The sequence below is a fragment of the Herbidospora mongoliensis genome (genome assembly GCF_001570545.1).
In the GTDB taxonomy this organism is placed as follows: domain Bacteria; phylum Actinomycetota; class Actinomycetes; order Streptosporangiales; family Streptosporangiaceae; genus Herbidospora; species Herbidospora mongoliensis.
The window spans coordinates 171525-229195 of the sequence record NZ_BBXD01000020.1 but is presented as its reverse complement, the minus strand read 5'-3'; the positions used below and the strand labels follow the sequence as shown (position 1 = coordinate 229195).

Annotated in this window: 50 protein-coding genes (2 of these 50 cut by a window edge); 12 read left to right on the top strand and 38 right to left on the bottom strand. The window is 69.8% G+C overall.

Translation table 11 applies throughout. The features are described 5' to 3' along the window. From AW272_RS30320 to pgsA, 8 genes are all read right to left on the bottom strand, one after another. Nucleotides 1–290 carry the 5' end (the start) of a YebC/PmpR family DNA-binding transcriptional regulator gene (locus AW272_RS30320; RefSeq protein WP_066372422.1) on the bottom strand. The gene continues 490 nt to the left of window position 1, outside the view, so only the first 290 of its 780 coding nucleotides appear in the window; it begins with the start codon at nt 288–290; the stop codon falls past the left edge of the window. Between the two features lie 3 nt (nt 291–293). Beyond that, on the bottom strand, nt 294–878 hold the full coding sequence (pdxT, locus tag AW272_RS30315) for a pyridoxal 5'-phosphate synthase glutaminase subunit PdxT (protein ID WP_066372626.1): 585 nt from the start codon (nt 876–878) through the stop codon (nt 294–296). Continuing rightward, the gene (gene pdxS / locus AW272_RS30310) at nt 872–1720 is read right to left on the bottom strand and encodes a pyridoxal 5'-phosphate synthase lyase subunit PdxS (RefSeq protein WP_245657802.1); all 849 of its coding nucleotides are present in this window, start codon (nt 1718–1720) and stop codon (nt 872–874) included. The genes pdxT and pdxS overlap by 7 nt, the downstream gene beginning before the upstream one ends. Nucleotides 1721–1886: 166 nt before the next feature. Then, nucleotides 1887–2897, bottom strand: coding sequence for a DUF3048 domain-containing protein (locus AW272_RS30305; protein ID WP_245657794.1), 1011 nt, complete (start codon nt 2895–2897; stop codon nt 1887–1889). 82 nt (nt 2898–2979) lie between these two features. After that, nucleotides 2980–3507 (bottom strand): hypothetical protein, encoded by a 528-nt coding sequence (locus AW272_RS30300; RefSeq protein ID WP_066372416.1) that lies wholly within the window; start codon nt 3505–3507, stop codon nt 2980–2982. Beyond that, entirely contained in the window at nt 3504–4628 is a 1125-nt protein-coding gene (locus AW272_RS30295) for a glycosyltransferase family 4 protein (protein ID WP_066372415.1), read from the bottom strand. The genes AW272_RS30300 and AW272_RS30295 overlap by 4 nt, the downstream gene beginning before the upstream one ends. Further along, the gene (locus AW272_RS30290; RefSeq protein WP_157518886.1) at nt 4625–5539 is read right to left on the bottom strand and encodes a phosphatidylinositol mannoside acyltransferase; all 915 of its coding nucleotides are present in this window, start codon (nt 5537–5539) and stop codon (nt 4625–4627) included. The genes AW272_RS30295 and AW272_RS30290 overlap by 4 nt, the downstream gene beginning before the upstream one ends. After that, nucleotides 5526–6107: a phosphatidylinositol phosphate synthase gene (gene pgsA, locus AW272_RS30285; protein ID WP_369408787.1), complete on the bottom strand. Its 582-nt coding sequence runs from the start codon at nt 6105–6107 to the stop codon at nt 5526–5528. Before pgsA ends, AW272_RS30290 begins: the two co-directional genes overlap by 14 nt. 214 nt (nt 6108–6321) lie before the next feature. Between pgsA and AW272_RS30280 the strand changes: the two genes are divergently transcribed. The 3 genes from AW272_RS30280 to AW272_RS30270 all read left to right on the top strand — a co-directional run bounded on the left by AW272_RS30280 (nt 6322) and on the right by AW272_RS30270 (nt 12630). Next, complete coding sequence (locus AW272_RS30280; RefSeq protein ID WP_066372406.1) at nt 6322–8439, top strand: elongation factor G-like protein EF-G2; 2118 nt, start codon at nt 6322–6324, stop codon at nt 8437–8439. Between the two features lie 160 nt (nt 8440–8599). Beyond that, a complete protein-coding gene (locus AW272_RS30275; protein ID WP_245657793.1) occupies nt 8600–10111 on the top strand; it encodes a glycoside hydrolase family 10-like protein in 1512 nt (503 codons plus the stop codon). A 131-nt stretch (nt 10112–10242) separates the two neighbouring features. Next, nucleotides 10243–12630: a discoidin domain-containing protein gene (locus tag AW272_RS30270; protein ID WP_066372403.1), complete on the top strand. Its 2388-nt coding sequence runs from the start codon at nt 10243–10245 to the stop codon at nt 12628–12630. A gap of 68 nt (nt 12631–12698) precedes the next feature. On the opposite strand, the gene efeB is transcribed toward AW272_RS30270, so the two are convergent. From efeB to AW272_RS30250, 4 genes are read right to left on the bottom strand one after another with little or no spacing between them, the layout of a single operon-like run. Continuing rightward, complete coding sequence (gene efeB / locus AW272_RS30265) at nt 12699–13919, bottom strand: iron uptake transporter deferrochelatase/peroxidase subunit (RefSeq protein ID WP_066372401.1); 1221 nt, start codon at nt 13917–13919, stop codon at nt 12699–12701. Next, the gene (gene efeO / locus AW272_RS30260; RefSeq protein WP_066372390.1) at nt 13920–15056 is read right to left on the bottom strand and encodes an iron uptake system protein EfeO; all 1137 of its coding nucleotides are present in this window, start codon (nt 15054–15056) and stop codon (nt 13920–13922) included. 11 nt (nt 15057–15067) lie between these two features. Further along, nucleotides 15068–15892, bottom strand: a complete 825-nt coding sequence (gene efeU, locus AW272_RS30255) for an iron uptake transporter permease EfeU (RefSeq protein WP_066372387.1) — start codon at nt 15890–15892, stop codon at nt 15068–15070. Nucleotides 15893–15949: 57 nt separating this feature from the next. Beyond that, nucleotides 15950–16924 carry a M48 family metalloprotease gene (locus AW272_RS30250; protein WP_066372386.1) on the bottom strand — a complete coding sequence of 325 codons (975 nt, stop codon included), beginning with the start codon at nt 16922–16924 and terminating at the stop codon, nt 15950–15952. Between the two features lie 76 nt (nt 16925–17000). On the opposite strand from AW272_RS30250, the gene AW272_RS30245 reads away from it, so the two are divergent. After that, nucleotides 17001–17387, top strand: a complete 387-nt coding sequence (locus tag AW272_RS30245) for a BlaI/MecI/CopY family transcriptional regulator (RefSeq protein WP_066372384.1) — start codon at nt 17001–17003, stop codon at nt 17385–17387. A 21-nt stretch (nt 17388–17408) separates the two neighbouring features. Here the strand turns inward: AW272_RS30245 and AW272_RS30240 are convergent, their stop codons facing one another. Continuing rightward, nucleotides 17409–18314, bottom strand: coding sequence for a TIGR03619 family F420-dependent LLM class oxidoreductase (locus AW272_RS30240; RefSeq protein ID WP_066372381.1), 906 nt, complete (start codon nt 18312–18314; stop codon nt 17409–17411). 277 nt (nt 18315–18591) lie between these two features. Between AW272_RS30240 and AW272_RS30235 the strand changes: the two genes are divergently transcribed. Then, the gene (locus tag AW272_RS30235; RefSeq protein WP_157518884.1) at nt 18592–20661 is read left to right on the top strand and encodes a hypothetical protein; all 2070 of its coding nucleotides are present in this window, start codon (nt 18592–18594) and stop codon (nt 20659–20661) included. Here AW272_RS30235 and AW272_RS30230 read toward each other — a convergent pair. The 5 genes from AW272_RS30230 to AW272_RS30210 form a co-directional block, all read right to left on the bottom strand. Then, entirely contained in the window at nt 20608–21564 is a 957-nt protein-coding gene (locus tag AW272_RS30230; RefSeq protein ID WP_066372377.1) for a hypothetical protein, read from the bottom strand. The genes AW272_RS30235 and AW272_RS30230 overlap by 54 nt on opposite strands. Further along, nucleotides 21561–24056 carry an AAA family ATPase gene (locus tag AW272_RS30225; protein WP_066372375.1) on the bottom strand — a complete coding sequence of 832 codons (2496 nt, stop codon included), beginning with the start codon at nt 24054–24056 and terminating at the stop codon, nt 21561–21563. The genes AW272_RS30230 and AW272_RS30225 overlap by 4 nt, the downstream gene beginning before the upstream one ends. Next, complete coding sequence (locus AW272_RS30220) at nt 24056–25204, bottom strand: metallophosphoesterase family protein (RefSeq protein ID WP_066372372.1); 1149 nt, start codon at nt 25202–25204, stop codon at nt 24056–24058. Before AW272_RS30220 ends, AW272_RS30225 begins: the two co-directional genes overlap by 1 nt. A 10-nt stretch (nt 25205–25214) precedes the next feature. Continuing rightward, nucleotides 25215–26906: an ATP-binding protein gene (locus AW272_RS30215; protein WP_245657792.1), complete on the bottom strand. Its 1692-nt coding sequence runs from the start codon at nt 26904–26906 to the stop codon at nt 25215–25217. A 69-nt stretch (nt 26907–26975) separates the two neighbouring features. After that, nucleotides 26976–27503 carry an HIT family protein gene (locus tag AW272_RS30210; protein WP_245657791.1) on the bottom strand — a complete coding sequence of 176 codons (528 nt, stop codon included), beginning with the start codon at nt 27501–27503 and terminating at the stop codon, nt 26976–26978. A 111-nt stretch (nt 27504–27614) separates the two neighbouring features. On the opposite strand from AW272_RS30210, the gene AW272_RS30205 reads away from it, so the two are divergent. After that, a complete protein-coding gene (locus AW272_RS30205; RefSeq protein WP_066372366.1) occupies nt 27615–28076 on the top strand; it encodes an Asp23/Gls24 family envelope stress response protein in 462 nt (153 codons plus the stop codon). Between the two features lie 182 nt (nt 28077–28258). On the opposite strand, the gene AW272_RS30200 is transcribed toward AW272_RS30205, so the two are convergent. The 11 genes from AW272_RS30200 to AW272_RS30150 all read right to left on the bottom strand — a co-directional run bounded on the left by AW272_RS30200 (nt 28259) and on the right by AW272_RS30150 (nt 43750). Then, entirely contained in the window at nt 28259–30112 is a 1854-nt protein-coding gene (locus AW272_RS30200; protein ID WP_066372363.1) for a DUF262 domain-containing protein, read from the bottom strand. A gap of 402 nt (nt 30113–30514) precedes the next feature. Beyond that, on the bottom strand, nt 30515–30973 hold the full coding sequence (locus AW272_RS30195) for a MarR family winged helix-turn-helix transcriptional regulator (RefSeq protein WP_066372359.1): 459 nt from the start codon (nt 30971–30973) through the stop codon (nt 30515–30517). A 39-nt stretch (nt 30974–31012) separates the two neighbouring features. Next, nucleotides 31013–32977 carry a threonine--tRNA ligase gene (gene thrS, locus AW272_RS30190; RefSeq protein WP_083958817.1) on the bottom strand — a complete coding sequence of 655 codons (1965 nt, stop codon included), beginning with the start codon at nt 32975–32977 and terminating at the stop codon, nt 31013–31015. A 69-nt stretch (nt 32978–33046) separates the two neighbouring features. Next, nucleotides 33047–33640 (bottom strand): glycoside hydrolase family 25 protein, encoded by a 594-nt coding sequence (locus AW272_RS30185; RefSeq protein WP_066372356.1) that lies wholly within the window; start codon nt 33638–33640, stop codon nt 33047–33049. A 21-nt stretch (nt 33641–33661) separates the two neighbouring features. Next, entirely contained in the window at nt 33662–34759 is a 1098-nt protein-coding gene (locus AW272_RS30180) for a glycosyltransferase family 4 protein (protein ID WP_245657790.1), read from the bottom strand. A gap of 32 nt (nt 34760–34791) precedes the next feature. After that, on the bottom strand, nt 34792–35679 hold the full coding sequence (locus AW272_RS30175) for a sulfotransferase family protein (RefSeq protein WP_066372353.1): 888 nt from the start codon (nt 35677–35679) through the stop codon (nt 34792–34794). A 57-nt stretch (nt 35680–35736) separates the two neighbouring features. Then, nucleotides 35737–36429 carry a DUF7158 domain-containing protein gene (locus AW272_RS30170; protein WP_066372351.1) on the bottom strand — a complete coding sequence of 231 codons (693 nt, stop codon included), beginning with the start codon at nt 36427–36429 and terminating at the stop codon, nt 35737–35739. Beyond that, nucleotides 36430–40554, bottom strand: a complete 4125-nt coding sequence (locus AW272_RS30165) for a glycoside hydrolase family 38 N-terminal domain-containing protein (RefSeq protein WP_066372349.1) — start codon at nt 40552–40554, stop codon at nt 36430–36432. It abuts the gene before it with no gap. Next, nucleotides 40551–41363, bottom strand: a complete 813-nt coding sequence (locus AW272_RS30160) for a carbohydrate ABC transporter permease (protein WP_066372347.1) — start codon at nt 41361–41363, stop codon at nt 40551–40553. The genes AW272_RS30165 and AW272_RS30160 overlap by 4 nt, the downstream gene beginning before the upstream one ends. Further along, entirely contained in the window at nt 41360–42304 is a 945-nt protein-coding gene (locus AW272_RS30155; RefSeq protein WP_083958816.1) for a carbohydrate ABC transporter permease, read from the bottom strand. Before AW272_RS30155 ends, AW272_RS30160 begins: the two co-directional genes overlap by 4 nt. 150 nt (nt 42305–42454) lie before the next feature. Further along, a complete protein-coding gene (locus tag AW272_RS30150; protein WP_066372615.1) occupies nt 42455–43750 on the bottom strand; it encodes an ABC transporter substrate-binding protein in 1296 nt (431 codons plus the stop codon). Between the two features lie 177 nt (nt 43751–43927). Between AW272_RS30150 and AW272_RS30145 the strand changes: the two genes are divergently transcribed. After that, nucleotides 43928–44932: a LacI family DNA-binding transcriptional regulator gene (locus tag AW272_RS30145; RefSeq protein ID WP_218011132.1), complete on the top strand. Its 1005-nt coding sequence runs from the start codon at nt 43928–43930 to the stop codon at nt 44930–44932. Nucleotides 44933–44940: 8 nt separating this feature from the next. On the opposite strand, the gene AW272_RS30140 is transcribed toward AW272_RS30145, so the two are convergent. Next, entirely contained in the window at nt 44941–45267 is a 327-nt protein-coding gene (locus AW272_RS30140; protein ID WP_066372342.1) for a rhodanese-like domain-containing protein, read from the bottom strand. 36 nt (nt 45268–45303) lie between these two features. Here AW272_RS30140 and AW272_RS30135 point away from each other — a divergent pair, with 36 nt between their 5' ends. Both AW272_RS30135 and AW272_RS30130 read left to right on the top strand, forming a co-directional pair. Next, nucleotides 45304–45930 (top strand): TetR/AcrR family transcriptional regulator, encoded by a 627-nt coding sequence (locus AW272_RS30135; RefSeq protein WP_174551870.1) that lies wholly within the window; start codon nt 45304–45306, stop codon nt 45928–45930. 73 nt (nt 45931–46003) lie between these two features. Then, nucleotides 46004–46660, top strand: coding sequence for an SDR family NAD(P)-dependent oxidoreductase (locus AW272_RS30130; protein WP_174551868.1), 657 nt, complete (start codon nt 46004–46006; stop codon nt 46658–46660). 160 nt (nt 46661–46820) lie between these two features. Here the strand turns inward: AW272_RS30130 and AW272_RS30125 are convergent, their stop codons facing one another. Then, nucleotides 46821–48071, bottom strand: coding sequence for a BtrH N-terminal domain-containing protein (locus AW272_RS30125; RefSeq protein WP_157518882.1), 1251 nt, complete (start codon nt 48069–48071; stop codon nt 46821–46823). A 468-nt stretch (nt 48072–48539) separates the two neighbouring features. Beyond that, nucleotides 48540–49181 (bottom strand): hypothetical protein, encoded by a 642-nt coding sequence (locus AW272_RS30120; RefSeq protein WP_066372336.1) that lies wholly within the window; start codon nt 49179–49181, stop codon nt 48540–48542. A gap of 17 nt (nt 49182–49198) precedes the next feature. Here AW272_RS30120 and AW272_RS43600 point away from each other — a divergent pair, with 17 nt between their 5' ends. Further along, the gene (locus tag AW272_RS43600) at nt 49199–49351 is read left to right on the top strand and encodes a hypothetical protein (RefSeq protein ID WP_169807662.1); all 153 of its coding nucleotides are present in this window, start codon (nt 49199–49201) and stop codon (nt 49349–49351) included. Between the two features lie 5 nt (nt 49352–49356). Here AW272_RS43600 and AW272_RS30115 read toward each other — a convergent pair whose 3' ends face one another. From AW272_RS30115 to AW272_RS30090, 6 genes are all read right to left on the bottom strand, one after another. Further along, on the bottom strand, nt 49357–50226 hold the full coding sequence (locus AW272_RS30115; RefSeq protein WP_218011131.1) for a spermidine synthase: 870 nt from the start codon (nt 50224–50226) through the stop codon (nt 49357–49359). Beyond that, the gene (speD, locus tag AW272_RS30110) at nt 50223–50603 is read right to left on the bottom strand and encodes an adenosylmethionine decarboxylase (RefSeq protein ID WP_066372334.1); all 381 of its coding nucleotides are present in this window, start codon (nt 50601–50603) and stop codon (nt 50223–50225) included. Before speD ends, AW272_RS30115 begins: the two co-directional genes overlap by 4 nt. Before the next feature lie 5 nt (nt 50604–50608). Further along, nucleotides 50609–51796 carry a type III PLP-dependent enzyme gene (locus AW272_RS30105; RefSeq protein WP_218011130.1) on the bottom strand — a complete coding sequence of 396 codons (1188 nt, stop codon included), beginning with the start codon at nt 51794–51796 and terminating at the stop codon, nt 50609–50611. Between the two features lie 212 nt (nt 51797–52008). Next, nucleotides 52009–53718 carry an MOSC and FAD-binding oxidoreductase domain-containing protein gene (locus tag AW272_RS30100; protein WP_066372327.1) on the bottom strand — a complete coding sequence of 570 codons (1710 nt, stop codon included), beginning with the start codon at nt 53716–53718 and terminating at the stop codon, nt 52009–52011. Nucleotides 53719–53736: 18 nt separating this feature from the next. Continuing rightward, on the bottom strand, nt 53737–54660 hold the full coding sequence (locus AW272_RS30095; protein ID WP_066372325.1) for a pirin family protein: 924 nt from the start codon (nt 54658–54660) through the stop codon (nt 53737–53739). Between the two features lie 80 nt (nt 54661–54740). After that, on the bottom strand, nt 54741–55970 hold the full coding sequence (locus AW272_RS30090; protein ID WP_066372323.1) for a hypothetical protein: 1230 nt from the start codon (nt 55968–55970) through the stop codon (nt 54741–54743). A gap of 188 nt (nt 55971–56158) precedes the next feature. Between AW272_RS30090 and AW272_RS30085 the strand changes: the two genes are divergently transcribed. Both AW272_RS30085 and AW272_RS30080 read left to right on the top strand, forming a co-directional pair. Beyond that, nucleotides 56159–56719, top strand: a complete 561-nt coding sequence (locus AW272_RS30085; protein WP_066372319.1) for an RNA polymerase sigma factor — start codon at nt 56159–56161, stop codon at nt 56717–56719. Nucleotides 56720–56762: 43 nt separating this feature from the next. After that, nucleotides 56763–57671, top strand: partial view of a helix-turn-helix transcriptional regulator gene (locus AW272_RS30080; RefSeq protein WP_066372318.1) — the 5' end (the start) only. It continues 1548 nt past the right edge of the window; the window shows 909 of its 2457 coding nt (coding positions 1–909); the start codon lies at nt 56763–56765; the stop codon falls past the right edge of the window.

The following is a 57671-nucleotide window of genomic DNA, read 5'->3' as shown; positions in this document are numbered from 1 at the left end:
GCGACGCCACTGGGGCCGTAGCCCTCGTACATGATCGTCTGCCAGTCGGCGCCTCCCGCCTCCAGGCCACCGCCGCGCTTGCGGGCGCGCTCGATGTTGTCGACCGGGACCGAGCTCTTACGCGCCTTGGTGATGGCGTCGTAGAGGGTCGGGTTGCCCTCAGGATCGGGGCCACCGGTCCTGGCCGCCACTTCGATGTTCTTGATGAGCTTCGCGAACAGCTTCCCGCGCTTGGCGTCGACGACGGCCTTCTTGTGCTTCGTCGTCGCCCATTTGGAGTGGCCGGACATCGGCTAGAGCTCCCTTACCATCTCAACGAAATACGAGTGGACCCGCGCGTCGCCGGTCAGTTCCGGATGGAACGAGGTGGCGAGTAGCGGGCCTTGGCGGACCGCGACGATCCTATCCCCGGCGCGGGCCAGCACTTCGACATCGTTTCCGACGGACTCGACCCAGGGGGCCCGGATGAAGATCGCCCGGAAGCCCTGGATGCCCGGGAGGTCGAGGTCGTGCTCGAAGGAGTCGACCTGCCGCCCGAAGGCGTTGCGGCGCACGATCATGTCGAGGCCGCCGAGGGTCTGCTGACCCTCGACACCGCCCTCGATGCGGTCGGCCAGCATGATCATCCCGGCGCACGAACCATAAGCGGGCATACCGGTCTTGATCCGCTGCTGGATGGGGTCGAACATCTCGAACGCCACCGCGAGTTTCCACATGGTGGTCGACTCGCCACCGGGGATGACCAGGGCGTCGACGTCGTCGAGCTCCTCGGGGCGGCGCACTCCGACCGCGACGGCGCCGGACAGCACGAGAGACCGGGCGTGCTCGCGGACGTCGCCCTGGAGCGCGAGCACGCCGATCGTGGGTGTGCTCACCAGCCGCGCTCGGCCAGGCGGTGGGGCACCGGGATGTCGTCGACGTTGATGCCGACCATGGCCTCGCCGAGACCGCGCGAGACCTTGGCGATCACGTCGGGGTCGTCGAAGAACGTGGTGGCCTTGACGATCGCGGCGGCCCGCTGCGCGGGGTTGCCCGACTTGAAGATGCCGGAGCCGACGAACACGCCCTCGGCGCCGAGCTGCATCATCATCGCGGCGTCGGCCGGGGTGGCGATGCCGCCCGCGGTGAACAGCACGACCGGCAGCTTGCCCTCGCGGGCGACCTCGGCGACCAGCTCGTAGGGGGCCTGGAGCTCCTTGGCGGCGACGTAGAGCTCGTCTTCGGGCAGGGTGGACAGGCGCCTGAGCTCGCCGCGGATGGTGCGCATGTGGGTGACGGCGTTGGAGACGTCGCCGGTGCCGGCCTCGCCCTTGGAGCGGATCATGGCCGCGCCCTCGGTGATGCGGCGCAGGGCCTCGCCCAGGTTGGTGGCGCCACAGACGAAGGGCACGGTGAAGCGCCACTTGTCGATGTGGTTGGCGTAGTCGGCCGGGGTGAGCACCTCGGACTCGTCGACGTAGTCGACGCCGAGCGCCTGCAGGACCGCGGCCTCGGTGAAGTGGCCGATGCGGGCCTTGGCCATGACGGGGATGGAGACGGCCTCGATGATGCCGTCGATCATGTCGGGGTCGCTCATCCGGGAGACGCCGCCCTGGGCGCGGATGTCGGCGGGCACCCGTTCCAGGGCCATCACCGCGACGGCTCCGGCGTCTTCGGCGATCTTCGCCTGCTCGGCGGTGACGACGTCCATGATCACGCCACCCTTGAGCATTTCTGCCATGCCGCGCTTGACGCGTGCGGTGCCGACGGACGGGGTCGTTTCAAGGCTGGACACGGCGATACCTCACTCGAGGGGACTGGTGAATTGGTTCTATGTTAGGCGCTTTTAGGGAACCAAAACGACAGTCCATTTCGTACCGAAAGACTGACCTGACTGGACAGCCTGTCTACGGCGCGATCGGGGTCCTGGACGCGAGCACGACCCATACCTGGCCGCGGGCGAAGGGCATCGGGGTGCCGTCGGCCAGCGTGAACTTGGTGCCGTCCTCCTCGGTGGGACGCTCCCACCGGACCTTGTAGGCCTGGCCGTCGCGCAGCACGATGCCGGTGCCCTTGCCGGTCGAGTGGACCAGCGGGGTGTAGCTGCCGGTGAAGTCGTGGAACTGCGACCGCTCGGTCTTGGTGTACTGCACGACCACGGTCGCGGGGGCAATCTGGCCGCCCTCGGCCGCCATGTCCTTCTTGCCGTCCTGGATGACGGCCCACCTCTTGCCGTTCGCGTTCCACTGGAAGGTGAAGGTCGCGGCCGGATATTTCACCGTGTACTGCTTCTTCGGTACGCCACCCTCCGGCGCCTCGTCGGAGAAGGTGAACCCGATGTCGCCCGCCTTGGTCGCCTTGGCCTGCTTGAGCAGCTGGGCGGGCCGGCCCACCAGGTTGTAGGGGGCGAAGCGGCCCGGGTAGCGGAAGTAGGCGCCGGGAGCCGAACTGTCGGACACGTCGACCAGCGACGCCTCCTGGACGAACGGGATCATCTTGGTCTGCACGCCCGAGTAGGCCAGCGCGGGCTTGCCGAACATCGGCAGGATGTGCAGGTCGGAGATGCGGGCGGAGCGGACCGGGCCGACCTCTTTGGGCAGCTTCGAGGAGAAGATCGCCATCAGCCGGGTCAGGCCGCCCTCGACCTGCTCCACGTAGACGATGTCGGCGGACTTCACGCCGATCTGCGGCTTGCCCGAGTGGGTGTTCTCGATCTTGACGGCGAGCACCGGCTTGCGGGACGCGACCGGCATGCCCGTGAAGGGATGCTCCGGCGGCTTGCTCGGCGAGGCCGACGCCGCGACATCGGCGGCCTGCGGCGTCGTGCCGGGGTTGCCGCTCTCGCTCCCCGACGAGCACGCCCCCGTCAGCAGTGCCGTCGCAGCGAGCATGAGAACGCCCATCGGATATGCCCGCACGGACAACCCCTCCCGAATCCCGAAAAATCGGCGCCAGCTTACCTGCGCTTGCTGGCAATTCGGTCAGAGTCCGTCAAGTCGGTCAGGCACCCGCCATCGCTTTGGGGGAATCGTCGTCGATGTCGAAGAAATCGGGATAGGGCGTGTGCCCCGCCAGCCGCAGCACCCGGGCCAGGAACCGGCGCTGCGCGATCCGGGTCACGTCGACGGCGTTGTTGTAGAACCGCCGCGAGTAGACGACCTTGGCCACCGCCGCGTCGAGCTCGGCCAGCAGCTCGGGGGCCTGCACCCGCTCGGCGAACGTCTCCTGGTCGACGACCGCCCGCAGGGTGCGGGACAGGTCGCTCTCGGCGTGCTCGCGCTCGTCGGGTCCGGCGGTACGGGCTTCGTGCGCCGCCGCCGCCAGCACCAGCGACGTGGCCGGGTCGAGCAGCCGCGAGCCCGCCAGCTCCAGGCAGACCGCCGCCCGCCGCAGAAGGGCGGCGTCGAGGGCGGCGTGGGCGGTCTCCAGCCGGATGTGCAGCCGGTCGAGCCGCCCGGCCCGCCAGGAGACGTAGACGGCCGTCAGCACGATCACCACGCCGACGACCAGGATGACGGTCGTGTTCACTCGTCCTCCACGTCGACGGGGCCGCCGGTGACGGTCTCGTAGACCCGCAGCACGTCGCGGGCGACGGTCGACCAGTCGTATTTGCGAACCGCCAGGCGGGCCTCGTCGGAGTATTTGGCCCGGCGTTCCGGGTCGTCGAGCAGCCGGCCCGCCTCGCGGGCCAGCGCGGCGGCGTCGCCGGTGGCGAACAGCGCCCCGGCCTGGCCGTCGCCCAGCACCTTGCGGAAGGCGGGGATGTCGCTGGCCAGGATGGTCGCGCCCGACGACATGGCCTCGGTCAGCACGATGCCGAAGCTCTCGCCGCCCAGGTTGGGCGCGACGAAGACGTCGACCGAGTGGTAGGCGCGGATCTTGTCGGCCTCGCTGACCATGCCGAGCAGGCCGACCCGGTCGTGCAGCTTCTTGGGCAGCTTCGCGTAGACGTCGTCGGCGTCGCCGGGACCGGCGATCAGCAGCCGCACGTCGGGCCGCTCGGGGGCCAGCTTCACGAACGCCTCCAGCAGCACCGCCAGTCCCTTGCGCTGTTCGTCCATCCGGCCGAGGAAGCCCAGAACCGTGCCGTCGGGGCCCCAGCCCGGGAGCGGCTCGGCCTCCGCGTAGCGGGCCACCGTGACGCCGTTGGGGATCAGCACGGCGTCGCCGCCCATGTGCTCGACCAGGGTCTTCCTGGCCGCGTCGGAGACCGCGATCCGGCCGGTGATCTTCTCCAGGGCGGTGTGCAGGACGGGCGCGGTCACCGAGACGGCGCGCGAGCGTTCGTACGAGGCGTGGAACGTGGCCACGATCGGACCCCGCGCGACCCAGCAGGCCAGCAGTCCGACCGACGGCACGGCGGGCTCGTGGACGTGGAGGACGTCGAAGCGGCCCTCGCGGATCCACTTGCGGACCCGGTTGGCCGACAGGAACCCAAAGGTCAGCCGGGCCACCGACCCGTTGTAGGGCACCGGCACGGCCCGCCCGGCCGACACCACGTAGGCCGGCAGCGGCGCGTCGTCGCTGGCCGGAGCCATCACCGAGACCCGGTGCCCGTCCTCGATCAGCGCCTCGGCGAGGTCACGCACGTGCGCCTGAACGCCGCCCGGCACATCCCACATGTACGGGCAGACGATCCCGATCCTCACGGCCGGGGCTCCCGTGGCTCCAGGTCGTCGAGCCAGAGCCGCTGCAGCATGTGCCAGTCGTCGGGGTGCTCCGTGATGCCCTTCTCGAAGGCCGCCGCCATGCCCTGGGTGAGCGCGGCGACCTTCTCCTTCCGGGTCCCCTCGGCCGGAACGGGCACTTCCGGATGAACGTCTAAGCCCCAGTCGGGGCCGTCGAACCACAGGGTCACCGGCACGAGCGCCGCCCCGGTCTGCACGGCCAGCAGGGCCGGCCCGGCCGCCATGCGGGTGCGGGCGCCGAAGAAGTCGACCTCGATCCCGCTGTCGGTCAGGTCGCGGTCGGCCGGCAGGCACACCAGCTTCCCGGCCCGGGCGCGCTGGGCGAGGGTGCCGAAGGCGTGGGCGGTGCCGCCGCCCTGCGCGGTCAGCGGCAGGACCTCCATGCCGATGGCGGTGCGGAAGGCGACGAACTTCTCGAAGAGCGACTCGGGCTTGAGACGTTCCATCACGGTCGTGAACGGATGGCCGCACTGGACCATCCAGACCCCGCCGGCGTCCCAGTTGCCCATGTGGGGCAGCGCGATCACGACGCCGCGCCCGGCGTCGAGGTTGCCGAAGATGTGGTGGTCGTCGATCGCCCGGGTGCGGGCGTGGATGTCGACCGGGTCCATGCTCGGGAGCCGGAAGATCTCCATCCAGTAGCGCATGTAGGACCGCAGTCCCTGTCTCGACAGCTCACGCAGCGAGGCGCCCTCGCGGCCGGTCACCCGGTTCAGGTTCGACTCCAGGCGCTTCACCGACTTGCCCTGCCGCCGCCACATGACGTCGGCGATCATCCGGAAGGCGAACGAAGCCACCTTCTCCGGGACGAACCGGACGATCGCCCAGCCGATCGAATAGGCGGCCGCGACGATCCGGTCAGTGAGCGTCATGCTCCACCGCCTGTTTGTAGACGACATGCATGCGCTGCCCCACGGTGATCACGCTGGCCAAGGCCAGCCCCCAAAGACCCACAGCCAGAACGTACGGCACGCCCAAACCGTCGAGGAAGACCACGACGAGAACGACGAGCAACCGCTCGCCGCGTTCGGCGATGCCCACGTTGGCGGTCATGCCGAGGCCCTCGGCACGCGCCTTGGCGTAGGAGACGACCGCGCCGCCGACCAGGCAGAGCAGGCCGCCCAGGGCCAGCGCCTTCTGGTCGTCGAGCACCAGATAGATGATCAGGCCGGAGAAGACGCCCGCGTCGGCGACCCGGTCGAGGGTCGAGTCGAGGAAGGCGCCCCAGGTCGAGCCCTTGGTCATCCGGGCCAGGATGCCGTCGAGCAGGTCGGCCAGCACGAAGAAGGTGATCACCAGCGAACCGGCGACGAGCTGTCCTCGTGGGTAGAAGAAGAGGGAAGAGGCCACCGTGCCGAGCGTGCCGAGCGCGGTGATCATGTTCGGAGTGACGCCATGGCGCGCGAGGAACCGGCCCAGCGGGCTCATGAGTCTGGTCATAGCGGGACGCAGAACGTTCAGCATGGCGGTCTGATCGTAGGGCATGCACCACCGCGCACATTCCACGTCAGGCTCTTGTGATCTGGGCCACAACGGTTAAGGGTGGGTTACACGCGCCTTTCCTATCGGGGTGCGGGGCGCGTCACACAGGCGGCCGGGCGGCCGCCGGTCGTTCACGCGGCCTGCGGCCTCCCCTCCAATCCAGGAGGCGAAAGTGGCGGAGAAGGCTAACGGAGGGACATCGGGAGCCGCGGGCAGGGCACCATCGGCCGACCAGCCGGACATGGTGCGCAATGTCGTGCTCGTCGGCCATTCCGGATCGGGGAAGACGACCCTGGTGGAGGCGCTGCTCGCGGCGACCGGAACCATCCCGCGCACGGGCCGGGTCGAAGACGGCACCACGGTCAGCGACTTCGACGAGGTCGAGGTCCGCCAGCAGCGGTCGGTGAACCTGGCGCTGGCGCCGATCATCCACAACGGGATAAAGATCAACCTGCTCGACACCCCCGGGTACGCCGACTTCGTCGGGGACCTGCGGGCCGGGCTGCGGGCCGCCGACGCCGCGCTGTTCGTGGTCGCGGCCACCGACGGGGTCGACGGGCTGACCCGCCAGATCTGGGACGAGTGCGCGAGCGTGGGCATGCCGCGCGCGGTCGTGATCACCAAGATCGACCATCAGCGGGCCGACTTCGACGAGGTCCTCACCGCCTGCCAGGACGCCTTCGGCGAGGGTGTGGCGCCCCTTTACCTTCCGGTGGGCGGCGACGCGCTCGTGGGCCTGCTGTCGCGGCGCGTGTTCGACTACGCGGGCGGAAATCGTACGGAGAAGGAACCCGATCCCGACCAGGCCGAACTGATCGAGATGTACCGGGGGTCGCTCATCGAGGGGATCATCCAGGAGAGCGAGGACGAATCGCTCATGGACCGCTACCTCGAAGGCGAGCAGATCGACACCAAGGTCCTCATCGACGACCTGGAGAAGGCGGTCGCGCGGGCCAGTTTCCACCCGGTGCTGGTGACCGCGCCGGGCGTGGGCATGGCCGAGCTGCTGGAAGTGATCACGCAGGGCTTCCCATGCCCGCCGGAGCACCGGCTGCCGGAGGTCACGACCATAGACGGCAAGGCGATGAAGGTCTGTCGGTGCGACCCCGAGGGTCCCCTGGTGGCCGAGGTGGTCAAGACCACGAGCGACCCCTATGTGGGCCGCATCAGTCTCGTCCGGGTGTTCTCCGGCACCCTGCGGCCCGACATGACCGTCCACGTCTCCGGGCACGTGCCGCAGCACGAGCACGACGTCGACGAGCGCGTCGGGGCCCTGTCGTCGCCGCTCGGCAAGACCCAGCGGCCGGTGCCCAAGTGCGTGGCCGGCGACGTCTGCGTGGTGGCCAAGCTCGGCCACGCCGAGACCGGCGACACCCTGTCGGAGAAGGAGAACCCGCTGCTCATGGAGCCGTGGCCGATGCCCGAGCCGCTGCTTCCCGTCGCGATCAGGGCCAAGTCGAAGGCGGACGAGGACAAGCTCTCCCAGGCGCTGGGCCGCCTGGTGGCCGAGGATCCGACGCTGCGCCTGGAGAACAACGCCGAGACCCGCCAGCTCGTGCTGTGGTGCATGGGCGAGGCGCACGCCGACGTGATGCTCGACCGGCTGTCGCGGCGCCACGGCGTCGAGGTGGAGAAGATCGACCTGCGGGTGCCGCTGCGCGAGACCTTCGGCGGCAAGTCCCAGGGCATGGGCCGCAACGTCAAGCAGACCGGCGGCCACGGCCAGTTCGCCATCTGCCACCTGGAGATCGAGCCGCTGCCCTCGGGCTCCGGCTTCGAGTTCGTCGACAAGATCGTCGGCGGGGTGGTGCCGCGCCAGTTCATCCCGTCGGTGGAGAAGGGCGTGCGCAGCCAGATGGAGCGCGGCGTGGTGGCCGGTTACCCGATGGTCGACATCAGGGTGACCCTGTACGACGGCAAGGCCCACTCCGTCGACTCCAGCGACATGGCGTTCCAGATCGCGGGCGGCCTGGCGCTCCGGGAGGCGGCCGCGAAGATCTCGGCGCTGCTGCTCGAACCGGTCGACGAGGTGTCGGTGCTGGTCGACGACGACTTCGTCGGCAACGTCATGAGCGACCTGTCGTCGCGGCGCGGAAGGGTGCTGGGCACCGAACCCGTGGGGGTCGGCCGGACGCTGGTCCGGGCCGAGGTGCCGGAGCTGGAAATCACCCGATACGCAATAGATCTACGTTCGATGTCACACGGAACCGGAACATTCACCCGCGCATTCCTGCGCTATGAACCATTGCCGTCTCATCTCGCGGACAAAGTCGCCACCCCCGCTGATTAGGGGTTTCCCGGCGCCGGTCGTTTCGTTTGAACGGCGCCGGGGCATTTCCTCGCGCGTTGTGCGCTGTCACTTCGGCCCCGCAGACCGATTTCGTCTTCCGGGCGAAGCATGGCCAGGGCGATGCCAGACTGTGACAGCCATCGCGTTCGGGGAGGGGCAAGTGAAACGACAGTTGATCGCCGCCGTCACCGTGGCCGCGACCGCTTCGGCGGGTGCCTACCTGCTCATACCCAAGGCGACACCTGGGTTGGAGCGTGCCAGCTACGTGACCACGAGCACCGCCGCCGCGAAGAAGGCGGTCTGTCCGGCCGCCAAGCGCCAGATGCGCGGGGCCTGGATCGCGACCACGCAGAACATCGACTGGCCGTCGAAGGCGGGCCTGTCGCCCGCGCAGCAGCGGGCCGAATACACCAAAATGCTCAACACCTTCGCAGAGCGCGGCATCAACGCGGTGTTCCTGCAGGTCAGGCCAGCTTCCGACGCCATCTACCGGTCGTCGCTGGAGCCCTGGTCGCAATATCTGACCGGCAAGGCCGGTAAAGACCCGGGCTGGGACCCGCTGCCGTTCCTGATCTCCGAAGCGCACAAGCGGGGCATGGAGTTCCATGCCTGGTTCAACCCCTATCGGGCGTCCTACACCGACGACATCGGCGCGCTGCCGGCCAACCATCCGGCGCGGCGGCACCCCGGCTGGGTGGTCAAGCACGAGGGGCGGCTCTACTACAACCCGGGGCTCCCGTCGGTACGCGACCACGTCACCAAGGTGATCATGGACGTCGTCAACCGCTACGACATCGACGGCGTGCACTTCGACGACTACTTCTACCCCTATCCGGGCCAGGGCACGAAGTTCAACGACACCGCCGCGTTCGACAAGTACCGCAACGGCAAGTCGCTGGCCGACTGGCGCCGGTCCAACGTGAACACGCTGGTGGCGCAGGTCGACAAGGCCGTCCACCGGGCCAAGCCCTACCTGAAGTTCGGCATCAGCCCCTTCGGCATCTGGCGCAACAAGAGCAACGACCCCGCCGGTTCGAAGACCAACGGCATGTCGGCCTACGACGCGATCTACGCCGACCCGAAGGCCTGGATCAAGGCGGGCACGGTCGACTACCTGACCCCGCAGATCTACTGGAACCGGGGCCACTCGGCGGCCGACTACGACGTGCTGGTGCCGTGGTGGGCGAACGCGGTGAAGGGCAGCGGCGTCGACCTCTACATCGGCCAGGCGCTCTACCAGGTCGGCACCGGCGGGGCCTGGAACCGGCCCAACGAGATCCCGTCGCATCTGGCGGTGAACAAGCGCTACCCGGAGGTCGAGGGTGACGTCTACTTCAGCGCCAAGCAGGTCGTGCAGAACCCGCTCAAGGTGATGACCAGGATCGACGAGGACTACTACCGGCGCCCGGCGCTGCTGCCGCTGATCAAGGGCCTGCCGACCAGGCCGCTGGGCCCGGTCAAGAACCTGCGCAACGCGGGCGGCACCCTGACCTGGACCGGCGTGCCCGGAGCGCGTGCCTACGCGGTCTACCGGGGCACCGGCAACTCGTGTGAGCTGGTCGCGGTGACCACCCAGTCGTCCTTCCGGACCCGGGCCAACGGCGCCTACCAGGTGACCTCGCTCGACCGCCTCTACAACGAGAGCACGGGGGTGTCGGCACGGGTGGGCTGATACCCGAGGTTGCACGTTTTTTGCAGGCATGTTGCTGGCTTATTGCGTCCGATGATCCGTTTCTGTCAGGATGAGGGCACCCCCTTACCGGGTAGCGTCCGCCCGGTCCTTGCCAGAAAGGATCATCGGACGTGGCTGTCTCGCGCCGTAGTTTCCTCGCCTCGGCCATTTCGGCGTCCGCTTTCGCGGCGGCGTCGACCCACCTGACCAGCAGCCCGGCCTTCGCGGCCAGCCCGCCCGGCGACGTCGTCGGCAAGATCACCGTCGGCTACCAGGGGTGGTTCGCCTGCCGTGGCGACGGGTCCCCCATCGACCGGTGGTGGCACTGGAGCGGCCAGGACAACACCGTGCCGCCCTCGCCCTCGAACACCACGATCGTGTCGTGGCCGGACAACCGCGACTACACGCGCACCTACCCCACGCTCTACCAGAACCTGGGCAACGGCCAGACGGCCAACCTGTTCTCGTCGTGGGACCAGCAGACCATCGACACCCACTTCAAGTGGATGCGCGACTACAACTGCGACACCGCCGCCCTGCAGCGGTTCAACCCGTTCGGGGCCGAGGGCCCCATCCGCGACGGGATCACGGTGAAGGTGCGACAGGCCGCCGAGGCCTACGGGCGCAAGTTCTACATCATGTACGACGTCACGAACTGGACGAACTTCCAGTCGGAGATCAAGACCGACTGGACGACCAAGATGTCGGCCTACACGTCGTCGCCGGCCTATGCCAAGCAGAACGGCAAGCCGGTCGTGTGCCTCTGGGGCTTCGGCTTCGACGACCCGGGCCGTCCGTTCACCCCGGCGCAGTGCCTCGACGTCGTCAACTGGTTCAAGGCCCAGGGCTGCTACGTGATCGGCGGCGTGCCGACCTACTGGCGCCAGGGCATCAACGACTCCCGCACCGGGTTCTCCGGCGTCTACCACGCGTTCAACATGATCTCGCCGTGGATGGTCGGCCGCACCCACACCATCTCGGGCCTGGACGGCTTCCACGCCAACAACGTCGTCCCCGACGTCGCCGACTGCAACGCCAACGGCATCGACTACCAACCCTGCGTCATGCCCGGCGACCTGCAATCACGCGCCCGCTCCCACGGCGACTTCATGTGGCGCATGTTCTACAACACCATCCGCGCCGGCTCCCACGGCATCTACATCTCCATGTTCGACGAATACAACGAAGGCAACCAGATCGCCAAAACCGCCGAGACCCAGGCCTGGATCCCCGCAGGATCCGGCATCCTGGCCCTCGACGAAGACGGCACCTTCTGCTCCTCCGACTACTACCTGCGCCTCACCGGCGACGGCGGACGCATGCTCAAGGGCCAGATCGCACTGACCGCGACCCGGCCGACCCTGCCCGTCGTCGACGGAGGGCCTCCGCCGGGCGGCGACACGAACCTGGCGCTGAACAAGCCGACGAGCGCCAGCAGCACCAACAACGGTTTCGTCCCGGGGAACGCGGTCGACGGGAACGCCTCCACCTACTGGGAGAGTTCGGGCGCGCTGCCCCAGTGGCTCCAGGTCGACCTGGGGGCGGCGTCGGTGCTGGGCCGGGCCGTTCTCAAGCTGCCGCCCAACGCCGCCTGGGGATCGCGCGTGCAGACGCTCACCCTGGCGGTCAGCGCCAACGGGTCCACCTGGACCACCGTCACCGGGCCGATCGGGGTCACCTTCAACGCGGCGACCGGGAACCAGGCGACGATCACGATCCCCGGGCTGAACGCCCGGTATGTGCGGGTGACGATCAGCGGGAACACCGGCTGGCCCGCCGCGCAACTCTCCGAACTGGAGGTCTACGCCACCGACACGGTCGAGAACACCCCGCCCACTCCTCCGGGCAACCTGACCTCGACCGGCAAGACCGCGACCAGCGTGTCGCTGTCGTGGACGGCCTCCACCGACAACGTGGCGGTCGTCGGCTACCAGGTGCTCCAGAACGGGGAGGCGGTCGCGTCGCCGACCGGGCTCACCCACACGGTCACCGGGCTGACCCCCGGCACCTCCTACACGTTCACCGTGAAGGCGCGGGACGGCCAGAACGCGATCTCGCAGCCGTCGAACGCGGTGACGGTGACGACCGACGCGGCGCCGAACGTGAACCTGGCGGCCGGCAAGCCGACGTCGGAGAGCGGCCACGTCCAGAACTACGGGTCGGGCAACGTCGTCGACGGCAACGCGAACTCCTACTGGGAGTCGCCGAACAACGCCTTCCCGCAGTGGGTCCAGGTGGACCTCGGCGCGGCGACGGCGGTTGCCCGGGTGGTGCTGAAACTGCCGCCGGCTTCGGCCTGGGCGACCCGGACCCAGACCGTCGAGGTCCAGGGCAGCACCAACGGGACGACCTTCTCGACGCTCTCAGGGGCTTCGGGGCGGATCTTCAACCCCGCCACAGGTAACACCGTGACGATCTCGTTCACCGCGTCGTCGCAGAGGTATGTGCGGCTGCGGTTCACCGGGAACACGGGCTGGCCGGCGGGTCAGCTCTCGGAGTTCGAGGTGTACGCGTCCTAGATCGCTTCCCAGGACGGCGAAGGGGCCGTGCCGATGCCACCCGGCGCGGCCCCTTCGCCTTGGTTCACTTACGCGAACAGGGTGCGGCCCCAGTAGTCCCCCGCGTCCACGACTCCGGGCGGGCAGGCGAACAGGCCGCTGCTCACGTGGCGGATGTACTCGTTCAGGGGGTCGATCTTGGCGAGGCTCATCTGGATGGGCACGAACTGTCTGCGGGGGTCACGCTGGTAGGCGATGAAGAACAGGCCCGCGTCGAGACGTCCCAGGCCGTCGGAGCCGTCGACGTAGTTGTAGCCGCGCCGCAGCAGGTGGGCGTTGCCGTGGGCCGACGGGTGGGCCAGGCGGACGTGGGCGTCGGGCCGCATCGCGGTCAGGTCGACCTCGTCGAACTCGTTCTTCTTGCCTACAGGGGCGCCCTCGCCCTTGTCGCGGCCGAAGATCTCCTCCTGCTCGCGCAGCGAGGTGCGGTCCCAGGTCTCGACGGTCATCCGGATCTTGCGGGTGACCAGGTAACTCCCCCCGGCCATCCAGGCCGCGCCGTCGCCGGGGGCGGCCCAGAGCTGCTCGCGCAGCAGGTCGGCGTCCTCCAGCTTGAGGTTGTTGGTGCCGTCCTTGAAGCCCATCAGGTTGCGGGGCGTGGCCTGGGCCCGTGAGGTCGAGGACGTGCGGCCGAAGCCGAGCTGCGAATACCGTACGGAGACCCGGCCGAACCCGATCCGGGCCAGGTTGCGGATGGCGTGCACGGCCACCTGCGGGTCGTGGGCGCAGGCCTGGACGCAGATGTCGCCGCCGGAGATCTCCGGGGTCAGCGTCTCGCCGGGGAACTTCGGCAGGTCGGCCAGGGCCTGCGGCTTCCTGTCGGCCAGGCCGAAGCGGTCGTCGAACAGTGACGGGCCGAAGCCGATCGTCAGCGTCAGGCCCGAGGCGGGCAGGCCGAGCGCCTCCCCCGTGTCGTGGGGCGCGGCCTCGCGGGAGCCGCCGGTCGCGCCGAGGGCGCCCGCCTCCCGGCCCTGGGTGAGCCGGGCGGCGGCGGCCGTCCACTCCTGGAGGAGTTCCATCAGGTCGGCCCGGTCGGTCGTGGTGACGTCGAAGGCGACGAAGTGCAGCCGGTCCTGGGCGGGGGTGACGATCCCCGCCTGGTGGTCGCCGTAGAAGGGAAAGGCTGCCTGGGTGTGGGCCTCAGGCGTGGCCTGGGTGTCCGAGGGCAGCCCGCGGGCGGCGAGCACCCCGGCGCCCGCCGCCGCGACCCCGGCCGCGCCGAGCCCGAAGACCTTCCTGCGGCTGATCATCTACTGGGCCACCAGGGGTGCGATCTTGCTGATCGGCTCGGCCAGCGCGTTGATCACGTCCGAGAGCCGCTTCAGTTCGTCCTTCGACAGCTCGTTGTGCAACCGCCAGCCGTCGCCCTTCTGGTGGGCGCCCAGTTCGGTCTCGGCGGCGGCGAACTTCTCGTCCAGGGTCGCGACCAGGGCGGGGTCACGCTCCTCCAGCACCGGGCGCAGCGACTGGACCGCCGCCTTGGAGCCGGCCAGGTTGGCGGCGAAGTCCCACAGGTCGGTGTGCGACCAGATGTCCTCCTCGCCGGTGATCTTCCCGGTGGCGACCTCGTCGAGGAGCTCCTTGGCGCCGTTGGCCAGGTTGAGCGGGGTGAGCTCGGCGGCGTTGGACTTCTCGACGATGGTCGTGACGTCGGCGATCAGCTTGTCGGCGATGGGGCCGTCCTGGCTGATGTCCTTGGTGATCCAGAGGTCTTTTTCGATCTTGTGGTAGCCGGTCCACTCCTCGCCGTCGGCCAGGTCGGCCTCGCGGGCGTCGATGGCCGGGTCGAGGTCGCCGAAGATCTCCGCGACCGGCTCGATGCGCTCCCAGTAGGTGCGCGCGATCGGGAACAGCGTCTTGGCCTCGTCGATCTCGCCGGCCTTGACCGCGTCGACGAACTCCTGCGTCTTGACCAGCAGGGTGTCGCTCTGGCTCTTGATGTAGCGCTTGTAGCTGGCGGTCGCGTCGGCGAGCGCGGCGTCGGCGGTCAGCGGCTTGTGCTCACCGGTGACGGTCAGCGCGTTGCGGATGCCCTTGCCGACCATGCCGGGCTTGCAGGCCGTCTCGTAGGTGCCGGCGGGCAGTTCGGCGATCAGTTCGCGGGTCAGGCCGGGGACGATGTTCTCCACCTCGGCCATGACGCGGTCGCCCGGGGCGTAGACGTAGAACTCGGTGACCTTGCTGCCGCCGTTGGTGATGGCGAACGTGCTGGTGCCTGCGGCGATCTGGGTGACGCCGACGTCGCACGCGGTGTCGTTGGCGACGACCTCGACCTTGCCCGGTTTCTGCGCCGCGGCCGTACCGCCGGGAGCGGGGGTCTCGGCGGCGCAGGAGGTGAGTGCGGCCAGGGCCAGGGCCCCGATGGCGAGACGGGTGATGACGGACATGGTGCTCCTGTTCAGGCCACGGGTGCGTGGGCGAGCTGGGGGCGCGAGGGGCGCAGGAAGAAGAAGAGGGTGGGGATCAGGTAGACGGCCCACGCGAGGGTCTCCAGGACGCTGGGCTGCGGGGTGATGTTGAGCATCCCGGCGAGCAACGCCCCGTACCAGGAGTCGGGCGGCAGCACGCCCGTGACGTCGAAGGCATACGCCGAGAGGCCGGGCAGGATGTTCGCCTCTTGGAGGTCGTGGACGCCGTACTTGAAGATCCCGGCCGCGACCAGGATGAGCAGCAGCCCCGTCCAGGTGAAGAACGTGGTGAGGTTGACGCGCACGGCCGACTTGTAGATGAGGTAGCCCAGCGCGACCGAGGTCAGCAGGCCGAGCGAGATGCCGATCAGCGGCTGGGCGGTCGTGGTCGCGCCCTGGACTGAGGCGAAGAACAGCAGCGCCGTCTCCAGCCCCTCACGGGCCACGGCCAGGAACGCCATGACGACGACGGCCAGCGAGCCCATCTCCAGCGCCTCGGTCAGCCTGCCGCGCAGTTCGCCGGAGAGGGCGCGGGCGGCCCGCCGCATCCAGAAGATCATCCAGGTGACGAAGACGACGGCGAGCAGCGAGGTGATCGCGTCGAAGAGCTCCTGGCCGGTGTGGCCGAGGTGGGCGGCGGTGAACGTCAGCACCGCGCCGAAGCCGACCGACAGGGCGACTGCCGCGAGGACACCCGCCCAGACGTGCGGCAGTTTGTCCGTACGGTCGCTCTTGACCAGGAAGGCCACCAGAACGGAGACGACGAGGGTCGCCTCCAGACCTTCACGCAGGCCGATGAGATAACTCGCGAACAAATGAAACTCCTACCGCGGGCGTTCAGCTACACGCGGTAGAAGTTAACATAGGCTCACCTAACCCAGCCAGCGGGCCGCCAGTTCGAGGAGTTCCCGCAGGTCCTCGACCGCTTCGCCGGTCCACACGACCGTCCCCGCCGCCAGCACGATCGGCACGAAGGCCAGCAGAGGGTGCGTTCTCCGCACCGGACGCAGCAACGCCGCCACCCGCAGCGGCACCGCCCCCGCCACCGCGTGCAACACACCCTGGGCGAGACCCGGACGACCGGCCGCCGCCAGCGCGGCCTCCCCGACGGCCCGCGCGACCAGCCCCCGATCGCCCACCTCGGCCGCCGCCTGCTCGTCGGCGGCCCGCTCCACCAGGAAGCCGACCCTGGCGCTCACCCAGCGCAGGGCGGGATGCGCGGCCCCCGCCAGCTCCGCCAGCCGCACCAGGCGATGGTGCGCTCCGGCCAGATGGGCGCGCTCGTGCGCCAGCAAAGCCGTGTACTGCCCGCCGGTCAGCGCGCCCCGCATCCCGGTGGTGACCACCACCCAGCCCGGCCGCCCTCGGCCGGGCACCGCGAAGGCCGTCACGGCGGCGTCGTCGACCACGACCACGTCCGCGCGGGCGGGCAGGTCGCGGCGATGGCGCCGACGCGTCCACCCCACGTCGACCACGTCGCCGTCCGCACGGGCGAACAGCCGCCCGGCGCGCAGGTCACGGCGGTGACGCCGATGCGTCCACCCCACCGCGACCGCCACCGCCGCCAGCAGCGGCACCGACCCCCACGACACCCACGGGACCTGCGCGGTGTCGGCCGCGACGATCCGCGACGACCAGCCCATCAGGTGCGCCACGGTCGGGACCTCGGCGACCGCGTGCAGGGCGAACAGCGCCAGGTTCGCGGTGCTGGCGACCGCGACCACGACGGCCGACCAGGCCAGCACCCGCGCGGCCAGCGCCGGTGCGAGCCGGCCGGCGACGAGGAAGGCGGCCAGCACGACCAGGGGCGGGATGACCACCACCGAGACCACGAAGTGATCGAACATTCCGCACCTCCGGGGGCCTCATGAGTGGCTATCAGCCTGCCACGAGATCCGGAATGTCCGGATAGGGTGTGCCCCGATGGACACTGACCCTTCCGGTCGCGACGAACGCCGCAGGCCCGGCGAACTGGAGGCGGCGATCGTGACCGCCCTGCGCGAAGCGGGCCGTTCCCTCACTCCCGGCCAGGTCCGCGACCTGCTCGCCCCCGACGGCGGCCTGTCCTACAGCGCCGTGGTCACCACGCTGAACCGCCTGCACAAGAAACAGGCCGTCACCCGCCGCCGGGAGGGCCGCTCCTTCCGGTACGGCGCCCTCGTCGACGCCGCCGACCTGGTCGCCCAGCGGATGAGCGCCCTGCTGAGCGCGGAGGCCGACCGCGCGGGAGTGCTCCGCCGGTTCGTGAACGATTTGGGCGCCGAAGACGAGGACCTGCTGCGGCGGTTACTCGCCGACGAGCCTGACTAGTCCTACAGCGCCTCGAATCCGTCATCCGGTGACGTCCCACATCCGCGCCGCCTCCTCCATCCGCTCCACGAACGCCTCCTCCGTGACGGTCGCGTCGTCGAAGGTGAAGTCGAGGAACACCTCGTCGATCCCGGCATCGTGATGTTTTTGCAGGTCGGCGGCGATGTCGTCCCAGGTGCCCTGGAAAGGTCGCCGCCGGTTCCCGGTGAAGCGGACGTTCCCCCGCACGATCACCTCGGGCTCCGGCCGCCCCGCCTTCGCCGCCGCCTCGGCCATGGTGTCACGCAGCGGCAACAGCATCTCCAGCGGCAACCCGCCCGGCAGCCACCCGTCGGCCAGACGACCGGCCCGTTCGAGGGCGCGAGGGGCGTACACCCCCAGATAGATGGGCGGGCAGGACGCCGGCTTCGGCGCGAAGGCCGTTTCGGGAACGGTGAAGAACCGTCCTTTGTACGCCATTCTCTCGGAGGTCCACAGCCCCCGGAGCACCGTGACGAACTCCTCGCTGCGCCGCCCCTGGCCCTCCGAGGTGTTCCCGGCCGCCTCGATCTCGTCCAGCGACCAGCCCTGGCCCAAGCCCACCCGCAACCGGCCACCGCTCAGCACGTCGAGCGTGGCGAGCTGTTTGGCCAGCACCACGGGGTTGTGCAGCAGCATGCACAGCACACTCGTGCCGAGCGTGACCCGCGACGTCGAGGCGGCGGCGAAGGTCAGCGTCGTCACCGGCTCAAGGGCGATCTTCATGGCGTCCGGCAGCCGGCCGTCCCGGGTCCCGGGGTAGCGGCTGCGCGGGTTGACGGGGTCGAGAAGGCGTTCACCCGCCCACAACGAGTGATATCCGAGCACTTCGGCCCGCTGGGCGACCGAGGTGATGAAGGCCGGTGTGGCGAGGTGACCGAGGGTCGGCAGACCGAGTCCAAGACGCATGACGAAACCCTTCCACGATCACGCCCGCCTGACGCCGAACGAGCGGGCGGACCGATCCCGAGTCGCGCCGGCCTTCCGTGATCACTCGTGGTCGAGACGCTGACCAGCGGGCTGACCGGGTCCAGGTCGCACCCGTCATCCGGCCCCTGAGACCTTCTGCGATCACTCGTGGTAGACGCTGGACGCGGCGTGTGCCGACCCCCTACGGTGCCCCTTGCCTGGTGCGTCGACAGAGGGGGACACCGTGCGGCGGTGGGCTGCTGGGATGGTCACGGCCATGATGGTCGCGATCGCGTGGGGGGCGCCGGCGGCGGCCCGGACGGCGGGCCCGGAGCAGGTGGCGCTCGTCGGGGTGCCCGGGCTGATGTGGAGTGACGTCACCGAGGGTGACACGCCGAATCTGTGGCGGCTGGCGGGTGAGAGCGCCGTCGGGTCACTGTCGGTGAAGTCCGTCGGCACGATCACCTGCCCTTATGACGGATGGCTGACGGTGTCGGCCGGGGTGCGGTCGGCCGTGGGGTCGCGGTGCGGGCTGCCGCCCGAGCCGGTCGAGGGCACGAACATGCTGCGCGAGTTCGGCTGGTTCGCCTCGGTCGCCGGGGTGCCGACCGCCGGGTCGGTGGGGGCGCTGCCCCGCACGATGGCCGTGGGGCCCGGCGGGGTGCTCGCGCTGTCGGACAAGCAGGGGGCCGTCAGCCGCTACCACGCCACGATCGACGAGGTCACCGACTGGTCGGCACCGGTGATCGCGGTCGACGTCGACACGCTGATCCGGCCCTACATCGCCGCCGACGGGAAGGTCGCCCGCGAGCCCGAGCAGGTCTCGGCGGCCGAGCGGCTCGCGGCGGTGCGGCAGGCCGACGCGCAGGTGGGCGCGGTGCTGGCCAAGCTGCCGCCCGGCGCGACCGTGTTGGTGGCGGGGCTGGCCGACCACGGTTCGGTCCCCCATCTGCGGGTGGCGATGATGCGGGCGTCCGGGACGACCGGCACGAGCCTGCTCGGGTCGGGCTCGACCCACCGCGACGACATGATCATTCTGCCCGACCTGACCGCGACGCTGTTCAGCGCGGCCGGGCAGGCCGCCGCCATCCCGGCGACCGTCATCGGGCAGCCCTTGAAGGCGGGCGAGCCGATCCCTCTCGACGAGGCGGTCGAACGCCTCCGCGACGCCGACACGGCCGGGCAGACGATCCGGAACATGGGCGGGATCTTCTTCACCACGCTGGCCGTGCTGCAGGTGCTCTTCTACATCGCGGCGTTCCTGCTGCTGCGCCGCCGCTCCGCGCTCGGGATCGTCCGGGTGGCCGCCGTGGCGCTGGCGTCGATCCCCGTGTCGACCTATCTGATCAACCTCACCCCGTGGGAGGCGAGCTCCGCGCCGACGCTGACCCTGGTCGGCGGGCTGGTCGCCTTCGACGTCGTGCTCGCCGTGCTCGCCCTGCAGGCGGCCCGGCTGACCAGGCCGGAGAACATCCTGGCGCCGCTGCTCGTCGTCTCCGGCGTCACCGCCGCCGTGCTGCTCGGTGATCTTCTTTCCGGCACGCACCTGCAGCTCAACAGCGTGATGGGCTACACCGGCGTGGTCGGCGCCCGCTACTACGGCCTGGGCAACATCCCGTTCGCGCTGCTGGCCACCGCCGTGCTGCTGGTGGCGACCGGCACGGCCGACTCGCTGGTCCGGCACGGCCGCCGGTCGATCGCGGTCGCATTGATCGCCGGGCTCGGGGTGTTCGCGATGATCCTCGGCGGCTGGCCCGGGGTCGGCAGCGACTTCGGCGGCGTGATCGCGTTCGTGCCCGGCATCGCGGTCGCGACGCTCATCGTGGCCGGGCGGCGGGTGTCGATCTGGAAGCTCGGCCTGTTCTGCGTCGCCGGCGGCGTGACCGTGCTGGCCATCGCCTACCTCGACTACCGCCGCCCGCCCGGGTCGCAGACCCACCTCGGGCGGTTCGTCGGGCAGATCTTCGACGGCACGTTCTGGCCGGTGATCGCGCGCAAGCTCGACGCCATGCTGGGCACGCTGCTCTCCCCCAACCTGATGCCCGTCGTCATCGCCGCGGTGGTGTTCCTGGTGTTCGCGGTGCTGCGGCCCGGTCAGGCGACGGCGGGGGTGCTGCCGGTGGCGTTCGAGCGGGCGCCCATGCTGAAGGCCGGCCTGCTCGGCGCGCTGGTCAGCGGCGGCATCGGCATGCTGGTCAACGACTCGGGCGCGGCCGTGCTGTCGATGGCGCTGGCCCTCGCGGTGCCGTTGGTGCTGAGCGCCGGGATCCGGGCGATCCAGCTCGACGGCCCGTCACCCGAGGGCGGCCGTCCGGAGGGCGCGGTAAAGCAGACGCGCGTCGCCTAGCCGGTGGCGCAGCAGCTTCTCCAGCCCGCCGATCGGGACGAGGTTCTGCGGCGCCCTCGGATCCTTGTAGTCGACCCCCGCCATCGGCGGCAGCGCCACCGTGACCTGGTCGGCCAGCGCGACGGCCTCCTCGACCGACAGGTCGGCGCCCGCCTCGCAGCGGGCGATCCCGGCCCACGGCGCGGTAGAGATCGTGGGCAGCCGCAGATACCAGGCGTAGCGGCTCCAGTTCGTCCCCATGAAGAAGACCGGCGTCCGCTGGCCCGGCTTCAGGTCCGACACCACGACCGACTGGGCCGGGGGCAGGTAGGACGTGTGATGCGTCTTCACATAGCCGACGGCGTTGTGCAGGTGGGTGCGCCCCCGCAGCGGCCCGTCGACCAGCAGCAGTTCGTCGTGGCCGGTGTTCGACCGGTATTCGACGGCCATGTCGGCTTCGAGCTCGGTCAGTTTCTGCTGGAGCGCCAGTGACCCGTCGTCGTCGCCGACCACCTCGAAGGTCGTGTACGTCACCGGCCCCGCCACCAGGTCGGACACCCCTTTGGCCGGGCTGAACACCCCGCGTCTGATCTCGACCGCGACCGGTTCGGCCCCCTTCTCACCGCACCGGACGATCCCGGCGGCGTAGGAGGCCGCGATCCCCGGCGCGGGCATGCCGCCCTGCGGGTCGTCGACCCAGACGCGGGCGTCGATCCGGCGGACGCCGTCGGCGATCAGCAGCGTCTCCGGCGCCTTGGCCGTCGAGCCCGGCGTGATCGGCCGCCACCGCGGGATGGGGATCTCGATGTCGAGCGTGAGGGCGGCGGTGCTGCCCTCCATCTCGGCCTCGAAGGCCAGGCTGGCGCCGTAGCCGGGGTCCCAGGGATCGACGCTGAACCCGGGGGCGTGGAGCGTGGTGGTCACCGAACCACCTTTCTGACGTGGGAACCGGAGGCGTCGCGGGAGACCTCGAACCGGACCGGAACCCGGTCGGCCAGGGCCGGAACGTGGGTGACGACGCCGATCATGCGTTCGTGGCCGGAGGCGAGCCGTTCGAGGGTGGCGGCCACCATGTCGAGGGTGGCCGGGTCGAGGGTGCCGAAGCCCTCGTCCAGGAAGATCGAGTCGAGACTGCGTGCGGCGGCCGCGGCCAGGCCCGCGACCTGGTCGGACAGCGCCAGCGCGAGGGCGAGGGAGGCCTGGAAGGTCTCCCCGCCCGACAGGGTCCGGGCGCTGCGGCGCAGCCCCGCCTCGGCGTAGTCGACGACCTCGATGTCGCCCCTGCCGCCGAGGACGAGTTCGTATTGGCCGTCGGACAGGTCTTTCAGGGTCTCGGACGCGGCGGCGACGAGGAGTTCCAGCGCCTCGGCACAGAGCCAGCGCTCGAACTGGTTGGCGCGCAGCAGCAGCGCCAGTTCGTGGGCGACCCTGGCCTCGCCTTCGTGGACGGCGACACGTTCAGCCAGGTCGGCGGCGTGTTTGCGGGCCTCCTGGACGCGGGCGAGCCGCTCGTCCGCCTGGGCGGCGGCGCGGGCGACCTGCTCGGCCATCCGGTCGCCGGGGTTCAGGGTGACGCCGTGCTGAGCGATGCGCTCCACCAACGCCCGCCGGGCCTCCTGCGCACCGGACCTGGCCTGTTCGAAGCGAGCGTCGGCGGCTTCGGCCTCGGCTCGGGTGCTGGCCGAGGTCTCATCACGCCAAGCCAGCAGCGCGGTCCAAGCGGCGTGGACGTCACCCGGATCCAGTGGCGGCGGCGCGAACGCGGCGACGGTGTCGCGGGCCGCGTTGAGATCACGCCACGCCTGTTCGGCCTTGCGCCGGGCCTCCTCGACCGCGCGGGTGGCCTGGGTCGCGGCGCGCCGGGCCTCGCGGGCGTCCCGGCGGACGATCGCGACCTTTCTGGCGGCCTCGTCGATCTGGGCGAGCAGCCTCTCGATCTCGGTAGCCCTGTGCGGGTCGGGCGGCATGGTTCCGGCCAGGTCCCGGGCGCGCGCGGTGAGTAGTTCGGCCTTGGCGGCCAGGCCGTCGTGGCGGGTGCGGGCCTGCTGTCCCATCTCCCGGACCGTGACGAGGCGGCGTTCGGCGGCGAGCAGCGCGTGCGACTCGTGGCCGTCATGACGAGCACCGTGGCGGGTGTCCGCCTGGCGGTCGTCTTGCCCGCCTGTGGGCAAGACGTTCGGCTCCAATGGGCCGGGAACGACGGTGACGATCTGGTGGCAGACCGGGCAGGGGTCGCCTTGGACCAAGGTGCGGGCCAGGTCGGCGCCGACGTGGGCGATGCGGACCTTGGTCAGGTCACGGTCGGCCTCCTCGTAGTCGCGGAAGGCCCTGGCGAGGGCGTCGGCGGCCACGATCAGTTCGGCGGTGACCGCTTCGGCCTCCTTTCCGGCCTTGGCGGCTTCGGCGGTGCGGCGGGTGCGTTCGGTCAGGTCGCCCAGTTCGGCCGTGAGCGCGGCCCGGTCTCCCAGGGCTTCGAGCTCGCGGTCGGCCTGTTCTTCGAGGTCGTCGAGGCGAGCCTGTTCCCTGACGGCCAGGTCGGCCCTCTCCGCTCCGAGCCGGGCCGACTCGGCCAGGCCGGGCACTTCGCCGGGGAGTGCGAGGGCGCCCAGCTGGGCGAGTGTACGGAGAATGGTCACCCGCTCGGTATCGGCGGCCTTCGCGGCGTCGTCCAGGACCTGGAGTTTCTCCAGATCGGTGCCGACGCGTCGGGAGAGTTCGTGCAGCGCGGTGGCTCGCTCGCGGGCGGCCCGCTCCGCCGCCTCGTCGGCTCCGGACAGGCGGGCCAGCTCGCCCCTGGCGAACTCGGCGGCCTGGTTCTGCTTGTTCTCCTCGACGACGGCGGCCTTGCGGACCTGCTCGTAGACGTCGGCGTCGAGGAGCTGCACGAGGAGGTCTTGGCGGTCGCTCGGGGTGGCGTGGAGGAACTCGGCGAAGCGGCCCTGGGGCAGCACCACGCACTGGGTGAAGAACTTGTATTCCAGGCCGGTGACCCGGGCCACCTCGACGGCCACCTGTTCGCCTTCGGCCACCGGTTTGGAGGTGGCGGTCAGTTCGAGCAGGTCGGACTCGGCCAGGATCGACGCGTCGAGCAGGTCGAGCCGCGCCTCCTTGGTGCGGACCGTCCCTTTGGCGTCGCGCAGCAGCGTCCGGACGGCGGCGTAGCGGCGGCCGGAGACCTCGAAGACCAAGGCGACCTTGCCGGATGTCGCGGAGGGCGCCAGCGCGTGGGCGACGACGTTCTCCTTGCCCCACCTGGGCACGCTGCCGTAGAGGGCGAAGCAGATGGCGTCGATCACGGTGCTCTTGCCCGCGCCGGTCGCCCCGACCAGCGCGAAGTAGTCGACCTCGGCGAAGTCGACGTCGGAGGCGGCCCGGAAGCTGCCGAAGTTCTCCATGTGGAGCCGGATGGGACGCATCAGCGGGTCACCTCGTCGTGGAGGCGGTCGAAGAGGGTGCCGAGGGCCTCGACGTCTTTGCCCGAGGCGGTCAGGTATTCGCGGACCAGGTCGCGTGGGCCCCTTCCGGCGCCCGTGGTCTGGCGCTTGCGCACGCTCGCCGGTCTGAAGTCGGGGTGGAGATCCACTTGAAGGGCGCCCGGCAGCAGCTCACGGACCGTGTCGGCCAGGCCCGCCCGGGGTTTCTCGGCCACGATCACCCTCAGCCAGGCGTCGCCGAGGTCGGCGGCCATCGCCTCCAGGCGGTCGAGGCTGCCGGTGACCGTGGTGAGGACACGCGCCTTCTCCAGCGCGACCTCGCGGACCTTGGCCGGGACGCCCGGGGAGACCTCGACGATCAGTGCTCCGGGCTGGTTCTTCTCCTCACCGAAGTCGACGGCCAGGGGCGAGCCGCTGTACCAGATCGGGCAGGGGCCCGGCATCTGCTGCCGTCGGTGCAGGTGGCCCAGCGCCGCGTATTGGGCCGTCGGGGGGAAGGCGGTCGACTCGAAGTAGTAGGAGAAGATCGTCTGGGCCTGGCGTTCGCCGCCGCCCATCTTCCCGCCGGGCATGGTGCCGTGGGTGGTCACCAGGTTGACGGTGTCGCCGGTGAAGCCCGCGGTCAGCGCTTCGGTGAGGCGGCCGACGCGGTCGGCGTAGCTGCGGTTGTGCTCGGCCGCCGTCTCGGTGATCAGCTCGGCCGCGCGCACCACGTGGCGGTGGGACAGGAACGGGAGCACCGCGCACTTGACCGGCTCGCCGGTGCGGGCGGTGAACTCGAGGATTCCGCCCTGGTCGGGCCGCCGGAACAGGCCGGACACGTGGATGCCCAGGGCGCCCAGCACCGGCCGGTAGACCTCCAGGAGCTGGGCGTTGTCGTGGTTCCCGGCCAGGACGACCACCTCCCGGCCGCCCTCACGCAACTGCATCAGCGCGCTCATGACCAGGCCCTGCGACTCGGGCGTGGGCGCCGAGGTGTCGAACAGGTCGCCGGCGACCAGCACCAGGTCGACGTCTTCCCGGCGGGCCAGGCCCACCAGCTCCCAGAGCACCGCGCGGTGCTCCTCATGACGCCCCCGGCCCTTGAGGACCTTGCCGACGTGCCAGTCGGCCGTGTGCAGGATCTTCATCGGGGCCTTCCTAGAACGGGGGGATGTCGTCTTCGGGCGCCGGCAGCCCGGCGAACGGATCGGCGATCGTCGTCAGCATCGTCGGCGCGGCCCCGGCCTCGGAGGGGCGGGTGGCCCAGGCGGGGAACGGGAAGTTCACGGCCAGCGGCACGGGGATCTCCGGCTGCATGACGAACATGGTGCCGGGCTTGGCGATGGTGGCACGGTCGCGGGCGGTGCCGGTCAGCCAGCCGTATTCGGAGCGGGTGGCCTCGGCCGGGTCGAGCCGCCCCGCGACCCGGATCGCGCAGTTCGCCACGATACGCCTCTCCACCTCGGACGCGGTCTGCTGGGCACCGATCAGGATGACGCCGAGCGACCGGCCGCGTTCGGCCACGTCGAGCAGGATCTCCTTGATCGGTGAGTCTCCGTCGCGGGGGGCGTACTTGTTGAGCTCGTCCAAGACTACGAACAGCAGCGGCCTGGCCGAACCGGACAGCTCCTTGCGGGCGAACTCGCCGCGCAGCACCACGCCCACGACGAACCGCTGGGCGCGTTCGGGCAGGTTGTGCAGGTCGACGATGGTCACCTGGGCGTCGGAGACACCGATCGAGTGGGGCCGCCCGGCCGGGAGATCGCCCCGCAGGATCGGCGTGAGCGACCTGATCGAGCTGCGCAGCCGCCGCAGGAACGCGTTGACCGTGCCCAGCGACGCGGGGAAGCCGGTCCAGGTCGAGCGGGTCGACTCGTCGGCCAGCCGCTCGTCGATCAGGTCGACGAGCTGGGGATAGGTGCGGCACTCGACGTCGTCGACCTTGACCGCGCCCGCCGCGCCCAGCGGCTCGACGAGCAGCTTCAGCTTGGCCGCGACCTGGCCGATCAGCAGGTTGTATTGAGATTTCTCGTCGTCGGCGTCGGCGAAGACGTAACGGAGGAGTTCGTTCTCACAGAACTCGGCCAGCGTCCAGTAGAAGGAACTGACGCCCTTGGTCCGGGCCGTGACGTGGGGCACGCCGTGGACGTCGCCGGGCCTCGGCGGCGCGAACACGTGGACGCTGCGGAACGGCTGGGCGGGCAGCCCGAGCGTCGCGTAGCCGGCGCGGGAGTTGTCGTCGGCGCGGGTGTTGGCGTGGTCGAGGAACAGCAGGTCCTCGCCCTTGACCGAGAAGATCAGCGCCTTGGTGTTGGACGCCTCGGCCCCCAGCACTCCGGAGTTGAACACCGAATAGAGCAGGAACGTCGCGAACGAGGTCTTGGTCGCCACGCCCGACACCCCGGAGATCGACACGTGGGCGCCGCGGGTGCCGTCGAGGAAGTCGAAGTTCAGATAGGTCGGTTCGCCGTCGCGCCCGATGCCCATCGGCACCCGGCGCTCCATCACGTCGAAGTAGAGCGCCTGGTCGCGGTCGGCCCCCTTGGCCCGGAAGGCGGGCGCCCCCGGCAGCGGCGGCACGAACACCTCGGGCTCGACCCGGGTGACCCGCACCTCCGCGACCTCCACGACGGCGGCGGGCAGCGAGCCTTCAGCAATCAGGAACACGTCGGAGTCGAAGGCGGCGCCCTCGTGACGGGCCTCGACGTGGGTGACCACCCCGGCGATCAGCACCATGCCGTGACCCGGCACGTCGCGCCGGGTCACCACCACCTCGTCGAGCTGCACGACCTTCCCCGGTTGCAGGCCGATCCAGAACGACAGGGGCGAGGCCGACTGTGTGCCCAGCACACGGCCGACAGCCTCACCAGCGGGGACACCAGAGAACCCATCCGTCACCCTGGGCAGGGTAGTGCAGCCCTACGACGTTTTCTCAGGCCATGCCTGGGCGAGCAACTCCCGGGTGTCCCGGAGCAACTGTGGTAGAACCCGCGTGTGCCCCACGACGGGCATGAAGTTCGTGTCGCCGCCCCAGCGGGGCACCACGTGCTGGTGGAGATGGGCGGCGATCCCGGCCCCCGCGACCGAACCGAGGTTCATCCCGACGTTGAAACCCTGCGCGCCGCTGGCGTCCCGGAGGGCCATGAGGGCCTTCTGGGTGAAGTCGGCGAGCTCGGCCGTCTCGGCCGCGTCGAGGTCGGTGTAGTCAGGCACGTGCCGGTAGGGACAGACCATCAGATGGCCGGAGTTGTACGGATAGAGGTTCAGAACCGCGTACACGACCTCACCCCGGGCCACGATGAGCCCGTCGGCGTCATCCATCTTCGGGATCTCGCAGAACGGGCACCCGTCACCGGCGCCCGGACCGGTCGGCTTGTTCTCTCCCTTGATGTACGCCATCCGGTGCGGCGTCCAAAGCCGTCCGAAAGCGTCGGGCACGTCTGTCATGTCGGCCAGCATATTGGGGACCAGGCGGCGATACCCGCGCCGACCGGGTCTAACGCCGGACAAACCCTTCGATCTTCCGGCAGAATCCTGCTGACCTGAGGAGATGATCGTGTGACCGACGTCGCGTACGAATCCCAGAACGAGTCCCCCTCCGCGGAAACCGAAGAGGCCACCCAGGAGCCCCAGATCTCGGTGACCGGCCTCAAAGGCAAGATCACCGTCGCCGACGAGGTCGTCGAGAAGGTGACCGCCCTGGCCGCCAGGCAGGTCCCCGGCGTCGCCGACCTCGGCGGCGACCTCGCCAGGATCTTCGAGACGGCCCGCACCACCATCGGTCTCGGCAGCAAGCGCGCCAGCCAGGGCGTCCGGGCCGAGATCCAGGACGGCATGGTCGCCATCGACATCACGATCGTCATCGTCTACGGGCACGTGGTGATGGAGGTCGCGGCCGAGGTCCAGTCGAGCGTGGCCACGTCGGTGTCGCAGATGCTCGGCATGGAGGTCGTCGAGGTCAACGTGACCGTCGACGACGTCCGCCTCCCGGGCGAGGGAGCGGCCACCGAAGCCGCCTGACCCCTTCACTCAAGGCCGGACCTGTATCGGGTCCGGCCTTTCACGTGAGATACAGGGCTTGCGGCGACCGCAGAGTGCCAGGGCACCGCGCCTGGGCGTTGCCGCCAAGGGGACAGGCAAAGGCCATCTCGTACGGAAGCGTCGAACCATCCGCTAGGCGAGCGTGGGCGGGCATCGCAGCATTAAGGCGTGGCTGGGCGCGGCCAAATCTGGATGATGCGCTGAGCCAGTGTGGCCGAGCGGTCAACGATCGCCTTGTCGGTCCACACCGCAGGGTTGGCTACTACGATCTCGGCGTTGAGCTTGAGCGTGGAGTGTTGCTGAAGCAGGCTCCGCTTCCCGACCACCGGTCCGGAGTCGGTCAGACCAAGCGTCTCCGTCTCGAGATCGGTCCACGGGCGGTTAGAAAGTTTGGGGTTGAGGCGTTCATTGGCAAGCGTGAGATTGCCGAGCGTCTGGACGAGGTGGCTGCGCGACTGCCGAGCCCCGTGGTCGGAGGGGTTGATGCTCCAGTGCTCTTCCCAGTTCTGCGGCATGACGTGCTCGATGGTCAACCGGCCGCGCGGGCAGTGCTCGTGCTCGGCCCACTTTCCTCTCGCGAGGTCTTCTAGCGCCTCGAGCACCATCCGCAAGCGCCCCCGAGTCAGGTCCTTGTATACCCGGATAGCGCGGATCGCTTCGATCACCTCTTTATCGGCAGGCCACGAGCCCGCAGTGGCCGTGCTCTTGGCGAGGTAGCTCTCCGTCACATCGCCGGCCTTCTCGGGGCCGTGCCGATCCAGTTCCCGCAGGAGCTCTACGACGATCCGGTTGTAGTTCTTGGTGGTCAGTTTGCACAGCATGCGTCGCACCAGCCAGCTCTCCATCGAACGGAGAGCCTTGATGCGTTGTTCAGGGGAGATCCTTTCCGGCGGCCAGCGGAGAATCCACAGCAGAAAAGGGCCGACGACCGAAGCTTCCATGACGCTGATGACCCGGTAGTAGAAAGTCCCCTGGGCTGACTCCCACGGGAGATGCTCGAGCCCGGCGTAGACGTCAGCGTCGTCGGCCAGGTCTCGCATGACTTCCCAGGCGGGGAGCTGAGTAGTCCGGATATGTTCACGAAACTCACTGAAGACTCGGTCGGCTGGCACATCACGGAGCAGACGCATGGTCAGCCAGTAATTGATGAAAATATCGACGTAGGGTCGATAGAGCCGTCCCTGCCGAACGTCTCGGCGCCAGTGATTGGAGTCGAACGGCTTCCAGTACTGCTCATAGAGGGACCGCAGGTCCTCATTCTGGCCCGCGGCGAGCTGGAAGACCATGTTCTTGATCAGATCCGCAGCAAGCAGCGGGGTGCCGCGATGGTTCAGGGTTTCGAAGATGACTTGCGCGTTATCTCCCGGTTCAAGATCGATGACCACTAACCGGAGGTAGCTGCGCATAGCGTGCGTCAGAGCGGTGATCCTGCTCCTGCACTTGTCCGGGTCGCCTTCCGGCTGAGCCCACTCGATGATCTGGGACACGAAGTAGGTGTGGGCTGAGGCGATACTGCTGCCGACAAGAGATTCGGGTACCTCTTGCTCGTTATCCATGACGGCACGGAATGCCTCTTGATCTCTGTCTGTCGGCCAGACCTTGAAGATCTCGTCGTGTCGCTGAGCCAGATCCTTGTCGTTCAGGACGAGCGATTCAAGGGCACGCCCATCAATGGGGAGACCGTGTCTCTCGGCAACCAGTTGTGCGGCGTCAAGAAGAATCTGCAAGGTGGTCAGGCGTTGCTGGCCGTCGATGACATGGCGTACAGGGATGAAGGCGGTGGGCGTGAGCTGTTGTTCGAGAACGATCGCGCCGAGGAAGTGCGGAGGGACGGGTGAGCCCCCGTACAACGTGTCCTTTGTGGTAAGAAGCTGCTCGGCGACAGCCCTGACATCCTCCCAGAGGGGTTCCCACTGATCTGTCCGGTTCCAGACGTATGGGCGTTGGAACAGCGGAATTAAGTATCGGATCGGGCTTCCGAAGATCTCAGCGGGGGTTCTGGTGTCGGCCTTCATACATCCTCGGTGACGTGTTGAAACGGGCGTATTCACAGCGACCTGCTTTACCGCTGAGATTCTTACACTCCGCATCAACGCCGAAACGAGGCAAGCGATCTCGTCGCCGAAGCGAGACCATTCAGATTGCGCTCAATGGGTACTTACCACCTCCAGCTGTAATGGGGACCTGGCTGGATGAGGCGGGGGCGGGGTCTTGTTGGCCTATGCCATTTCGCCCGGGCGCATGCTGATCGATCAGGTGTATCTGCCCACAAGCCGTACCCATGATCGACCTGGAGCGCCGGGAGCGGGAGAGTTGCGGTCAAGCATGGCTTGGCGACCAAGCCCGACGATTACACCCGCCCCCGAGCTCGGCAAAGTCCAGAGTCAGGGGGCCATTGCCAGCGTCTTGCGTTCCCCCTAAGACGGCAGGTCGCCGTCGCCGCCCAGGTTGGCGACCACGCGTCGCAGCACGTTGATCGCCGTCACGAAGTCATCGGGGTCGACCCCGTCGCGCGTCCGCTCCAGCACCGGTGTGAGCCGTTCCTTCGCCCGCAGCCGCCCGGCCTCGCCCTCGTCGGTGAGAGTCAGCCGCCCGTCGAGCTCGGTCACCCACCCCCGCCCGACCAGGTCGTCGAAGACCGTCTCGAAGTCGAGCCCGAGGTCTTCCCACGTCGCCAGGCGCGAAGCCAGCTCGCCCCGCGACCAGCGTCCCGGGGCCGCGGCGGCGTGGTTGAGGGTCCACCAGTGCGGCTGGGTCAGACTCTCCACCGCGAGTTCGGCGCGGATCGCGCCCACGACCCGCCGGTAGGCCTCTCCCGTCCACGCCCCGATGGGCTGGCCGTTCAGGACCTCCGGCGGATACTCCTTGATCGTCATGGAAGACGACGCTAAAACCTCAAGCCGACTTGACGTCAACTACGCGAGGCGGCGCTCCACCGCGTCGACGATCTCGGCCACGGCCGTGTCGACGGAGACGCCGTTCTTCTGCTCCCCGTTCCGGTAGCGGAAGGAGACCGCCCCGGCCGCCACGTCGTCGTCGCCGGCGAGCAGCATGTAGGGCACCTTCGACTTCTGGGCGTTGCGGATCTTCTTCTGCATCCGGTCGGACGACGAGTCGACCTCGACCCGGATCCCGTGGGCCTTCAGCTTCTTGGCGACATCCTGCAGGTAGGCCACGTGGTCGTCGGAGATCGGGATGCCGATCACCTGCACGGGGGCCAGCCACGCCGGGAACGCGCCCGCGTAGTGCTCGGTCAGCACGCCGAAGAACCGCTCGATCGAGCCGAACAGCGCCCGGTGGATCATGACGGGACGCTGCCGCGAGCCGTCGGCCGAGGTGTATTCGAGCTCGAAGCGCTCGGGCAGGTTGAAGTCGAGCTGGATGGTCGACATCTGCCAGGTGCGGCCGATGGCGTCGCGGGCCTGGACGGAGATCTTGGGGCCGTAGAAGGCCGCGCCGCCCGGGTCGAGGACCAGTTCCAGGCTCTCGCCCTCGGCGACCTCGCGCAGGACCGCCGTCGCCTCTTCCCAGGTCTCGTCGTCGCCGACGAACTTCACCGGGTCCTTGGTCGACAGCTCCAGATAGAAGTCGTTGAGGCCGTAGTCGCGCAGCAGGTCGAGGACGAAGCGGAGCAGCGAGACCAGCTCGCCGCGCATCTGCTCGCGGGTGCAGTAGATGTGGGCGTCGTCCTGGGTCAGGCCGCGCACGCGGGTCAGGCCGTGGATCACGCCGGACTTCTCGTAGCGGTAGACCGTGCCGAACTCGAAGGTCCGCAGCGGCAGCTCGCGGTAGGAGCGGCCACGGGCCTTGAAGATCAGGTTGTGCATCGGGCAGTTCATCGGCTTGAGGTAGTAGCGCGCGCCCTCGAGCTCCATGGGCGGGAACATGCCGTCGGCGTACCAGTCGAGGTGGCCGGAGATCTTGTAGAGGTTGTCTTTGGTGATGTGGGGGGTGTTGACGAAGGAGTAGCCGGCCTCCTCGTGCTTCTTGCGCGAGTAGTCCTCCATCACCTTGCGGATCACGCCGCCCTTGGGATGGAAGACCGGCAGGCCGGAGCCCAGTTCGTCGGGGAAGGAGAACAGGTCGAGCTCGACGCCCAGCTTGCGGTGGTCGCGCTTCTCGGCCTCTTCGAGGAACGCCAGATATTCGTCCTGCTTCTCGCGGGACTCCCAGGCGGTGCCGTAGATGCGCTGGAGCTGCGGGTTCTTCTCGCTGCCGCGCCAGTAGGCGCCGCCCGAGCGCATCAGCTTGAAGGCCGGGATCACGCGGGTGGAAGGCAGGTGGGGACCCCTGCAGAGGTCCTTCCACTTGAGGTCGCCGCTCTTGGGGTCGATGTTGTCGTAGATCGTCAGCTCGGCGCCGCCGACCTCGACGCTCTCGCCGGCGTCGCCGTCAACGGCGCCGCCCTTGAGGCCGATCAGTTCGAGCTTGTACGGCTCCGCCGCCAGCTCCTCGCGGGCCTCGTCGTCGGAGACGGCCCGGCGGGCGAAGGTCTGCCCCTGCTTGACGATCTCGCGCATGCGCTTCTCGATGCGCTTGAGGTCGTCGGGAGTGAACGGCGACTTGACGTCGAAGTCGTAGTAGAAGCCGTTCTCCACGGGCGGCCCGATGCCGAGCTTGGCCTCGGGGAACAGCTCCTGGACGGCCTGGGCCATCACGTGGGCGGCCGAGTGGCGCATGATCGCCCGGCCGTCGTCACTGCCGATCTCGACCGGCTCGACGACGTCCCCCTCAACGGTCAAACCCGCCAAATCGCGCAAATCGCCATTAGCGCGCGCCGCGATCACGGACCTGCCGTCGGCCTCCAGCAGCTCGCCGTACGTCGTGCCCTCGTCTACCGAGCGCTCGACCCCTGCGACGGTGACGGTGATAGCGGACACGATGGTTCTCCTCAAACGAAAACGATGAGCGTGAATGAACAGGCCGACTCTACCGGGATTCCCGAATCCCTATTTCCCGCGCCGGTCCGGCGCGCCCAGCGCGATCAGGTCGGCCACGGTGCCCGCGAACACGTCGAGATCGAGCGGGCTGGCCGCGTACTGCTGGATGGCCCAGCCGGTCCAGGGCGCGGGCACGCGGGGCTCCCCGACGGGACGGCCCGGGTCGGCGATCCAGAGCGGATACGCCGACAGGCCGTCACAGTAACCCTCCGCCGCGAAGTGGAGATGCGTCCAGACGAACGGGAGCAGCCCGCACCGGCGGCTGACCTCGGCGCACCAGCGGCGGCCGAACTCGGCGACCTCGGGGGCGGGCAGCCCGTCGGTGGCCTTGAACTCCAGGGCGGCCAGGTCGCCGGGGGCGAGCCTGGCCGTGTCGAGGAAGTGCCTGGCCTGGGTGTGGGCGTCGCCCAGCGGGCGGGCCACGTGGTAGGCGCCGCGGACGAATCCGGCCCGGCCCATGGCCGTCCAGTTCTCCGCGAAACGGGTGTCGGCGAGCCGGTCGCTCTCGGTGGCGCGCGCGAAGGCGAACACCGCGTCGGTCTCGGCCTGGGCCGACCAGTCGACGGGGCCCTGCCAGTCGGACACGTCGATGCCGTGGATCACCGCTGAAGGGTAATACCGGGGCTAACTCCTCGCGAGCAGTTCGGTGAAGAGCGCCTCCCAGCGCGGCATGATCGAGTCGGCCGTGTAGTTCCTGGCCGTCTCCAGCGCCGCGCCGCCGAGCCGCTTGCGCAGCGTGTCGTCCTCGATGAGGCGGGTGATGGCCTCGCCCAGCGCGACGGTGTCCTTGGGCGGCACCAGCAGCCCGTTGACGTTGTCGACGATCACGTCGCCGGGGCCCGTCGGGCAGTCGAAGCTGACCACGGCCAGGCCGTGGGCCATCGCCTCCAGCATCACCATGGGCAGCCCCTCGAACCGGGAGCTGAGCACGTAGATCGAGGAGTCGGCGAGTTCGTCCCACAGCTTCTCGGTACGGCCCCGGAACCGAATGCGCTCAGCCTGGCTGATCTTGCTGAGCAGCTTGGGTAGCGAGGAGCCCTCTCCGTACACGTCGAGGGTCCAGTCGGGGTGCGGGACCTGCTCGAAGGCCGGGATCAGCAGGTCGAAGCCCTTCTGGGCCTTCAACCGGCCGGCCGCGATGACCCGGGGGTTGGTCAGGTGCGACTGGCGGCGGCCGCCGATGTGCACCGAGTTGGGCATCAGCCGGGTCTTCACGCCAGGGGCGAGGCGCTGGTATTCGTGCATGTCGGTCCTGGTCAGCACGGTGACCAGGTCGAGCCTGCCGTACTGGCGGGCGATCTCCTGACGGACCGGCTCCTTGTGGGTGCGCAGGTTCATGTGCTCCTGGCCGACCCGCACCACGCTCTTGCGGCCGTGCCGGGCGGCGATCAGGTTGAGCCCCGGCCGGGTGGTGACCAGGATGCCGTCGTCGAGGCCCGCGACGTATTCGGTGACGGCCTTCTCGACGTGGGCGGTGAACCAGTGGGCGGCGAACTCACCCTCGGGCACCGCCTTGCCGCGCAGCCGGCGCATCACCCGGTCGGTGAAGGTGACCGGCTCGATCCCGCCGCGCTGGTCGACGATGGCGCTCATCTTGACGCGGGGGTCGATCTGGAACTGCGTGTCGTCACGGCGGCGGACGGTGCTGACGATCTCCACTTCGTGGCCGCGCTCGGCCATGGCGTTCGCCTGGGTGATGACGGTCCGAATTGTTCCACCCATGCCGTAAGCGTGGAGGAGCATATAGCGGATCTTCATTTGGGCAGGTACCCCCAGCTAACGCTCATCGGGCGGAGCACATCGGGAATCTCGGACTCGTCGGGCAGGTCGCGCCCCTTCTGGACCTCACCGGAGAGGATCTTGTCCTTCCAGTCGCCCAGGCCCTTCTCCACGACCGTCTGCGCGGAGCCGTAGCGCAGCATGGCGGGTTCGAAGGGGATGGTGAGGAAGTCGCAGATCGCGCGGACCTCCTTCTCGGGGTCGGCGGTCAGCTCCTCGTAGTGGACCGTGTGGCCCTTGAGCCCGTTGCGGGCACGCTCCACGGCCTTCATGTAGCGCAGCGCGTCGGCCGCCGCCGCCGCGTAGTCGCGCTTGTCCGGGTCGGCCTCGTGCCAGGAGCGGGCGATGGAGACGGGGTGGCGGAGCAGGAACACGAACCGGGCGTCGGGCCAGCAGGTCGCCAGGCGCTCGAAGGCGAAGGCGTTGGCCGGGGTCTTGTCGACGATGTGGCTCTTGCCGCTGCGCAGCAGTTCGCGGTGGAGCACCCGGTCCCACAGAAGGTGCTCCAGGTCGGCCTGGTTGTGGCCGAGGGCGTGCATCGCCCGTTCGGACAGCCCGGTGCCGAAGCCGACGGTGAGGCGACGTACATGCAGCTCGTGGGGGGCGTGCAGCAGCGGGTGGGCGTTCAGGATCGAGCGCAGCAGAGTGGAACCCGACCGAACCGGCGACATCACGAAGATCGGGGCGCGCAGCAGCCGGTCGGTCCGGACATCGGCCGGCGGCCGCACATCCGAGGCGGGGGCCGGAGTCGGTTTGCCCGCTTTCTTCGACCCCGCGTTCATTGACGGCGTCTCACCCATCTTCGCCAGATGGAACCCGGTGAACTCGCCCAGTGCAACGTTCACCCGTTGTTTCCAGTTCATGGGTGGACCTTACGGACTTTTACTGAGAATTACCTATATCCACCCTTAACTTGCACGTCAGTGCCGGTGGGTGTGATCAGAGTGGCTGATGTCGCCGGGGTGTTCGAAACCGGGCGTTAACACAGCGGCCGCGCACCGGGCGTCGGCCCAGAGCGCGAACCGCCGCCGCCGCGCGGCGTCGAGCAGCACCGCCCGGATCCGCGGCGCCGCCTCGGCGAGGGTCAGGTCCTGTCGCGTGTACGCCCCCACGACGAACTCCCCCACCCGCTCTCCGTCCGCAGCCGTGAAAACGGCCTCCGGCACCAGGTCGGCGGCCGTCACCGCATAGGTGAGCGCCTGATGGGTGACCAGCCGGGCCGGCCCCGGCCGGTAGCGGTCGGGGTTGGCGGCGTAGTAGCGGCCCACCTCCTCCTCGGAGACCGTGACGTCGGCGGTGAGGTCGCGGTAGAGGGCCTGCGCGAGCGGGTCGCTCGCCAGCACGGCCGCCACGACGCTGCCGAGTTCCAGCCTGGCGGTGGCCGGCAGTTCCATCGGCGGACCACCCGCGCGCACGCCTCTTTCCAGAGCTTCGGCGGCGATCACCCGTTCGGCGACCAGGAGCTGCACCACCCAGCGGCGTAGCTGACGGCCCTCGGTGGTGCCGTCGGCCGGGAGCAGGTCACCGCGGGGACCGCGTCGCAGTGCGGCCATCCGCGCGGTGACCTGCTCCAGCGTGACAGAGGTGCCCTCGACGAGAGCGGCGATCACCATTTACCCCTGCACCTCGAACGGCACGGACGGCGAGTAGCTCACCCGTCCGAACCACATGGCCTTGACCAGCAGCCACCACCGCCCCGGCCGCATCCCGACCGGCACCTCGGCGACCACATCGAGCGTCCGGCTCTCGCCTGGCCCGATGTCCAGCGGATGGATCAGCGGCCCGGTGACACCCCAGGTCCCCCACGGCCCGAGGACCTGGATCTCCCCCCGGATCGCGAACGGCGCGTGGTTGGTCAGCGTGACCGGCAGCGGGGCCCGCTCTCCCCGGCCGACGACGACACCTTCCTCTGGTACGTCGACCGCGAGCAGCGAAGCCGGACCAGGACTGACCGGGTTCCCCGAACCGTCGAAGAAGACCACGTCCTCGTGCGTCTGGCCGCCGTGCACCATCGTGACGGCCACCGGCCAGGGCCCCTCGCCCGCGTCGGCCGGTGGACTCAGCGCCACGTCGAACGTGGTCCAGCCGCGCGGCGCGAGCCGTACCGGACGAATCGCGGGCGAAGCCTGCCACCCCGGCGGCACGACCACCCGGACCTCGCCCTCGACGGCGGCGTCGACGAGGTCGCTGGCCAGCGAGACCGTGACCTTCCCCGGCGCGGTGCGGGCGTGCAGGCTCAGCGGCTGGTACCCGAGCGGCGCCGAGCCCCGGTTGTGCAGCCAGTAGCGCGAGAACACCGGCTGAGCGGGCTCGGCGGCCCGGCCGAGCCGGTCGCCCGGCCCTTCGGGGTCCCGGGTGTCGGTCTTCAGCACGAACGTGGCGATCTCGCTCGGCCCGAGGTCGGCGACGAGCGCGCCGTCCCGCACCTTGGCCTCGCTGGTCGCGGTCTCCAGCAGATCCGCCACCGCGGCCTCGACCAGCGGGAACGGCGAGGTCACCCGGATGGAGACGGCCTTGCCGTGCGGCTCGTAGAATCGCGCCGTCACTCCATCGCGCGGATCGGCCGGCACCGCCCCGCCGCCCGCCGTCGGGTTCCCGGCCGCCTTGAACCCGGCCAGCACCGCCTGTCCGGCGGGCTCGACGGTCACGAGGGAAGCGGTGGGGGGCAGCGGACCGTCGTGGGCCGGTTCGACGACCGGCCGCAGCGGATGGTTGTAGTCGTGCGCCTTGGCGACGATCCCGGCGTCGCGCCAGTCGCCGCCGCCGGAGGCGATGGCGTAGTCGAAGGTGTGACTCCAGTGCTGGAGGCCGAATCCGGTCCCGTCGGGGGCGGTCCGGCGCGGCGGGTCGATCCACATGCCCGACGGCCAGCCGGTCGACGACCGCAGGAGAGACAGGTGCAGCCGCCCCTCGAGGTCGACCGCGAACCCCGGCACGCCCTTGTTGAGGACGGCGACGGTCCGGCGTTCCTCGACCTGGTCGACGGCCTGGTCGATGCGCACCACATGATCGTCGATAACGTTGTCCGGCGAGCCGACGATCACCACGACGGGCAGATCGAGCACGCCGCGCAGGTCCGACTCGGGGTGGAACGCCTGCTCGCGGGTGAAGCGGGCGGGCAGCCAGACGACGGCCGAACCCTTCTCCGCCAGCTGCCGGTCCAGTTCCTCGGCGTAGGAGGGTCCGGCGGCGTGCAGGGCCTCGGCGGTGAAGGTGTTCTCCAGCGGCCCGCCGATCGAGAACCGCACGTCGGGCAGGTTCGAGTCGAACGACAGCAGGCCGTAGCGGGTGCCGGCGGCGTACGAGGTCGTCGAGGTGACACCCGACTGGGCCAGCCGCACGGCGAGGTCCCTGGCGTCGGCCGTGTCCTCTTCCTGGGGCACGACGATCTCGGCGACCGCGATCGGCACGCCGGTGCCGTTCGCGAAGGAGATCCGGGCCGGCGCGCTCAGCCCGAACCACTGGTAGGCCGGGTTGTCGAGCGTCCACGGGTGGGCGGCCGTGTCGACGTCGGGGTGGGCGAAGGGCCGTCCGACGACCGCGTGGCCCACCTCGGAGACGGGCACCGCGCCCGGCACCGCGCACGGCCAGCGGAGCCGCACCAGCTTGTCCGCGCCATCGAAGCCGTCGACGTGGGTGGCGCAGTCCACCCGGGCGAGGCCGTCCCACAGAGTGATCGTCTGTGTGTACGCGACGGGGCCGAGCGAGCCGGTGACGGTGATCCGCCGGCCGAGCCGCGACCGCTCGGTCGTGACCGAACGCGCGGGGAGTGCGGCGCTGCCCGTGGAGACGCCCGTGGGCAGCAGGTGCCACGGGCCTTCACGGAAGACCGGGTGTTCGTGGTACTCGTCGTACACGACCAGCTCGTTGCCGACCTCCCCGGCCGTGATCAGCTCATCCCCCGTGACCAGGTCTCTCAGCGAGACCACACCACCACCCCGCGCGGGGTCGACGGTGAGCCTGTGGAACTCGTTCTCGATCGTGTACGTCTCCTCGACCGCCCACTCCTCGCCGGCACCCGATGCGGAGAGGTGGTAGGAGCGGTAGCCGACCGACGGCACGCCGGTGGCCAGGAAGACGATCTCGGCCCGGCTGTCGTCGGCCCGCTCGACCAGGCACGGAACGTCGTTCCCCCTGTCGTCGGTCAGCCCGGCGAAGGGCGCGGGCACGGTGACCCGCACGACGTCGGTGCGCGGCCACGCGTTGGCGTTGTAGACCACGACACTCTCGCCCGGGGTCCGGGTGCGGGCGGCCAGATGCTCCAGCGCCGCCGTGTGCACCTCCTCCGCGAGGTCGTACGCCTCCCGCCACCCGGCCAGCAGGTCGAGGTAGACCTGGTCAGACTCGGTCCCGGTGATGGCGTCGTGGTGCGCCCCGAAGACGAGCTGCCGCCAGGCCTTGTCGAGCGCGGCCTCCGGATATTCGGCCCCGCCGGCCAGGCAGGCCAGGGCGGCGAAGCGCTCGGCGTCGAGCAGTTCGTTCTCGGCCGCCCGCTGGGCCTGCTTGGTGTCGATGTACGACACGTCCTTGCCGGTGTAGATCGGGTTCATGTCCCGGGTCTGCGGCGACAGGCGGCGGCCCTCGGCGGCCAGTTCGGCGGTGACCGCCGCGAAGAACTCGCGGGGAATGGCGCACAGGAACCTCGGCCACACGTAGCGGGCGTTCCAGTCGCGGTGGATGTCGGTCAGCCACTTGTTCGGCGGGCTGTAGTCGGTGCCCACCGGCACCAGCACGTTCCGGGTGGCCGCGACCTTCTTCAGGTCGAGGAACAGCCCGTACACCGACTCTTCGGCCTTTTCGAGGGTCTGCGCGGAGTCCATCGACCATCCGGCGCCGTAGTGCGCGGCCATGTAATGGGTCAGCAGGCCGCGCCCCGAGGGGGAGATCCACTCGAACTCGCTGCGGAACTGCATGCCCGACGGGTCGCCGTGCGGCGTGTCGTAGGTGCCGACCTCCAGGATCGGCCCCCACTGGTGGAAGGGCCCGCGCGCCCACGCGCTGGAGGTGAGCCCGGCGTCGGCCATCATCCCGGGGAACTGCGGGTCGTGCCCGAACGCGTCGAGCTGCCAGGCCGTCGAGGGCTCGCCGCCGAGGACGTCGCGCTGGAACCCGACCCCGTAGACGGCGTTGCGGATCGTCGTCTCGGCGCCGGTGAGGTTGGTGTTGGGCTCGTTGTAGGTCCCGCCCATGATCTCCAGGCGGCCGTCGGCCACGAGCTTGGCGATGTAGGCGCGGTTCTCGGGGAAGGTGTCCCAGTACGGCTTGAGATAGTCGACCTCGGCCAGCACGAACTTGTAATCGGCGTCGCGCCTGGCCAGTTCCAGGTGGGCGTCGATCAACTGGAACGCGGTGAACTGGAAGCTCATCCGGATCTCCTGGGCGTCCGGCTGGTCCTCCCACTCACTGGCGTACCCGGCCTGGGTGTTCCACCAGACGGGGTCGTAGTGGAAGTGCGAGACCAGGTAGACGCTCCAGCCGGGCTCAGCTGTTCGCATGGTCGCTTCTTGGCTGATGTCCCCGGCCCGGACGGTGATGTCGACGCGTCGCCCCGGCCGGGCATCGGTGGTGACCGGGACCTCATGAGTCCCCGTACCGGAGACCCCCCGGAGTTCCCCCCAGGCCTCGCCCGTGACCTCGATGTCGATCGGGCCGTGGGCCGACGTCGTGACGCGCAGGATCTGGCGGGGAGCGTCGGCCGGCCCGGCGAACAGTTCGGTGGACTCGATCGTCAGGTTCATCCCTTGACCGCCCCGCCGGTCAGGCCCTTGACGAAGTTCTTCTGCAGGGCGAGGTAGAAGATCAGGATCGGCAGCGTGGCCAGGAACATGAACGCGAAGACCGACCCGAAGTCCGATTGGTACTGCCCGATGGCCCGGTAGACGCCGACCGTCACGGTCGTGCCGCTGTCGGGTCCGAGCACGATGAGCGGGGTCAGGAAGTCGTTCCAGATCCACACGCCCAGGAAGATCATCACGCTGGCCGAGGCGGGCCGCAGCAGCGGGAAGACCACCTGCCAGAACACCCGGAACCTGCTCGCGCCGTCGAGCGACGCCGCTTCCTCCAGCTCCAGCGGCACCCCCTTCACGAACCCCATGAAGAGCAGCACCCCGAACGGCACGTAATAGCCGACGTTCACCAGCACGAGCCCCTGCAGGGTCGTCATCAGGTCGAACCACTTCAGCACGGTCGTGATCGGGGCCATGATGACCGGCACCGGGATCATCAGCCCGCACAGCAGCGTGCCCATGACGACCTTGGCGCCCCAGTGCCGGGCGCGGGCCAGATAGTGGCCCAGCATCGCCGAGAAGACGGTGAGCACGGTGACCGACAGCGCGGTGACGGCGATCGAGTTGATCAGGCCGAAGGTGAACAGCTGGTCGGGCCGGGTCAGCACCGCGGTGAGGTTGTCGAGGGTGGGCGGGAACGGCAGCCCGGCCGGGTCGGCCACCACGGCCGCACTCGGTTTGAAGATGTTCACCAGCACCAGGTAGAGGGGCAGGAAGAACACCACACCCACGAACGTGGCGACGATCGGCCGCGCGTTCACTGGGACACCTCTCTCTTCTGCAGGAACCGGAGCACGACCACCGAGATGAACGCGACGATCGCGAGCATCACCGCGGCCAGCGCCGAGGAGTAGCCGATCCGGTTGCTCACGAAGGCCGTCTGCACGACCTGGAAGGCCATGGTCACCGTGGTGCCGTTGCCGGGCCCGCCGTTGGTGATCACGCGGATCTGGTCGTAGGCCTTGAATCCGGTGATCAGCAGCATGACCACGTTGATGGTCAGCGCCGGGGCCAGCATCGGCCAGGTGACGTTGCGGAAGCGCTGGAGCGCGCTCGCGCCGTCGATCGCGGCGGCCTCGTTGAGCTCGCGCGGCACGCCCTGCAACCCGGCCAGGTAGACCACGACGCAGAAGCCGAGCATCTGCCAGGTCATGATCCAGGCGATCGAGTAGAGCGCGATGTCCGGATCGGACAGCCAGCCCGGCGGCTCGTCGATCCCGATGCCGCGCAGGGCCGAGTTGAGCAGCCCGTCGTCGGTCAGGATGGCCTGCCAGATGACGCTGATGACGACCGAGCTGAGCACGACCGGGGTGAAGAACACCCCGCGCAGCAGGACGTACAGCTTGGTCGGCCGGTCGAGCAGCATCGCGATCAGCAGGCCGCCCGCGTTGGCCAGCACCGTGATGATCGCCGTGATGATGACCGTGTTCAGCAGCGCCTGGCCGAACTCCGCGTCACTCAGCAGGCTGACGTAGTTCCGCAGGCCCACGAACTGCGTCGGCGGATTGAACGGGTTCAGGTTGGTCAGGCTGTTGTAGGCGGTCATCCCGATCGGGACGAGCACGAACAGCGCGTAGGCCACCAGGCCGGGGAGCGCGAACAGGGCGAACCTGCCCAGTCCGGGCAGGAACCTGCCGGGCCTCTTACGTGAGGGCGCGGGCCGCGCCCTCACCCGCGCCCGGGGCCGCATCGTCTGTGTCATCGGGTCACCCCGTCGCGTTCGCGAAGCGGGTGAGGGCGCGGGGCCCTGCTCTGCTGGATCTGGGTCATCGTGTTACCGGTCGGCCGATCGGGAGGGCGCGGGGCGCGCGGACGCGCGCCCCGCGATGCCGGGTCTGCTGGGGCATGGAGGTTACTGCGTCGCCTTGGCGTACTCGTCGTCGAGGAACTCGGCGAACTGCTGGGCGTTCTTCTTACCGGTGATCAGGTCCTGCACGCCGAGCGCGGCCTTGTCGGCCAGGCCCGGGGGCAGCGCCCCGTCGCCGGCCTCCTGCGAGAAGGCGTCGAAGAGCGAACCGTCCGCCATGCCCTTCTGGTAGATCTCGACGGTCGCGTTGTAGACCGGGCCCATGTCGGCGGGCGGGGTGTAGCCCTTGATCGCCGGGATCGAGCCGTCGGCCTTCACGAACGCGTCGTTGTTGTCCTTGTCCTCGTCGAACGCCAGGGCCCACTTCTTGGCCAGCTCGACGTTCTTCGCGGTCGAGCTCACCAGGGTGCCGCCGCCGGTGAAGACCGGGGTGACGGGAGAGCCGTCGTCGCTCGGCCAGGGGAAGGCGCCGATCTCGAAGGCCGGCTTGGTGGCGTCGGCCGCGGTGGCGAACCAGGAGCCCATGGGGTACATGGCGCCCTTGCCGTCGCGGAAGGCCTGCTCGGTGTCGGCGTACGACCTGCTCAGGCCCGCGGGGTCGATGTACTCGTTCTTCGCCAGGTCCTCGATCTTCTTGGCGGCGGCCACGAAGTCGGGGTCGGTGAACTTAACCGCGCCCTGCGACCGCTTCAGCAGCCAGTCGGGCGTCTTCCTGTAGACGTCGGTGGCGACCGTCCCGGTCAGCGGGTACATGTCCGCCCAGGTGTCGGCGCCGCCGCCGCCCACGACGAACGGGGTGGTTCCGCCGTCCTTCAGCTTCTTGGAGATGTCCAGAAGCTCCTGGTAGGTCTTCGGCGGCTCGGTGATCCCGGCTTTGGTGAACAGGTCCTTGTTGTAGTAGACAACCGGGATGACCTGCGTGTTGTACGGGAGCTGGTAGACCTTGCCCCCGATGGCGCCCGCCTTGGGCGCGATGAAGTTCTTGAGCTCCTCATCGGTGAACGGCGCCAGCTTGCCCGCCTGGGCGAACCCGGCGGGGTTGACCGACTGGAGGATGTCGGGCAGGTTGCCCGCGGCGTCCAGCTGCTTGGCGTACGCCGTGCGGTCGATGTTGGGCGTCACGAGCTTCTTGATGGTCACCTCGGGCACCTTCGCCGAGGCTCGTGCGATGGCGGCGTCCCAGAACGCCGCGTTGAGATTGGGTGTCTCGAAGACCAGGAAGCTCAGTTCGACCTTCCCGCCCGACGCCGGAGCGCCGCTCTCGGGCTGGGTGGTCTCGCCCACCCCACAACCGGCCACCGCCAGCACCGTGGCCAGGCCGAATATCAAAGTTCTGCGCATCAGCACAGCCCTCCTCGTTGCCGATCCGGCTCCCCGAAGCCGATTGAGATAACGTTATCCCGATACCGTAGAGTGTTGCGCGGAGGTTTCAAGAGCGAGGCGGGCAACGAATTGGTCACGGGCCGAATGGCGTCAACGGGCGATCATGCGGATGATGGGCGGATGCAGGAGAAGCCGGTGGCACGCAGGGGCCGCAGACCCACCATGGTCGATGTCGCCCGCCGGGCGGGCGTGGCGCTGCGCACGGTCAGCAGGGTCGTCAACGACGACGTGACCGTCGGCGCCGAACTGGTCGAACGGGTCCGCGCCGCCATCGCCGACCTCGACTACCGCCCCGACGAACGGGCCCGCCACCTGCGCCTGGGCGTGACGGGCACCCTCGGCGCGGCGGTACGCCAGCTCTCCCACGTCAACCCGGTGCTGCGCGCGGTGGAGCGCGCCGCCCGCGCGGCGGGCCTGATGGTGCTCGCCGCCTCGACCGAGGACGACGAGAAGATCGAGCGTCACGTGGTCGAGTCGATGTGCCGGCGGAGGTTCGACGGCATACTGCTCGAACCCATCGGCGCCGACCACGGCTACCTGGTGCCCGAACTCGCGGCCGGGCTGTCGCTGGTGGCGGTCGACCGGCCGGTGCTCGGCCTGGAGGTCGACTGCGTCCTGTCCGACAACATGGCCGGGATCGAAACCGCGTTCGCCCACCTGGTGGCCCACGGGCACCAGCGCATCGCCTACATCGGCGACGACGAGCGCATCTACACCGCGCAGGAGCGCGCCACGGCCTTCCGCGCCTGCGTGCGGGCCCACGGAGGTGCGTCGGCCCACATGATCCACACCGGCCCGATAATGCCGGAACGCATCCAGGCCGCCCTGGAAAGCGCCCTGTCGGGCCCCGACGCGGCCACGGCGATCATCACCGGGAACGCGACACTCAGCGTCGAGGTCGTCCGCCGTTTCCGCGACCGCACCGACGACGTGGCGATCGTCGGCTTCGACGACTCGGAACTGGCGACCCTGCTCCGCCCCGACCTGACGGTGGTGGCCCAGGACGACGCGGCCATCGGCGACACCGCCATCACGATGCTCCGCACCCGCATCGCCGACCCGTCCACCCCCGTCAGGAAGGTCACCGTCCCGGTGACCCTGCGGGCGAGGGGCTCCGGGGAGACCCCGCCGAAGAGCTGAGCGGGGAGTCAGGCCGATTCGGTGGGAAGACCCGCCTCGGCCCAGTCTTCGATGCCCTCGCGATACTTCCGGACATCGGTGTAGCCGAGGGCGGTGAGCCGGTCGGCGACCTGGCCGCTGTTGGGGCACGCCGGGTTGGAGCAGTAGGTGACGATCGCGGCGTCGAGGTCGGGGAGCAGCGCGGCCGCCCGGGCGTCGACCTCCTCCCTGACCAGGGCGACGGCGCCGGGCAGGTGCTGCTTGGCGTAGTAGTCGCCGCCCAGCGCGTCGACGACGGTGACGGTGCCCGCGTCGATCGCGGCCTTCAGTTCGTTCCGGGTGATGAGCGCGGTCATGTCGTACCTCCAGGAGAATCGGACTATAGTCCGGTTATGGCTCCCGACAATACCGGACCACAGTCCGTTTCCGCAACGCCGGTGGAACTGCTGCGTACTCCCCCCGTCAAAGAGCGGGCCGACGCCGCGCGCAACCGGGCCGCGGTACTGGAGGCCGCGGCGCGGTTGTTCGCCGAACACGGGGTGGAGGCGGTGTCCATGGACCAGGTGGCGGCGGCCGCCGGGGTCGGCAAGGGCACCTTGTTCCGCCGGTTCGGCGACAAGTCCGGGCTGGCCGCCGCCCTGCTGGACGCCCGCGAGCGGGTGCTGCAGGAGGCGATGCTGCACGGACCGCCGCCCCTCGGCCCCGGGGCGACCACCGACGCACGGCTGGCCGCCTTCGTCGACGCCTACTTCGACTACCTGCTGGAATACCTCGACCTGATCCGGATGTCGGAGACCGCCGCCCCCGGTGCCCGCTACCGGATCGGGGCCTACCGGTTCTGGCACCGCCACGTGGCGATCCTTCTCGACGCCACACCCGACCCCGACCACGCCGCCCATGCCCTGTTGGCCACCCTGTCGGCCGAGCACGTGTCAGCCCTGCTGCCGGAGCTGGGCGAAGAGCGGATCCGCGCCGGTCTGCGCCGCCTCGCGCACGCGGCAAGCACGCCTGACCCCTGAACCCCGCTTGACCATCACGTGGCCGCGCACCCCCTATCGTCACCCATTGTCACGAGACGATAAGGAGACGCGGGTGTCCGGAGCTGTGATCATCGGAGCGGGGCCGGGGATCGGCCAGGCCGTGGCCCGCAGGTTCGCCCGTGAAGGGCTCGCGATCACGCTGATCGCCCGGAGCGACAAGACGCTGCGCGCCGGAGCCGAGGCGGTGGCCGCGACCGGCGTCCCCCTGCTCACCCTGACGGCCGACAGCACCGACGAGCGCGCCCTGCGGAGCGCACTCGACGAGGCGACCGACCGGCACGGACTCCCCGACGTGGTCGTCTACAACGCCGCCATCGTCCGCGCCGACCGCCTGGGCGACCTCTCGGTCCGCGACCACCTGAACTCCTGGGCGGTCAACGTGGTCGGCGCCGTGCTCACCGCCGCGCACGTCCTGCCCGCCATGGCGGCCCGGGGCAGCGGGACCTTCCTGATCACCGGCGGCATGCCCCAGCCGGAACCCGACCACGTGAGCCTGTCCCTGAGCAAGGCCGGCGTCCGCGCCCTGATCACCCTGCTGGACACCCAGTTCGGCGCGTCCGGAGTCCACGCGGCCAGCATCACCGTGCCCGGCGAGGTCGGCCCCACGGGCTTCGACCCCGACGAGATCGCCGAACACTACTGGCGCCTCCACACCCAGCCCCGCCCGAACTGGGACCACGAGATCATCCACGCGGCCCGCTCCCACTGAGGTTCTGGCCGCCGCAGCCCCTCCACCTGCACCGCAACGGGCCTTGCCTCTACCGCGACAAGCCTGCCACTCCGCCCGAGAGCCTCGCGGTCTCCGCATAGCACTTCGACAGGGCCCGTCGCGGGCGGCTCCGCTCGCGGCGGGCCCTGTTCTGAGATCGCTACTCCGCCGGAAGGGCCTCGCGGAGGGCCGCTATGGCGGTGGTCTCCGCGTCGTAGATGACCGCGATCCGCTCGCTCAGCGCCGGGAAGAAGTCCGGCGACGGGGTCGCCGCCTCGGCTTTCAGCGCCCACATCTCCTCGGCCGCGGCCGCCGCGTCGGCCGCGCCGGCGGAGCCCTCGGCCACCGAGGCCCGGATCGACACGATGAGTTCCCGCACACGCTGGTTGGCCGCCTCGGGCAGCGCCGTCTCGGCGAACTCGTGCCACAGCCCGTGGATGCGCCGGAACTCGGTCGCCAGGTCGTGCAGGGGCAGGTTCAGCAGGTCGGCCGCCTCGTCCAGCCCGTCGGCGAAGATGTCGCGGTGGTTGCCGCCGTCCGTGCCGACCGGCTCGACGGCCTCCCAGGCCGACAGCATCGCGTGGGCCAGGCCGCGACCGTCGGCGAACGCCTTCGGCCAGCCCTTCGCCATCGACCCGTCGACGACGGCCCGGCTCCACTTGCGCCAGGCCGGCAGCGAGAACGAGTCGGAGGACCCGCTCAGGTGGGCGGCGCAGTCCCGCAGCCCGGCCAGCACCGCCTCCTCAAGCCGCGGCTTCGCCGGGGTCACTGCGTGGAGCTGGTTCTTGTACGACCCCACGCGCCCCCGCGCCGCATCCAGCCGGTCACGCTCGACCCGCAGCGGAGCGAGGTTGCGGTCATCGATGTAGACGCCGCCCTCGTCCTCCCGGTAGACCACGACCGGATGCCCGCCATATCCGTCGAGGTGGGCCGGGGCGTGCCAGTAACCCATGTGATAGCGGTCAGGCAGGATCACGCAGGCCCGCCCGGCGGCCAGCTCGGCCGACAGCCGCGCCGACGCGCCCTTCGCGCCACCCGTGGTGTGCGCGTCGAACGGCACCCCGAGGCGGGTCAGCGTGGTGTCCATCCACTTCAGCGGATACTGCCAGCGGTTCCGGAACCCGAGCACGAGCGCCGCGGCGTCGTGGTGCTTGAACTCCCACAGGATGTAGCCAGCCCCGATCCCGCCCCCGGTCACGTAGACCAGCGGCTCGCTGACGGGGAACCCGCCGTTGCGGAGGATGTTGGCCACCGCCGCCGAGGCCGAGTGGCGCCCGCCGTAGAGGGTCCAGCCGTGGTCGGTCTCGAAGCCGGAGACGCCGGCGACGTGCATGCGGGCGGTGGTGTAACTCTCGCCCGTCTTGGCCATCCGCGCGCGGATGCGCGTCTTGAGCTGCTTCTTCCCGGTCATGACGACTCCATCGCGGCACACGCGAACACCCGGCCCACGCCCGCGATGTTCGGTTCGGCCGCTTCGGTTCTCGCCAGAGCAGGATCCGCCGCGCTCCAGAGGCGATGATGTCCCCTTTGCCTCCGCGTGCGACGGGCCGCGTGGAAACCCGCTGAAGGAAGTTGGGCGGTGGAGCCCGCCACGGCCAAAACTACACCTTCCCCCACATCAACCGCCATCACGAGCCTCAGAGTCGGCGAAGGGTTTTCGACAGCGAACAGGCCCACCCGCTGACACCGAGATATCCCGAAATTTCCGGCGCCGCGCGCCGGACAGGGTGGCACGCCATCTCAACCACCCGTCACACCGGACCTCACAACAGCGGATCGCCATCCAAGCGCCACACGCCGGACGGGCGGCACACCTTCTCAACCACCTGTCACGCCGGACCTCACGACAGCGGGTCGCCAATCAAGCGCCGGTCCCCGCTCAGCTCTTCGGCACGTCCACCTTCGGGATGTCGACCGCGATCTCGTCGCCCAGCCGGTAGCCCGTGGCCAGGTCGAGCCGGTCGCCGCTCCAGAAGCGCCCCGGGTCGTACCAGTTGGCGGCTTTCCGGTCGGTCAGCAGACCCATCGCCTCGTAGGTCACCGCGACCACCTCGGCGCAGTAAGCCGATTCGAGGGCCATGTCGCGCGACCGCCGTGACGGCAGCCGGCCGCGCATCCACCGGCCCGCCAGCCGCGCCGTCGAGGGGAACGGGGTGCCGTCGAGGCGGGCGATGGTCTGGAGGACCGCGTCTTCCATCTCGCGGGTGACGTCGGGCTGGAGCTGGCGGAGCCAGCCCCGCTGGCCGTATCTGTTCGACCACGTCGTCACGGCGTCGCGCAGGTCGTGGAGCTGCACGCCGCGCTGGCGCGTTCCCGTCCACATGTCGACCAGGGACTTGCCCAGCTCGGCGTGCCACATCAGCGGCGGCAGGTCTTCGATCACGACCGACATGCCCACGTGGTTCACCGGGCTGTTGGTCGTCATCTGGATCGCCCGGTCGGGGACCGAACGGCCGCGGAAGACCCAGACGTCTCCGGTCCGGGTCTGGGTCAGCGCTTCGTCGAGGGTGATGCCGCTCATATCGGTAACCTAAGCACATGCGCTGGTGGAAAATCCTGGGCCTGGCCGCGTTCGCAGGGGTAGCGGCAAGCGGAGTCGTCGCGGTGCGCGCGGAGCGCCGCCGCCGGGCCTACACCCCCGAGGAGATCCGCGACCGGCTCCGCGAACGGACGGCCGAGATCTCCTCGTAGGTGTCCTAACCCCTGATCGATCGGGGCGGCACGGTGTTGCCGGTCAACGCCGCGTCGTCGATCGAGACGGGGCGGTAGGGCAGGCTCGCGAGCCTGCGCCGCATCTGGCCGACGGGGTCGGCCAGGGTGTCGGCGCGGGCGCTGACGAACGCCCATTCGTGCTCGTCGGAGCCGTAGTAGACGACCGAGGGGAACGCCTGGGTGAAGCGGTCCCAGGAGCGGCGCAGCGTGTCGTTGCGCCACATGGTCATGCACCCCGCCTGGGTGGAGACCACTCCGCCCGGTGCCAGTGCCTTGCGGCACATCTCCAGGAACTCGGTTCCGTAGAGGCGGTCGTGCTGCGCGTCGCCCTCGGGGCTCTCGTCGGGGAGGTCGACCACGATGACGTCGTAGCCGGCTGCCGACTCGAGGAAGGCGTAGCCGTCTTCGTAGAGCATCCTGATCGGACCGGTCGCCCGCTCGGCGGCGGTGAGCTCGGCGACGGTGTAGCCGTAGGGCAGGTGGTCGGCGCAGATGCGGACCGCCCTGCGGTCGATGTCGACGTGGTCGACGGCCTGGGCGCCGGCGGCGACCAGGATCTGGCAGGCGACGCCCTCGCTCGACCCGATGACCAGGCAGCGGTCGAGGCGGTCGGCGAGCAGGGCCGGCGGGATGACCAGGGCCTCGTGGTAGACGAGCTGGCTGAAGTCGGTCGACTGGCGTTCGCCGCCGCAGAACAGGCTCGCGCCCTGCTCCGTGACGGCGACGACGACGTCCTGGAACGGTGTGGTCTCCTCGTGGAGGACGGCCTCGACACGCCACAATCGGCGCATGCCACGGGTCGTCGGCTCGTCGATCCACAGGTGACCGTCGTGTTCGATCAGGTGCTGGGTCAAAGGGGAACCTCCACTCGCTGGCCGCCCCTGCCGATGATCCTGGTCGTCACCCGGCCGGGGGACAGCTCGGCGGCCAGAACGCTCACGGCCTTCCGGGGGTCGGCCCGGTCACCGCAGGTGAAAACGTCGACGAACGCAGCACGGTGCTGGGGATAAGTGTGCAACGAGGCGTGCGACTCGGCCAGCAGGGTCAGCACGGTGACGCCCTGAGGAACGAACCGGTGCGAGAGGACCTCCATGACGGTCGCCCCCGATTCCTTCATGGCCCTGGGGAGCAGGGTCCGCAGGAGTGACTCGTCGTCGAGGAGCGCCGGGTCGGCGTCCTCGAACTCGACGATGACGTGGATACCGCTGAAGCGGCCGATCTGCGCGGTCATGGTCATCAGCCCGGCACGCAGAAGGTCGGCAGCGCGGGCAGGCCGTTGACCGCCGCGCAGGAGTAGCTGGACGTGTACGCCCCGGCGTCCATGATCTCGATCGGATCGCCCGGTGCGAGCGACAGCGGCATCCCGTAGTCGGTGTGCTTGTAGAGCACGTCGTCGCCGTCGCTGGTCGGTCCGGCCAGCACGACGGGGCCGTGGGGCCCGAAGCCGGTGGGGGCGTGGATGCGGTAGGCGATGGTGTCGTTCTCGGTCTCGACCAGGCCGTTGTAGCGGCCGACGTCGAGGAACACCCAGCGGCGCGGGTCGGCGGGGACGCCGCCGCGGACCGCCACGACCTCAGCGCGGATCATGCCCGACGGGCCGACGAGGGATCGGCCCGGCTCGATGACCAGTCGCGGACGGTCTCTGGGTTCGAAGTGGCGGGCGAGCGACATGTCGATCGCCCGCGCGAACTCCTCGGGTGCGGCCGACTGCTCGCGGTAGGAGATCGGGAATCCCCCGCCGATGTCGATCACGGGCAGCCGCACGCCCTCGGGTTCGAGCAGCCGCGCGATCTTCGCGGCGGCCGCGATGCCGGCGTCCCAGGCGGCGATGTTGCGCTGCTGGGAGCCGACGTGGAACGTGACACCCTGAGGTCGCAGGCCGCGGTCGGCGGCCTCCGCGAGCATCTCCGGCGCCGCCTCCTCGGCGCAGCCGAACTTGGCTCCAAACGGCATCGCGGCGGCCGGCGGGGTCACCTGGATGCGGCAGAAGACCTTGGAGCCGGGCGCCTCGACGATGATGTTGCGCAGGTCGCCGGGGTTGTCGAAGGCGAAGGTGCGCACTCCACGCTCATAGGCGGCGGCCACGTCGGAGCGCTTCTTCACCGGATTGCTGAACGACAGCCGGGACGCGGGCACCCCGCGCGCCAGGCAGAGCTCGATCTCGGCCAGGCTCGCCACGTCGAAACCGGCGCCTAACCGGGTGAGCGTGGTGATGACGCCGGGTGCGGCGTTGGCCTTGACCGCATAGAGGATGTCGGCCCCGATGAACGCGAGGCTCATGGTCCGGTAGGTCGACTCCAAGGTCGGCAAATCGATGAGCAGACAGGGACTGGGCGTCTCGTGACGGTCGGCGAAGGCGCGCAGCCGCACTGCGGCCCCCTCCATCGCGCCCTCGACACGTCGAGTGAGAGTCAGGTCTGGCACGGCTCCCCCTTACTTTCCGTGGTATATCGCCCACCGAAAGTAGTCATAGAGCACGGCTAATGACCATAACCTGAAGGTGACACGGACCTTACTTAGCGAATTGATAGAGCCCTGCGGTTTTAACTGTGTGACGGGAAGGGCAGAAGAGAAGACTGCCGTCCTTCCAAAGACCGAAATTTCACCACTTGTGTGCTCTTGGTCTCAGGAAGTAACTAAATGTCGAGGACAAGACCCTCGTTCAGCGGCACCGAGCAGCAGATCAGCGCATCTCCGACCGCCGGCGGTTCCAGCGGGTCGACGCGATAGCGGATCTCACCGGCGAGCAGCCCGGTCACACACGTGTGGCACACCCCCGTCCGGCACGACCAGCGCACCGGCACGTCGCAGGCCTCGGCGAGTTCGAGGAGGCTGGCGTACTCCTCGCTCCACCGCACGGTCAGCCCGCTGCGCGCGAACGTGATCTCCGGACCGCTCCCCTGGGTCGCCGGCGGATGCGGCCGCGCCTGCCGGGAACCCACCACACCGGGGTTGACAGCCGCCAGCGTCCCGAACAGTTCCGTGTGCACCCGCGAGGCCGGCAACCCGGCGGCGACCAGCGCGCCGGACACCGCGCCCATGAATCCCGAGGGCCCGCATATATAGGCGTCGGTGTCGGCGGGCAGCCCCAGTTCGGCCAGCCTCTGGGCCGTTGGCCTGCCGATCTCCGCGTGCGGCGGCAGCGGATCGCCGGATTCGTGGGCGGTGAGGAAGATCCGCTCATGCGCTCCGGGGATCCGGTCGAGCAGCGCGCTCACCTCGTCGGCGAACACCTGTGATCTGACTGTACGAGTAACGTGCAGCCACCAGACCCCCCGATGCGCGCCCGTGTCGGCCAGCGCGTGCAGCATGGCCAGCACGGGGGTCACCCCGATCCCGGCCGAGATCAACGCCACCGTCGAGGAGGCGTCGGCCAGGGTGAACTCGCCCCGGGGCGCGGCGACCTCCAGCGAGTCGCCCTCGGCGACCTGGGAGTGCAGGTATCCACTGACGTCGCCGCCGGATTCGTGCTTGACGGTGATTCGATAGCCGGAGGATCCAAGGGAAAGCGAGTAGCTCCGGACCGAGCCGTCGGGCACCCGTACCGTCAGATATTGGCCGGGCAGCGCCACCGGCAGCGCGGAACCGTCGGCGGGGGCGAGATAGAAGGAGACCGTGTCCTCGCTCTCCCGCCGCACCCGCGTGACGAGCAGCGGCCGGAACCCGGCCCACCCGGGCCGCGCCACCGGCCGGGCCGCGAGCAGGTCGCGGAAGGACCCCTGCCAGCCCGGACTCAGCGCCGGATTGTCCAGCGCCGCCCGCAGCCGGGCGGGGTCGCGCGGCCCCGGGAGATAGAGGAGCCCGTCGGCCTCGGTGACGGAGACCGCCCCCGCCCCGACGGACAGGCGCTCGATCTCGTCCCCGGCCTCGACGACGCCCTCGGTGATCACCCGCAGATAGAACCCGGGCCGCCGATGGCCGACCAGGAGAGAGGCCATCTCCGGTACGCCCAGCCGCATCCCCACCCGGAAACAGGTGACCCTCGGCTGGGTGACCTCGAAGACGGCGGTCCCGACCCGGTAGCGGTCGCCGATGCAGACCTGGTCGTCGGGCATCCCGTCGACGGTGAAGTTCTCCCCGAAGTTGCCGTGGACGAGGTCGTCCCGCCCGAGATGACGGCTCCAGTGGTCATAGGAGTCGAGCTGGTAGACCAGCACGGCCCGCTGCTCGCCGCCGTGCCCGTTGAGATCCCCCTGGCCGTCGCCGTCGATGTTGAGCCGCCGCACCCGTTGGGGCCCGTCGACGCTGGACTTCCAGATGCCCGTGTGGACGGTGCGGCCCTCCCACGGCACGTCCTCAGGCAGCCCGACATTGACCGACACCAGCGTCCCGACGATCTCCTCCATACGGGGGACGTACCCAGCTCAGCGCACCCGGCCCCGCGGTTTCAATGACAAAGAGGGCAGTTCGGGCGCCCGGAGAGGGTTGCCGTCGTAGCCGGGCACCGGTCCGAAGGCGCCGTCGGCCCAGGTGCGCCGGAACTCGACGATCTCCTCGTGGGAGCGCCCGACGAAGTTCCACCACATGACGATGCGCTCCTCGAACGGCTCCCCGCCGAGCAGCAGCAGGCGGGCGTCCCCGCTGAAATGGAACTCCGACCGGCCCGCGCCCAGGTAGAGCAGCGGACCCGGTTCGAGCGGCACGCCCGCCACCTCGGCGGCCCCGGACAGCACGAGCACCGCGTACTCCCAGCCGGGCCGCAGCGGCAGCCGCGCCTGCGCGGACACGACGATCTCCGCCCCGACGATGGGCGTGTGCGCGGTGGCGGGCGACGTCAGGCCGCCCAGCTCCCCCAGCAGAACGGTGACCGAGCATCCGGGCTCGGTCAGGACCGGCAGATCGGGATGGTGTTCGAAGGCAGGAGCGGTGTGCCGGGCGTCGTCGGGCAGCGCGACCCAGAGCTGGGCGCCGTGCAGCCGTCCGTAGTCGGACTGCTCCGAGTGGGCGATCCCGCGCCCCGCGGTCATGAGGTTGAGCTGCCCCGGCTTGATCACCTGTTCGCTCCCGAGGGTGTCCCGGTGCAGCACCTCGCCCTCGACGAGCCAGCTCACCGTCTGCAACCCGGTGTGCGGATGCGGCGGCACCGTCATCGCGGCCGGTTCAGGGCCGTAGGCGTCGGCGAAGCACCAGGCCCCGACCATCCGCCGCCCGGAGGTGGGGAGGGTGCGGGTGACCTTCATCCCCCGCGGCCCGCCCAGGACGACCTCGCGGCCGGTCAGCAGCTCGGGTTCCCCCGGGCCCGCACCGCCGCAGACGGCCTCGCGGGGGTCGTTCTCGAGGTTGCTCATGGAGGCGAATCTACGCCGCGTACACGTACAGAAAGGAAAAGGGCCCCGCCGACGACGGCGAGGCCCTTCTGCACGAGATGTCAGCCGACGTGGCTGCCGTTCACCGACAGGACCTTCTCGGCCGGCGGGATCACCGGGAACTGGCCGGTGTCGACGATGCCGTGCTCCAGGTAGGCGGCCTCGATCAGCGCGTGGGCCTTGGCCTCGAGCTTCCAGAGGGAGCGGTATTCCTTGCACATGTCGATCGGGACGCCGGTCTCGCGGGCGATGTCGGCCGCGCGGGGGACGAAGCGCTCCTCGATGGCCTGGTCCCAGTAGGCGCGGGCGGCCTTGATCCAGGAGGAGCGCTGCATGATGTCGACCGGGGAGGCGACGGGGCGGCGCTGCTCGTCCTCCTCGTCGGCGGGGGCCAGCAGGGCGCGCATCGCGATGCTCGGCTGCGGGGGCTCGGGCTCCCACGGCACCGGGGGGTGGAGGTCGAGCAGGGCGCTGGTGTTGAACAGGGCGCCGATCTGCGAGAGCAGCGCCTCCTGGCGGTCGGCGTCGTTGGCCAGGCCGGTGTGCTCGACGGCCTGGTCCATGGCGCGGTCGAGGCGGGCCAGGGCGGTGCGCATGCGGCGCTGGGAGGCGCCGGTCTCGCGCAGGTGGCGGGCGCGCTTGGCGGCCAGGGCGACCCGGGTCAGGCGGCGGTGGGCGTCGACCTCGCTGGCGGTGCGGTCGCTCGACTCGGCCAGCCCGAGGCGGACCATGGCGCGCTCCGGCGTGAGACGCCAGTTGATGCGGTGACGGCCGGTGAGGCGGACCCGCTCGATGGCCATGCCGCGCTCCCAGAGCCAGGCGGCGACCAGCGGGGCGGCGAGGCGGAAGACGGCCTCGGCGACGCTGGCGGCGTCCATCGCGGACAGCACGGCCGACAGGCAGGTGAGGACCCAGACCGCGAGGCCGTCGATGCCGGCGGCGTAGTTCTCGCGCATGTTGCGGCGGGCGCGCACGGCGCTCGTGATGACGGCGACCTCGATGAACGCGAACAGCAGCAGCCGCAGCGGGCCGTCGAAGCCGAGCACGTCTCCGGCGAACTGCCACATGCCCTGGGCGGACACACCCGTGGCGATGCTCGCGGCGACGACGGTCAGGATGTCTTCTGTCGGCCTTGGAGCGATGTAATCGCGGAAGATGCGGCCGGCCCCGCGCCAGACGGCGCGCAGGACGTAGAGCAGGATGACGAGGGCCACGAGGGCGAAGACGGCGATGATCGCCGCGCCGACGGGGTTCGCGGAGACCCAGCCGGAGAACTCATCGAATTCAGGCATACGGAACCATCAATCTCGGCGTCCGACGGTATAACGACGCGATCATTCCAGAATGTCGCGTGCCATGCGCGCGAAACCCCTGTGACAGCAGGGAAATCGGTGATTCCAGGCTCTCGCGGCCGGCGGCCATATCGGGTGTCGAACCGGCTGGAATCGGTGTTAGATGGCGTCGGCGGAGGAGGACACTCATGGACGTCGCCGACCTCGTCAAAGGGGCCGCCGGTGGAGACGAGGCGGCTTGGAACGCTCTCGTGGCACGTTTCACCGGGCTGCTGTGGGCGGTCACCGCCGGATACGGGCTGGGTGACGACGACCGGCGGGATGTCATCCAGGAGGCGTGGTTACGCCTGGCCGAGCGGCTCGACCGGATCGAGCAGCCCGACAAGGTCGGCGGCTGGCTGGCCACGACCGCCCGGCGCGAGGCGCTGCGGGTGGCGAAGGCGGCGGGCCGGGTGACCCCGGCCGGTGACGGCTTCCTGAGCGACGTCCGGTCCCCCGACCGCACCCCCGAACAGGTCTTCCTCGACGCCGAGCAGGCGGCGCTCGACGCCGTGCGGGCGACCCGGCTGCTGGCGGCCTTCGAGCAGCTCGGGCAGCGCTGCCGTGACCTGCTGCGGATCCTGTCGGCCGCGCCGCCGCCCAGCTACCTGGAGATCGCGGCCACCCTCGACATGCCGGTCGGCAGCATCGGCCCGACCCGGGCCCGCTGCCTGAAGTCACTGCGCGCGAAACTCGGCGACCCGGAGTAGGTATCAGGATCGGCCGGTCACCCTCCTACCTTCCGTGACAATCGTGTCTGAACTGAGGGCCACCTTCGTCGGACGTGACCGCGAACGGGCCGCCCTCTCCGCATGCGCCGCACGAGCCCGGTCGGGCCGCCCGGCGCTGGTCCTCGTCGACGGGCCGCCGGGCGTGGGCAAGTCCGCCCTGGTCCGGGGCGCGCTGAGCGGTTTCAGCGTGCTCGCCGCGAGCGGCGATCCGCTCGAAAGCTCCTTTCATTACGGCTTCGCCCAGCAGTGGCTCCACGACGAACCCTCCGGCGACCCAGTAGACGTCGGCATCCGGTTGCTGGGCGTCCTCACCTCGTCGGATGAGCCCGTGGCGTTGGTGATCGACGACGCGCAGTGGGCCGACCTCCCCTCGCTGCAGGCGCTGGCGTTCGCGCTGCGCCGCCTGCACACGGGGAAGGTGCTGGTCGTCGCGGTGACCCGGGACGAGCTGCCCGACGGGCTGCGGCGGCTGTTCCGGGACGCGTCCCGGCTGTCGCTGACCGGCCTGAGCGTGGCCGAACTCGGTGAGCTGGCGGCGCACGTCTGCCCCACGCCGATCGGGGCCGCGGCGCTGGCCCGGTTGCGGGCGCACACCGGCGGTTCACCGCTGCACGCCGAGGCGCTGCTGCGGCAGGCGCCCGAGCTGCTGGCCGATCCCCTGGGGTTCCTCCCGGCGCCCCGGGGTTATGCGATGGACGTACAGGACCGGCTTTCTGCGCTCGCCGGGGAGACCCGCGCGCTGGTCCGGGCGGCGAGCGTGCTCGGCGAGGAGTGCCCGCTCTGGCAGGCCGAACGGCTCGCCGGCACCCCTGACGCGATCCTGCTGCTCGACGAGGCCGCGGCGGCCGGGCTGCTGGAGCACCGGGTCGGCGGCGGGGACCTGCTGGTGGCCTTCCCCGACCCGCTGACCAGGGCGGCGGTCTACGAGGGG

Coding starts and splice junctions, on each gene's coding strand:
- AW272_RS30235 (WP_157518884.1), top strand. CDS start 18,592: ATGATGGTCGCGATCGCGTGGGGGGCGCCGGCGGCGGCCCGGACGGCG.
- AW272_RS30210 (WP_245657791.1), bottom strand. CDS start 27,503: ATGACAGACGTGCCCGACGCTTTCGGACGGCTTTGGACGCCGCACCGG.
- AW272_RS30125 (WP_157518882.1), bottom strand. CDS start 48,071: ATGACCGGGAAGAAGCAGCTCAAGACGCGCATCCGCGCGCGGATGGCC.
- AW272_RS30200 (WP_066372363.1), bottom strand. CDS start 30,112: ATGAAGGCCGACACCAGAACCCCCGCTGAGATCTTCGGAAGCCCGATC.
- AW272_RS30120 (WP_066372336.1), bottom strand. CDS start 49,181: ATGAGCGGCATCACCCTCGACGAAGCGCTGACCCAGACCCGGACCGGA.
- speD (WP_066372334.1), bottom strand. CDS start 50,603: ATGACCGCGCAGATCGGCCGCTTCAGCGGTATCCACGTCATCGTCGAG.
- AW272_RS30085 (WP_066372319.1), top strand. CDS start 56,159: ATGGACGTCGCCGACCTCGTCAAAGGGGCCGCCGGTGGAGACGAGGCG.
- AW272_RS30155 (WP_083958816.1), bottom strand. CDS start 42,304: ATGACACAGACGATGCGGCCCCGGGCGCGGGTGAGGGCGCGGCCCGCG.
- AW272_RS30195 (WP_066372359.1), bottom strand. CDS start 30,973: ATGACGATCAAGGAGTATCCGCCGGAGGTCCTGAACGGCCAGCCCATC.
- AW272_RS30090 (WP_066372323.1), bottom strand. CDS start 55,970: ATGCCTGAATTCGATGAGTTCTCCGGCTGGGTCTCCGCGAACCCCGTC.
- AW272_RS30175 (WP_066372353.1), bottom strand. CDS start 35,679: ATGAACTGGAAACAACGGGTGAACGTTGCACTGGGCGAGTTCACCGGG.
- AW272_RS30250 (WP_066372386.1), bottom strand. CDS start 16,924: ATGTTCGATCACTTCGTGGTCTCGGTGGTGGTCATCCCGCCCCTGGTC.
- AW272_RS30140 (WP_066372342.1), bottom strand. CDS start 45,267: ATGACCGCGCTCATCACCCGGAACGAACTGAAGGCCGCGATCGACGCG.
- AW272_RS30165 (WP_066372349.1), bottom strand. CDS start 40,554: ATGAACCTGACGATCGAGTCCACCGAACTGTTCGCCGGGCCGGCCGAC.
- AW272_RS30225 (WP_066372375.1), bottom strand. CDS start 24,056: ATGCGTCCCATCCGGCTCCACATGGAGAACTTCGGCAGCTTCCGGGCC.
- AW272_RS30150 (WP_066372615.1), bottom strand. CDS start 43,750: ATGCGCAGAACTTTGATATTCGGCCTGGCCACGGTGCTGGCGGTGGCC.
- AW272_RS30135 (WP_174551870.1), top strand. CDS start 45,304: ATGGCTCCCGACAATACCGGACCACAGTCCGTTTCCGCAACGCCGGTG.
- pdxS (WP_245657802.1), bottom strand. CDS start 1,720: ATGGCAGAAATGCTCAAGGGTGGCGTGATCATGGACGTCGTCACCGCC.
- AW272_RS30170 (WP_066372351.1), bottom strand. CDS start 36,429: ATGGTGATCGCCGCTCTCGTCGAGGGCACCTCTGTCACGCTGGAGCAG.
- AW272_RS30245 (WP_066372384.1), top strand. CDS start 17,001: ATGGACACTGACCCTTCCGGTCGCGACGAACGCCGCAGGCCCGGCGAA.
- AW272_RS43600 (WP_169807662.1), top strand. CDS start 49,199: ATGCGCTGGTGGAAAATCCTGGGCCTGGCCGCGTTCGCAGGGGTAGCG.
- AW272_RS30100 (WP_066372327.1), bottom strand. CDS start 53,718: ATGGAGGAGATCGTCGGGACGCTGGTGTCGGTCAATGTCGGGCTGCCT.
- AW272_RS30290 (WP_157518886.1), bottom strand. CDS start 5,539: ATGACGCTCACTGACCGGATCGTCGCGGCCGCCTATTCGATCGGCTGG.
- pgsA (WP_369408787.1), bottom strand. CDS start 6,107: ATGACCAGACTCATGAGCCCGCTGGGCCGGTTCCTCGCGCGCCATGGC.
- AW272_RS30180 (WP_245657790.1), bottom strand. CDS start 34,759: ATGGGTGGAACAATTCGGACCGTCATCACCCAGGCGAACGCCATGGCC.
- efeB (WP_066372401.1), bottom strand. CDS start 13,919: ATGATCAGCCGCAGGAAGGTCTTCGGGCTCGGCGCGGCCGGGGTCGCG.
- AW272_RS30220 (WP_066372372.1), bottom strand. CDS start 25,204: ATGAAGATCCTGCACACGGCCGACTGGCACGTCGGCAAGGTCCTCAAG.
- AW272_RS30240 (WP_066372381.1), bottom strand. CDS start 18,314: ATGCGTCTTGGACTCGGTCTGCCGACCCTCGGTCACCTCGCCACACCG.
- efeO (WP_066372390.1), bottom strand. CDS start 15,056: ATGTCCGTCATCACCCGTCTCGCCATCGGGGCCCTGGCCCTGGCCGCA.
- AW272_RS30095 (WP_066372325.1), bottom strand. CDS start 54,660: ATGAGCAACCTCGAGAACGACCCCCGCGAGGCCGTCTGCGGCGGTGCG.